Here is a 56,790-nt window from a genome sequence, read left to right on the forward strand (position 1 = left end):
CGACCCACAGGAAACCGCTTTTGCTTCAGTTGTTGCTGTTGCTGTTGCTCCAGCCCGTAGCAGGTGCAGGGCTGCAAGCCCTGCCGAACAACCCCCTAATCGTGACCGCTGTCGTCCAGGCTGATGATGCCGCGCCGCAGTGCCTGGGTTACCGCATGCGTGCGATCACCCACGCCGAGCTTGTCCATCAGGCTTTTCATGTGCGCCTTCACCGTCTGCTCGGAAATCTGCATGCGCTCGCCGATGCGCTTGTTCGACAGCCCTCCGGCCACGTGCCGCAGTACCTCGGTCTCGCGGGGCGACAAGCGATCTTCCACCACGTGCGCGGCGATGCTGGCTGCCACCGCCGGGGGAATCGGTGCGCGCCGGCCGCCGGCGACCATGCGGATGGTGTCGACCAGTTCATGCCGCAGCATGTCCTTCAGCAGGTACGCGCTGGCGCCGGCCTGCAGCGCCCGCACCGCACGTACGTCACCGCGGTAAGTGGTCAGCACGATGATGCGCGCGCGTGGGTCCAGCGCGCGGATCCGCACGATGGCTTCCACACCATCCAGGCGGGGCATCTGCAGGTCCATCAGCACGACGTCGGGCTGCAGCTGCTGGTAGCGTGCGATGGCTTCCTCGCCATCGGCGGCCTCGCCGAGCAGGCGCAGGTCGGCATGAGCGCCCAGCAGTGCCGCCAGTCCATCACGCAGCAGCGGGTGGTCGTCGACCACCAGCACGCCGATCGGGGCAGGGGACTCAGTCATGGGTTTCTCTACTCCAGGGCCAATGCCAACGCGATCGGCGGCGGTGATACAGCCGCCGGGCCGGGACTGCCAGCGCGACTTCGGTACCCAGCCCGGGGCGGGTCCACAGCTGCAGTTCCGCGCCGAGGCGCTGGGCGCGCTCACGCATGCCCTGCAGGCCCCAATGGCCATGGCCGGCGTTCTCGTCGGCAATGCCGGCGCCGTCGTCGCGCACGTGCAGCAGGAAACAACGCGTGCCGTAGGACAGTTCCACTTCAACGGCACTGGCATTGGCATGGCGCAACGCATTGCGGATGGCCTCGCGCCCGATCAGGAACACCTCTTCGGCCGCGTCGGCCTGCAGCGGTGGCGCCGCGCCTTCCACGGTCAGGCGCAGCGGATTGATGCCATGCCCGGCGTATTCGGCGTGCACGTCGGCCAGCGCCGAAGCGAGGTCGCGGCCCGCGAACGGCGCCTCGCGCAGCGCATTGACCCGCTCGCGACCCTCGGCCAGGTTGCGCTCGGCCAGCTGCATCGCTGACTCAAGCTGGCTGCGCACCGGCGCTGGTGTCTGCGCTGACTGGCTGATCGCGTGCAGGCGCAGGATCAGGCCCTGGCTACCCTGCAGCAGGGTGTCGTGCAGGTCGCGCGCGATGCGTTCGCGTTCGTCGTTGCGTTCCTGCAGTCGGGCGCGGAACAGTGCGGCCAGCTGCCCGCTGCGGATGCGTACCGCCAGCACCAGCAGTGCAAGCACGGCGGCGGTGCACAGCAGCTTGAACCACACGGTCTGCATGAAGGTGGGAGCGATGCGGAAGCTGCGGCTGGCCGGTGCGGTGCTCCAGATGCCGTCCTCGTTGGCGGCTTCCACCTCGAACCGGTAGGTGCCGGGCGCGAGGTTGGTGTAATACGCACGTGTGCTGCTGCCAGCGTCCTGCCAACCATCATCCACGCCCGACAGGCGGTAGCGGTATCGGTTGCGCTCCGGACGTGCCAACGACAGCGCCACGTAATCGATCTGCAGCTGGCTGGTGCCTGCCGGGAGGCGCAGGCCATCGCGTAGCGGCGCGTGCTCGCTGCCATACAGCACCTCGCCGATACGCACGCTGGGAGCCATCGTATTGACGTGCGAGCGGGTGGTGTCCAGCCAGGCCAGGCCCTGGTTGGTGGCCAGCCACAGCAGGCCGTCGTCGGCCAGGGCGGCGGTGGAGATCGGTCCGCTCTGCAGGGCGATGCCGGGCATGCCGTCGATGGCATCGAACAGGCGTGGCGTCACTGGCAGGCCGGAGCGCAGGGCACGGCGCAGCAACCCGCTTTCCATCCGTACCAGGCCACGGCTGCCGTTGAGCCACAGGTGTCCATTGGCATCGGCGACCATGCCGGTGATGCCTTCCAGTAGGCCGGCCATGTCGGTGCGCACCGGAACGAACCGGCCGTTGCCCAGCCGTGCCGCCAGCCCTGCTTCGCCGGCGACCAGCAGAAGGTCCCGGTGGTGCAGCATCGCAGTGATCGGTCCTACCGACAGGCCGTCCCCGGCGCCGAAGCTCTCGGTGCCATTTGCACCCAGGCGGCGCAGGCGGCCATCGGCATAGCCGAGCAGCAGCTGGCCATCGGCATCCAGCGCCAGCGATGAGCAGGCCTGCTCTGGCAGGCGGATTTCACGTTGCCACTGGTCATGCTGGTAGTGCAGCACCCCGCGTTCGCCGGCGCAGACCCAGGCCTGTCCGTCATCGGGGAACAACAGGGCATGCAGCGGCTGCCCGGTGAACGGCGCCGGCAGCGGGATCAATGTGGTGCGGCCGGCGACCGTGCGCGCGAGGTTGACCCAGTCGAACTGCCAGATCGACGTGGGTGCCTGCCGCGCGGCGGCCTGCAGCTGCGTGGCGCTGCCATTCAGCAGGGGGCGCCGCAGGTCGTAGGGCTTGAGGTCTTCGCCATAGCCATACACGCGCCCATCGCTGGCCCGTACCAGCGAGCGGTAGGGATCGCTCGGGCCGACAACCAGGGCGTGCACGCTGCGTGCGCGGAAGCGGTTGAGGCCGAGATTGGTGCCGACCCAGAGATTGCCTTCGCGATCGACGATGATCGGCACTGCCGATGTGGCGGTCAGTCCTTGCGGCGAATCGAAGCGTTCCATGCGCACGGCCCGGGTGCCGTCGAAGGTGATGCGGGCGACGCCGCCGTGCGGGCTCATCGTGGCCCACAGCGCGCCATCGGCAGTGAACTGCAGGCGCGCAGCAACCAGTTCCGGCAACCGCCGCGTCTCACGTTCGCCGGCCGCCAGCAGACCCTGCGCGTTGGCCAGCGGCGAGGTGCCGCGCACCCGGTCGGCCAGCCACACTTCACCCTGCGGGCTTTCGGCCAGCGTCGCCATCTGCGAGACCGCGATGCCGGTGTCCTCGAACGCGGTCTGGCCCGCCGCACGCATCCAGATCTTCAGGTCGGCCAGCACCCAGAACCTGCCCCGGCTGTCGTGCAGCACCCACTGCACTCGGCGCTCGGGCAGGCCGGCAGCGGCCGGCAGTGGCTGCCAGCGGTGTCCGTCAAAGCGGCGCAGCCCGCCATTGATCGCCGCCCAGAGCTGGCCCTGGCGATCCTGGCTGAAGCGTGGGACCACGCCGACCGGCACCCCCTGCTCGCGGCCGTAGCTGCGAAGCTGCCCATGCGTGAACTGGCTGATGCCGGCCTGGAAGTAGCCGATCCACAGCGCACCGCCGGCGGCATGCGCCAGCGTGACCATGTTGGTGGACGGGAACTGGCTGCCGGCGGGCGCTGGCTGCCGTTCGAAGCGACGGCCATCGAAGCGGTACAGGCCCGAGCCGGTAGCCAGCCATAACAGGCCCTCGCGGTCCTGGGCAATGTCCCAGATATCGCCTGGCGCGCCCTGGCCGACACGCCAGGCGGTGTGCTCGTAATCGGGCAGCCCGCCGCTCACCGGCGGGCGCTGCACGGCAAAGGCGGGCAGGGAGGTCAACAGCAGCAGGCACGTCAGCAGCGTCGGCAGGCGACGCACGGACGGGAAGGGGCGGCCACGCATGGCGCGCATTCTGGCAGGTGTGGGGCAGTCCGGGGTGACCCGAACGGGGTAGGCGGCGTGCGCCGGCGTCGGCTATCACGCCGGCATGCCCTCCGGAGCCCCGCCATGCAGCGCCTGTTCGTGATGTTCCCCGACCGCGGTCCGGGCATCGGCCTGCTGTGGTTGCGGTTGTGCCTGTCCGCTGCACTTTTCTCGCCCGGCATGCAGGCGGGCGGGTGGTCCGCGTTGTGCCTGCTGGCAGTGCCGGTGCTCGTGCTGGGTGCGTTGACGCCGTTGGCGGCGCTGATGGCGGCCGTGGGCATGTTCGCGCAGCAGGCGCCGTGGCCGCAGGCGCTGCTGCCATTGGCGCTGTTGCTGGTGGGGCCTGGCGCCTATTCACTGGATGCGCGGTTGTTCGGGCGCCGCCTGCTCGGCCGTCGGCCTCCCCCATTCGGGTAGGTGCTGGCCTCGACCGACGGGGGTAGGGCATCACGCAGGGGTCACGCACCATGGGGCACCCCTTCGCGGCGTCCCGCATGGCTACCCTCTTCCCGCCTGATCCGCCCGCCGCTTCACTGGCACCGCAGCAGGCGGCCGCCTTGCAGCGCGCCCTGCGCTATGTCGATGAGCATCTGTCGCAGCCGCTGCGGGTGACCGAGCTGGCGGCGGCCGCCTGCGTCAGCCGCTTCCATCTGGTACGCCTGTTCCGCGCCGGTACCGGCGCCAGCCCGTTGCGCTATGTCCGCCGCCGTCGCATCGAGCGTGCGCGCCAGCTGCTGCCGGGCGCGCAGCTGCCGATGGCCTGCCTGGCCCAGCAGCTGGGCTTCTTCGACCAGAGCCATTTCGTCCGCAGCTTCCGCGCGGAGACCGGCTGCAGCCCCGGCCAGTACGTCGCCGGTGATGCCGCCCTGTTGCATCCCCTTGATCGTGTTTCCAACGGAGTCCACCCATGAGCCTTGCCACCGCCACTCCCGCCCCGGCGCTGCTGTCGCCGACCGACCACGCCCTGGTGCTGATCGACTTCCAGTCGCAGATGGCGTTCGCCACCCACACCATCGACATCTCTGCGCTGCGCAACAACGTGTCGCTGATCGGCAAGGGCGCCAAGGGCTTCAATGTACCGGTCGTGCTGACCACAGTCGCCGAAGCATCGTTCTCCGGGCCGATGTTCCCGGAACTGCCGCAGATCTTCCCTGGCCAGACGGTGTTCGATCGCACCTCGATGAACACCTGGGAAGACCAGCCTGTGATCGATGAGATCAACCGCATCGGCAAGCGCCGTCTGGTCATCGCCGGCCTGTGGACCAGCGTCTGCATCGTCGGCCCGGCGTTGTCGGCGCTGGCGCAGGGCTTCGAGGTGTATGTGATTACCGATGCCTGCGGCGATGTCAGCGAGGAAGCGCACGAGCGTGCGATCACCCGCATGGTGCAGGCCGGCGCGGTGCCGATGACCAGCGTGCAGTACCTGCTCGAACTGCAGCGCGACTGGGCACGGGGTGAAACCTACGACCTGACTACCGGCATTGCGCGCGACCACGCCGGCGGCTACGGGATCGGCATCCAGTACGCCAAGCGGATGTTCGGTGCGCAGGAAGGCGGGCACTGAGCATGGTTGCCGGCCATGGCCTCGACCTGGCCCTGCTGATGCTGCGCGTGGCGGCAGGAGGCTTCCTGCTGCCGCACGCGCTGGGCAAGCTGTTCGGCTGGTTCGGGGGGCCGGGGCTTTCCGGCTTCGCCACCGAGCTGCGCGGTTTCGGGCTGCCGGCAGTGGCACCGTTGCCATTGCTGTTGGCCTTGCTGCAGGTGTTGTCCGGGCTGGCCGTGCTGCTGGGGTGGCAGACCCGCATCGCCGCACTTGCGGCGGCTGCCTTCATCGGCTTCACCGTGCTGTTGGCCCTGCCCAAGGGCTGGTTCTGGATGCGCGGCGGCAGTGAGTACCCGTTGATGTGGACCACGGTGCTGCTGGCCCTCGCGCTGGCCGGCCCCGGCGCCTGGGCGCTGGACGGCCAACGCTTTCCGGGAGATTTCGCATGAGTCACGATCCCCTCGATCACGGCCGCCGCAACGTGGTGCTGGCCAGCGGCGCCGCTGTTGCGCTCGGCCTGGCAGGTCGTGCCGGTGCCGCACTCGATTCCACTTCCAAGGAGCGTCGCATGAGCACGCTGGTCATTCGCAATGCCCGCATTACCACCCTCGACCCGCAGCAGCCGCATGCGCAGGCGCTGGCTGTACAGGAGGGCCGCATCGTCGCCGTCGGCAGCGACGAGGAGATCATGCGCGGCTGGGGCAATGAAGCGACGCTGATCGACGCGCAGGGCCGGCGCCTGCTGCCCGGCCTCAACGACAGCCATACCCACCTCATCCGTGGTGGCCTGAACTACAACCTGGAACTGCGCTGGGACGGCCTGCGTTCGCTGGGCGATGCCCTGGACATGCTGAAGGCCCAGGTAGACCGTACTCCCGCGCCGCAGTGGGTGCGCGTGGTCGGTGGCTTCACCGCTGCGCAGTTCAACGAGAAGCGCCTGCCGACGCTGCAGGAGCTCAACGACATCGCACCGGATACGCCGGTGTTCCTGCTGCACCTGTATGACCGCGCACTGCTCAACCGCGCCGCGCTGCGCGCCTGCGGCTACAGCAAGGACACGCCAGATCCGCCGGGTGGCCAGATCGTGCGCGATTCGCTGGGCAACCCTACCGGGCTGCTGCTGGCCAAGCCCAATGCGCTGATCCTGTACGCCACGCTGGCCAAGGGCCCGCGCCTGCCGATCGAATACCAGGCCAACTCGACGCGCCATTTCATGCGCGAACTGAACCGGCTTGGCATCACTTCTGTGATCGACGCCGGCGGTGGCTTCCAGAACTACCCCGAGGACTACCAGGTCATCGAGCAGCTGCATCGCGATGATCAGCTGACGGTGCGCATCGCCTACAACCTGTTCACCCAGAACAAGGGCAGGGAAGTGGATGACTTCCGTGGCTGGAGCGAGATCCTGCAGCCGCGCCAGGGCGATGACCTGCTGCGCCACAACGGCGCGGGCGAGATGCTGGTGTTCTCTGCCGCCGACTTCGAACTGTTCAACGAACCGCGCCCGGAACTGCCGCCGGAGCTGGAGCCCGAACTGCACGACGTGGTGAAGCTGCTGGTCGAGAAGCGCTGGCCGTTCCGCATCCACGCCACCTACGACGAGAGCATCACCCGCATCCTGGATGTATACGAACAGGTCAACCGCGAGGTGCCGTTCGATGGCCTGCACTGGTTCATTGACCACGCCGAGACCATCACTCCGCGCAATATCGAGCGCATCCGCGCGCTGGGTGGGGGTATCGCCGTGCAGCACCGCATGGCTTACCAGGGCGAAGCCTTCGTCGAGCGCTACGGTGTGCAGGCGGCACGGCACACGCCGCCGGTCAGGCGCATGTTGGCCGAGGGCGTGCCGGTGGGCGCAGGCACCGACGCCACCCGCGTGGCCAGCTACAACCCGTGGGTGGCATTGTCCTGGCTGGTGACCGGGCGCACCGTGGGCGGGTTGGCCCTGTATGGCGAGGAAAACCTGCTCGAACGCGAGCAGGCGCTGCGCCTGTGGACCCAGGGCAGCGCCTGGTTCTCCGGCGACGAAGCAGTAAAAGGGACATTGAAGGTTGGTCAGCTGGCCGACTTCATCCTGCTCTCGGCCGATTTCTTCCGCGTCGACGACGCGCAGATCGCCGACATCACCAGCCTGCTGACCGTGGTCGGCGGGCGCATCGTGCATGCCGACGGCGATTATGCTGGCCTGGCGCCGCAGCTGCCGCCGGCGATGCCCAGCTGGTCGCCGGTCAACCGGTTCGGTGGTTACCATGTCGGCGGTGCTGCCACCGGGTTGGCAGCTGCCCATCGCCACCATCACGGTGTGGCCTGCAGTACGCATGGTGCTCACGGGCATGCCGCGCAGCATGCGGCGCCCACCGATGACCTGACCGCCTTCTGGGGCGCGATGGGATGCTCGTGCTTCGCGTTCTGAGCCTGGCGCTGCTGGCCGTGCCATCGCTGGCGCTGGCCTGCGAGGGTGGCCATTGCACTGACGCCGGTGACGGCCAATTGCGGTGGGACGCCTCGCTGCGCCTGCGTGGCCTGTACTACGACCCGACCCGGTTCGGCATCGGTGGCAGTGAAGATGGCTATGGCCTGCTGCGTGCACTGGCTTCGGCCACCTATGTGGAGGACACCTGGCAGGCAAAACTGCAGCTGGGCGTGCATGCCGAGAATGGCAAGGCAGGCGGCCCGGGCCGCACCGACCGTGGTGCCTTGGACGTGCAGCAGGCGTACTGGCGCTGGCAGCGCGGTGGCTTCCATGTGCAGCTCGGCCGGCAGGAAGCCGGCTATGGCAGCTCGCGGCTGTTGTCGGTGCGCGATGGGCCGAATATCCGCCTGGCCTTCGACGGTGCGCGCCTGGGCTGGAAGGGGCGGCTCGGCACGCTTGACCTGATGGCCCTGCGGCCGGTCGAGAACCGGCCGGGTGCCTTTGATGATCGCAGCGAACACGGTGCGCACCTGTGGGGTGCCTATGCCACCGCGGCACGCGGGCAGGGCGTGGGACAGTGGGATCTGTACCTGCTGGACTATCGTCGCGACGGTGCGCGCTTTGCGGCAGGCTCGGGAACCGAGCGCCGGCAGACACTCGGTGCGCGCTGGTTCGGCCAGTCAGGTCTGCTGGACTGGAACAGTGAGCTGGTGGCGCAGGGCGGTGAACTGCGTGCCGCCACCGGCCCACTCGACATCCGTGCCTGGACGCTGGCGACCGACACCGGCTGGCGCTGGACGGAGCGGCCGCTGCAACCGCGGCTGGGGCTGAAGGCCGACATCGCCAGTGGCGATGGCAACCTGCACGACCGGCGACTGGGCACCTTCAATGCACTGTTCCCGAAATCGGCCTACTTCAGCGAGGCCAGCCTGCTGGCCCCGGCCAATCTGATGGACCTGCAGCCGACACTGGCCCTGCGCCTGCACGACGCGGTGACGACGGAACTGGGCGTACAGATGGCCTGGAAGCATCGTCGTGCCGATGCGGTCTACACCACGCCGGCGCCGCTGGTGGCGTTGCCGGGCAGCGCCGGTGGCGCGCGCCGCATCGGCACCCAGTACAAATCCGAAACCCGCTGGCAGGCCAGCGAACACTGGCAATGGCAGCTGCAGCTGGCCTGGGTCGACGCCGGTCCTGCACTGAAGCAGGCTGGAGGCCAGGACACGCTGTTCGCCTCGATCGTTGGAGCATGGCAATGGTGAACGCACCCGCGTCGCAACCCCCCGCACAGGCCGCAGGGGCCTGGTCCCCGCTGAAGATCCAGATGTTCCGCTCGATCTGGCTGGCGATCCTGGCCAGCAACATCGGCACCTGGGTCAATGACGTGGCCGCCGCCTGGGTGATGGCCGAGCGCACCGGTTCGCCGTTGATGGTGGCCCTGGTGCAGTCGGCCACCACGGTGCCGATCGTGCTGCTGGCGCTCGCTGCCGGCACCCTGGCCGACATTGTCGATCGTCGGAAGTACCTGTTGGCGACCCAGGGCTGGATGCTGCTGGTGGCCGCCGCGATGGCTGCGTTGACCGCGATGGACCTGCTGACCCCGCAGTTGCTGGTGCTGCTGACCTTCTGCATGGGCTGTGGTGCGGCGATGGCAATGCCCGCGCAGGCCGCCATCGTCTCTGAACTGGTGCCGCAGCCGATGCTGGCCTCGGCGGTGGCGCTGAACTCGATCGGCATCAATATCGCCCGTTCGATCGGCCCGGCCATCGGTGGCGTGATCGTCGCCCAGCTGGGTGCGGTCTGGGCGTTCGGCTTCAATGCCATCACCTTCGCCGCGATGCTGTTCGTGGTGTGGGGTTGGAAGCGCGACCCAAAGCAGTCGAGCTTGCCGCCGGAAGGCTTCGGTGCCGGATTGAAAGCGGGCCTGCGCTACGCCAGCCGTGCCGGACGGCTGCAGGCGGTGCTGATCAAGTCGGTCGGCTTCTTCTTCTTCGCCGCGGCAATGAACGCGTTGTTGCCCGTGGTGGTGCGTGGGCAGATGCAGGGTGGGGCGGGGCAGTACGGCATGCTGCTGGGCTGCATCGGCATCGGTGCAGTGGGCGGTGCCTTGCTGCTGCCGAAGCTGCGCGCACAGCTGGATCGCGACCTGCTGGTACTGCTGGCGACGTTGTCGCTGGCCCTGAGCCTGGTCGGGCTGGCGCTGACCCGCAGCTGGTACGTGCTTCCGGCGGTGATGCTGGTGAATGGATTTGCGTGGATCACCGTGCTGTCGTCGCTGCAGATCGCTGCGCAGACTGCGGTTCCGGCATGGGTACGTGCGCGTGCGCTGGCGCTGTACATCATGGTGTTCTCTGCCGGCATGGCCGCCGGCGGCCTGAGCTGGGGCGCGCTCGCTCAGCGCACCTCGCCCGAACTGGCGTTGCTGGTGGCAGCGGCCGGTGCGGTGATCGGTGGATTGCTGGTGTGGCGCGTGCGCATCGCCGGCACCGAAGACCTGAACCTGCGCCCGGCCGGGCACTGGCCGGCACCCGAGCTGTCGGTGCCGGTGTCGAACGATCGAGGCCCGGTGCTGGTCACCATCGAGTACCGCATCGATGATGCTGATCGTGCCGCGTTCCAGGCGCAGATGCGCGCGATGGGATCCATCCGTCGTCGCGACGGTGCGGTGGTCTGGGGCGTAGTCGAAGACGTGGCAACACCGGGAATCCACCTTGAGTATTTCGTGACCCCGTCATGGCTGGAGCACCTTCGCCAGCACGAGCGCATCACCGCCGACGACAAGGCGATCCAGGAAGAACTACGCGGATTGCATCGGGGAGAGCGCGCGCCGGTGGTGCGCCACTTCGTGGGTGGCCATGATCCGCTGCCCGCCTCCGTGCCACATCACCATGCCGACATCTGAGCCGTCGCGGGTAGAGCCGGCCGCTGGCCGGCTGCGCAGGATCGCGATGGATTGATCGGGGTGCCGGCCAGCGGCCGGCACTACCGAAGGGGCGGCGGCACCGTTGCGGCGCCGCCGCGATACCTCACTTGCGTGCGAATGCCAGCAGATCGGCGTTGAACTGGTCGGCGTGGGTGATGGTCAGGCCATGCGGCGCACCGGGGTACACGTTCAGTTCGGCATCCTTGATGATCTGCGAGGACAGCTTGGCCGAGGCATCGAACGGCACGATCTGGTCGTCATCGCCGTGCACGACCAGCGCCGGCACGTCGATCTTCTTCAGGTCCTCGGTGTAGTCCACTTCCGAGAATTCGTGCACGCAGTCGTACTGGCCCTTGACGCCACCGAGCATGCCCTGCAGCCAGAACGCATCGCGCATGCCCTGGGTAACGTTGTTGCCATCCCGGTTGGCGCCGAAGAACGGGGTGGTCAGGTCCTTGAAGAACTGCGAACGGTCGCCGCCGGTACCCTTGCGGATACCGTCGAAGACCTCCAGCGGGGTGCCGGCGGGGTTGCCAGCGGTCTTCAGCATCAGCGGCGGCACGGCGCCGACCAGCACCACCTTGGCCACGCGCGCGCTGCCGTGGCGGCCGATGTAATGGGCCACTTCACCGCCGCCGGTGGAATGGCCGACCAGGATCGCGTCCTTCAGGTCCAGCGCTTCGATCACCGCGGCCAGGTCATCGGCATAGGTGTCCATGTTGTTGCCATCCCAGGTCTGGCTGGAGCGTCCGTGGCTGCGGCGATCGTGGGCGACCACGCGGAAGCCGTTCTGGCCCATGAACAGCATCTGCGGATCCCAGGCATCGGAAGACAGCGGCCAACCGTGGGCGAACACGATCGGCTGGCCGGTGCCCCAATCCTTGTAGAAGATGCGGGCGCCATCGGCGACGGTGACGAAGTTGCTCATTGCAGGTTCCTTGGCGGAAGGGAGGGAAGGCTTCGGCAGGATGCCGGTGCCTTCGGCAGTACAGCGCAGGCGCAGGCGACCGACTTGCACGGCTGTGCTGGATTGCATCGGATGTGACGCGTATCGCTCTGGCAGGACGGGAGCCGTGTGCCGAGGATGAGCGCAGCCCGCCACAGGAACGCACGGATGCCCGCCATGCGATGGTCGCTGATGCTGTGCCTGCTGCTGCCCATGGCAGCGCCGGCACAGACCCATGTCTACAAGTGCGTGGATGGACCGCACCCGGTCTACCAGCAGACACCCTGCCAGGGGCGTGCCGCATGGCGCTGGGACGTGCCCGCGGAGCAGTCATTGTCCCGCGGCGCTGTGGCGCCAGCGGCCTCGACACCGAAGCCATCGCCCCGGCCACGGCGTGCGGCGCGGGCGCACGGTGCGCTGATCACGATCAGCACGGATGCGGCGGCCTGCGAGCGTGCCCGGCGTGATCGCGAGCAGGCGTTGCTCAAGCGTCGGCGCCTGGACTTCGTGCAGCGCCGGCAGCTGGATGACGCGGTCTACGGCGCCTGCCAGTGACGCGGGGGCGCTGAAGTGCCGAAAACGACAACGGCGCCATAGGGCCGCCGTCGCGTGGAGTACCGTGAGTGCAGCTCTCAGCGACCGTCGCTGGCGGCGGCCGGTGCGGGCACGCTGTCCGGCTTGGGCAGGCTCAACTCCGGGTTGCCCTGTTCGGCCTGCAGGATCTGGATGCGGCGCTGCAGGGCGTCCAGCTGGCTGTTGGTGCTCTGCACGTCGGTGCTGAGGCTCACGGCCTGCTGCTGGGCCTGCTGCAGGGCGGCGCTGACCTGGGCCGACTGCGCCTGCTGTTGTTCCATTTCCTGCTGCAGGGTACGCAGGCGTTCCTCGTTGTAGGCCACCAGGCGCTCGGTGTAGCGCTTGCCGGCTTCAAGGCGGGTGGTGTCGATGTAGACCTGGGCCAGCTGCTCGGACTGCTGCGCGAAGGTGCGGTAGACGCGCTCGGCGTTGTCCACCGCATCGGTCTTGATCACCCGCCAGAAGTTCTTCTCCTGGAACAGGGCGACGTAGTAGGTCAGGGTGTTGGCATTGAACAGCAGGCTGGCGCCGTAGTTGCCGTTGTAGGTGGTGCGCAGCTCGGTCAGCTGGCGCGAGTCCATCAACTGCTTGAGTTCGTCCACGGTATTGCGCACCACCGGCGCGCTGCGCGCCGGTTCGGCTGCCGCCTCACGGTCGCCACGTGCAGCCATCGCTGCCGGTGCCACCAGCATCATGACCACGGCCAGCACTGCCGCGCTGCGCGCGTGCCGGGCAAAGACCGCGCCCCCTGAAGTTTCTCGCATGTCTAGACCATCCACGGATGAGTGTGGGTTGATATGAAGGTGGTTCCCCGCCGGGAGTCTAGCATGGGTGTGGGCGCCGCCAAGGGCGCCCGTCACGGGTCAGTAGACCAGCTGTGCGGCGCTGCACTGGATCGACTGCACGTTGACGTCGGTCCGGCCCAGTTCAAGGCCCAGCACGCTGGCCAGCAGGTTGGTCAGCAGGGTGCCGACACTGTTGAGCACCGGCCGCAGTGCGGCCAGGATCGGCTTCAGCACGGTGCACAGCAGGCCGCTGCAGCTGACGCTGCCATCGGGGTTGGTGACACCCGTTCCCCCGGCACCATCGAGAAAGCCGGCCGGTGCGGTCTGGATGTACGACGCCAGATTGTTGCGCACGCAGCCGTTGTAATCGATCAGGTTGCCGAGCAGGCTGTCGCAGCGGTTGATCAGCAGGCCGCCGACCAGCGAGCCAAGCAGGCCATCGAGCAGGCCCAGGCCCTGGCCGGTGACGGTCGTCCTGTAACCGGTCCACACCGAACCGTCTTCCCAGCAGGTGGTCAGGCCCAGCAGGCAGGGCTTGGGGACGCCATTCTTCACCGTCCAGTTGCCCAGCGGGGCGAGATTGCGTGCCGGATCGCCATCGCGCAGCAGCGGGATGACCTGGTCGACGTTGTAGCGTCCGCCAGTCGGAAAGGCCGCCTGCAGGTAGCGATCGGCCAGCGCCTTGGCGGTGTCGTTGGCGTTCATGCCCTGCTTGGGCGAATTGAGCATGCCCGACAGCACCCGTAGCAGTTCGTTCACCAGGCTCGACACTGCGTCACCGATCGCGAGCGGGTTGAACCGGGTCGAGCCGGTCTCACCGGCGGCCAGGGTCAGGGTCTGCGTGCTGGTCAGGGCAGGCAGGGTAATCCTGTCGTTGATCAATGGTTGGCCCAGCAGCTTCAGCAGCTGTTCGTCCTGCAGCGTGGCGTCGCAGACATTGGCCTTGGAGAAGCGCTGTGCAGGGTCGACATTGCCGACGCAGGCGCGCAGCACCGACGAGTCCACCTGGATCGTGGCCTTGGGTGGATTGCCGCCGCACTGGATGCCGGTCAGCGTGCCCATGCCGTTGGCCACGTCGACGTGCAGCGGCAGGTGCAGGCGCGTGCCAAGCAGGTTCAGCAGCGGCCCCAGCGCGAACAGGTTGTTGCTGTCCACGTCCGCCATCAGCCGCACCTGCGCGTTGTAGGCACGGCTGCCGACACCGCCGATGGCGATCGATGGCGGCTCGACCACGCCTGCCTGGATGCTGATGCCCAGCAGGTCCAGTCCCTTGACCGCCACACCGTTGCCATTGTTGGCGATGGAGATCGCGGTGCTGATCAGGTTGAGCACGTTGATCTGTGACTCCAGTGCGCTGCCGACCGTGCCGTCGGGCGAGACAACTTCGGCAAACAGGCCACCGCCGCCGGACTGGCTGCCAAGCACGATGTTGAGCTTGTTGATGTCCAGCTGGGTGGCAACCAGATCGGACAGGGCGCGCAGCTGCACCCCCGCTGCGGAGTCACGGCCGACCACGGTGGCGGTAGCATCGACCAGCTGTGCCAGCGAAATCTTGTTGACCGACAGCAGGCGATTGAAGTCGGCCACGCTGAGGTTGGCGCTTACCGGTATGTTGAGCGCTTTCAGCAGGCCGGACGGAGTCACGTTGGCCTGCGCCAGGCCGTCATAGGACAGCACCGTGGCATTGGTGACGTCCAGGCCAACCAGGCGCAGGGTGGACAGCAGCACTGAATCGCCATTGGTCCTTAGCAGCTGCGAGCCGACCGCAAACACCGCGGTGGGTTCGGCACGGCGCGCCACGGCCTGCACGCTCACGGTGGGCAGGCTGGAAGTCTGCCCGAAGAAGGGCAGCACGCTGCGCTCGGCGATTACCTGAACGGCATTGCGGGGATTGCTGGCATCGACGCTGGTGACGAAGCGGGTGCCGGTGCCACGGCTGGCGCTCCAGTTGCCGCAGCGGATCTGCAGGGTGCCTGCGAACCCGTTCTGGGCCACCGCATTCTGCCGGGCAGCGCTGTTGTCGCTGTTGTCCGGGCTGCACAGCTCCAGCCGCTGTGCGCCGGCCAGTGCGGCAAGGTCGGCCACCTTCTGCGCATCACGCTTGGCCCAGAACAGATAGCCGATCTCGATCAGGCCCAGCATGGCCAACAGCGCCAGCATGACCAGCATCATCGTGACCGACATGCCGCCGCGTGCGCGGCTGAAACTGAACTGGCGTGGGCGTTTCATGGCCGACCTCAGCGTCCGGAGGAGGAGGCGTCCTTGGACCGGGAGACATCGGTCTCAAAGAAGTCCGGGATCTCGTGTTCAAAGCTCTTCAGGTAACGCGCATAGCTCAGCGTGGCCTGGTCACCCAGGATCGGCAGCCGCTGGCCGGCCTGCTGCCCGGAGGCCTGCAGGCGGAACAGATTGCGGGTCGCCTCGCCGCTGGGCAGGCGTGCACGCGGTGCGGCGGGCGGTGCTGAAAGAGGTGCGACGTCGGTTGCGATGGTCGACGCTTGCGCCCCAGTCACCTCGGCGGATGCGGCCGGTGCGGCCAACTCCACGGTGGGAAGCGGCTCGGCCTGCATCGGCGCCGTGCCCGCTGGCGACGGCGAGGGGCCACCGAGCATCTGTCCGGTCAATGGCTGTTGCTGCGCCTGCACGGCACCGGCAACAAGCAGGCAGCACAGCACGGGCAACAGGCGTCGGATCTGGCGCATCGTGGTCATGGTGTGCTTCCGGTCGGGTGGTCGGTGGCGCTGAAGCGTTCCAGCATCGAGGGTGGCAGGCGCTGCGGATCGCGTTGGTCGCGCGGGTCGCGGTGGGGTTCGCCCGCCAGCCGTGCGCCGCCCGATGCACGAGCGCCACTCTCGACGCTGGCCGTGTGTGCAGGTGTGGCTGCATTGGCTGCAGCAGCGGCCTGTCGTTGCTGCAGGCGCGTCCGGATCTGCTGGGCCTGCTGCTGGATGCTTCGGCGCGTTTCCTCGTTGAGGCTGGCCTGTGCCGATAGCCGCTCCGCCGTGGCCTGGTCGCCGCGCAGTACCGCCCAGAGTGCAAGGTTGGCCGTTGCCTTGGCGTTGCCCGGTGAAAGTTCCAGGGCCTTGGCCAGCGGCTCGCGGGCCTGATCGAACTGGCCGGCACGCAGCCGTGCATAGCCCAGGTCGCCCAGGTAGTCGGTGTTCAAGGGCTGCAGCTGCGTGGCGCGCGCCAGCGCCTGTTCGCTGCCGGCGTCGTCGTCGCGGCGTGCAGCGATCAGGCCCAGGCCATGGGCGGCCGCCGCGGCCTGCGGCCCGCTGGACAGCGCGCGATACAGCGCGACCGCCGCGTCGGTCTGGCCGGTCTCACGCAGTGCGTCGGCCTGCAGCAGGCGCAGGGCAGGACGATCACCATAGCGCTGGCGGAAGGCCTCCACATGGGCCAGCGAGGCATACCAGGCGCCCTGCTGCTGCATGCGTTCGATCAGCTCCAGATAGGCGTTGCGGCTGTCCTGCGGATCGGGTTCCGGCGGCGCAAGGCTGGGCGCCCGCACATACTTCGGCGTGGTCGAGGCGCAGCCACTGGCCAGGGCGGCGAGGGTGACGGCAAGCAGCAGGCAGGAGGTATGCAGGGCAGGCATCAGGGAGATCCCATCTTGGACAGGGTGGTGGCCAGCGCGACCAGCGCCGGGCCGGCAAGCACCAGCATCAGTGCCGGCAACAGGGTCAGCATCATCACCACGGTCATCTTCACCGAGAGCTTGCCGACCTTTTCCTTCAACGCGTTGCGGCGCTGTTCGCGCAGGCGGAGGCTGAACTGGCGCAACGGCTCCTGCACTGCGCCGCCGTGCGCATGCACCTGCAGGATCAACTGCATCAGGCTGGCCAGGTCATCATCGGCGTAGACCTCGCTCAGCCGCCGCAATGACTGTGCGCGCGTGCGGCCATGGGTATAGGCCACATTGGCTTCCTGCAGTTCGCCGCCGAGTACCGGCAATGCATCGCGCAGCTTGTCGCCCAGCGTCTGCAGGCTCTGGTCCATGCTGAAGCCCACGCCCTGCAGCAGGCGCAGCAGGTCGATCAGCAGGGGCAGCTCGTTCTCGACCGCACGGCGGCGGCGCTTGACCCACGACGACAGCACGAACTTCGGCAGCAGCAGCCCGGCCGCCAGCGCACCGATCACCACCATCACCTTGGCAAGCCCATGCGCGCTGCTGAACGCCAGCGCCAGCGCCAGCACCAACAGGGCAAGCAGCAGGCGCAGGCCGAGATAGATCGCGGTGCCGCGGCGCGTGTTCTAGCCAGCCAGGTCCAACAGCAGCTTGTCTTCGCTGGCAAGCAGCGCGGCCTCCAGGCGGCCGCCACTGAGCGAGCGCCCGAAGCGCTCGATCCAGCCCAGCGAGTCGCGGCGCGTGGCCTCGGTGTCGCGGCCTTCTTCACGCGGCTGCAGGGCGGTTTTCAGTGTGGCTGAGGTGCGGTGCTCGCGATGGCTGCGTACCCAGCCGGCGATACCGAGCAGGGCGACGCCGGCTGCCAGCACCAGCAGCGAAAGGGCGAACCAGGCGCTGGCGCTCATCGGGCACCTCCGGGGCGGCTCCGGGCGGTCATAGCGATTTGGCCAGGCGGTACAGCAGGAACGCCCCGAGCAGTTCCAGGCCCAGTGCGATCAGCAGGATCCTGTGACCGAGCGGGTCGTGCAGCACCGGCTGGAAGAACGCCGGGCTGGAGATCGCCATCAGCACCGCACTGGCGGGTGGCAGCAGCCCCAGCACCCAGGCCGACATCCGTGTTTCCGAGGTGGTGGCCGCCAGTTCCTGCTGGGCCTGTTCCAGGTCGCGCATGAAATCGCCCATGCGTTGCAGGATCTGGTCGGCGCGCCCACCAATGCGCACGCTCACTCCGATCACCACTGCCAGCACCTTCAGTACGTCCATCCGGTACGGCTGCGCGGCCAGGCTCAATGCACGATCCAGGTCCATGCCGCTGCGTGCATAGCGCACCGTGGTGTCGAGCAGGCCGCGCAGTGGCGCGCTGGTCTGCATCGAAGACACCTGGAACGCGGCCTGCAGGCTGTTGCCCAGCGCGGTGAGGCGGACCAGGTTGTCGAGAAAGTCCGGCATCTGGTGCAGCAGCTGCGCGCGCAGCTTCGTGATCCGGCGCATCACCCACAGCCAGCAGCCCAGCAGGTACAGCAGCAGGGTCAGCGGAAACATCCAGGCCGTGCCCAGCCGCATCGCCGCCACGACCGCAAGCACCAGTCCCGGCACCAGCAGCATCAGTGGCAGCTTCCAGCCCGGCTGAAGGCCGGCGCGCTGCAGGACACCGTCCCACGGCAGTACGCGGGTCCCAGTGCTGGCCGGGCGGGTCGAATCGTTGGCCGCCGCAACGGCAGGCCCGGCCGGTACTGCGCCGGCCGCGCTGCCGCGCGCCAGTTGTTGCTCGGCATGCTGCAGCGAGGCCTGGCGCTGCTCACGGCTGGCGGCGGTGCCCCACAGCCAGACGGCCAGCGCCAGCAGCACCGAGATGATGCTCAACACGCCCAGCAGCAGGCCGGTGCCCATGCTCAGAAGTCCCCGTAGAGCGATTCACGCAGTTGCTGGCGGAACGGCTCCAGCTTGTGCGAGTGCGGATGGAAGCCCAGGCCGATCCAGCGGTCGGTCTCGCGGCCGGCGGCGTCGATCTGCACCTCGTGGCGGAACATTTCCTGGGTGGTGATCAGGTTGTCACTGACCCCGGTGATCTCGGTGATCGAGACCAGCACCCGGCGCCCGCTGCCCAGCCGCGAGATCTGCACGATGAAGTCGATGGCGCTGGCAATCTGCCGGCGCAGGCTGTCCTCGCTGCCCTGGAAGCCGGCAAAGCCTGCCAGCATCTCGATGCGGTACAGGCAGTCGCGCGGCGTGTTGGCGTGGATGGTGGCCATCGATCCGTCATGGCCGGTGTTCATCGCCTGCAGCATTTCCAGCACTTCCGCGCCACGCACCTCGCCGACCACGATGCGGTCCGGGCGCATGCGCAGACTGTTGCGCACCAGGTCGCGGATGCTGACCGCGCCCTGGCCCTCGGCGCCACCGATGCGGCTTTCCAGGCGCACCACGTGCGGATGGTTCAGCGAAAGCTCGGCGGTGTCCTCCACGGTGATGACGCGCTCGCTGGGTGGCACGTAGCTGGCCAGTGCGTTCAGCAGCGAGGTCTTGCCGGAGCTGGTGCCGCCGGAGACCAGGATGTTGCATCGGCCCAGCACCATTGCCTTCAGCAGGGCCTGCATCGGTGCGTCGAAGGTGCCCTTGGCGAGCAGTTCGTCGGGGGTGAACGGGTCCTTGCGGAACTTGCGGATGGACACCATCGGCCCGTCCACCGCCAGTGGCGAGATGATCGCGTTGAGGCGGCCGCCGTTGGGCAGGCGCGCATCGACCATCGGATTGGAATCATCCAGCCGGCGGCCCAGCGGCGCGAGGATGCGGCGCAGGATGCGCAGCAGGTGGGTGTCATCGGTGAAGCGCTGGGTGGCACGCCGGAGCTGGCCACCCTGCGAAACGTGCACGTCCTTGAAACCGTTGATCAGGATGTCTTCGATGGAGGGGTCGTGGAGCAGGTCGTCCAGCGGGCCGAAACCGGTCAGCTCCTTGACCAGGCCCTCGGCAACCACCTGCATCTCTTCTTCGTTGATCGGGATGCGCCATTCCTGGATGAAGCCCACGGTCTGTACCTGCACCCAGCGGGCGATGGTATCCGGGGCCCAGGAATCGATGTCGATGCGCTCGTCCTCGATGCTGTTGAGCAGGTGCTCATGCGCGGCCGACAGCACCTTCTGGTACTGCTCGGTCTGTGCGAACGGCAGGTGGCCCGGGCTTTCGTGCAGCAGCGGGCGGGCAACGGCATGCGGGAACGGGGTTACCTTGTCTTCCATTGCGATCCACCCAGGGCAAGGGAGAGTCTTTCCCGCAGGCCATGCGGCTGGACCGGGCAGGCAGCCGGGTCCAGCCGTGACACGAGCGGGGCGAGGGCACGCAGGTAGGGATCGCGCGGCGCATCCTGCAGCAGCAGGCGGCCCTGGCTGGCGGCAAGGCGCACGCGCGGTCGTTCAGGCAATGTCGCCAGCAACGGCACTTCGAAGCGGCGTGCGATCTGTTCCGGGCTCATGCCGCTGCTGTCGTCGTGGCGGTTGATCACCAGCTGCAGGCGCTTCTCGCGCTCGCGCTGGCCTGCAAGATGCTTCAGCGCCTGGTCCAGCGAGACCAGCGTGGCGATCGACGCATCGGTGACCAGCCAGATTTCGTCTGCCTGGTCCAGCAACAGCGGCGGCAGCTGCCGCAACGGGCAGCCGCCGGCATCACACAGCACGCTGGCGAACACCCCGCGCAGGCGCTGCAGCAGCGCGCCAGGGTCGGACGGGGGCACGGCATCACTGCCGCCGGCACGGTCCAGCAGCACCAGCCCGGAGTCATGGCGCGCCATCGCGGTGCGTGCGAGGGTGGCGTCGATGCGGCTGGCGTTGCGCAGCGCATCCTCGTAGTGGAAGCGGCTGTCGAGATTGAGGTACAGCGCAAGGTCACCGGACGGCTGTGCCAGTTCCATCAGCAGGCCGTCCTGCTGCACTGCATCGCCCTGGGCAAGGGCCCGCGTCTGTTGCGCCAGCACCGAAAGATGTGCGGCCAGGGTACTGGTGCCGACGCCTGCGCGCACGCCCAGCAGCACGATCAGGCGCGCCTTGTGCGCGTGCTGCGCCACCGCGACCGGGCGCGGTGACAGCGCACGCCGCAGGGCCGCCTCGATGCCGGCGTTGTCGCTGTCCAGGTCCAGCACATCGCGCAGGCCGGCGCGCAGCGCGATCACCACGCCTTCGACCTGGCCGGCGCTGGTGGCGCCGACCGCGACCAGCGCCAGGTCCGGTTGGGTCTGCTGCAGCTGCTGTGCCAGCACGCTCGAGGCAGCCGCGTGCTCGGGCCGGAAGTCAAGCAGCACCAGGCTCTGCGGGCCGCGTTGCAGGTCCTGCGCAGACGTCGGCGCACTGCTGTCCTGCCAGTGCAGGGTGGTGGTCGGCGGCAGCTTGGCGGCCAGCCGGGGCAGCAGTTCGCGGTCGATGCCGTACAGGACCAGGTTCATCGGCGGTCCTTGCGGATGCAGCGGCTGGGCGGTGGCGTAGGGCATGGGCGTGGTTCCGCAGGCGTCATGGAAGTCAGCGCGAGAAGCCGGGCACCGGGTCCTGGCTGACCGGCCCCAGCAACCACGACCCCCATTCGGGAAGATGCGGCTTGGCTTCGCGCTCGCCAGGCAGCGGCAGTTCGGCGTTGCGTGCCAGCGGCTGCACCAGACGCGGGGTGACGATGATCACCAGCTCCTTGTCCTGGCGCTTGTAGTCGAAGTTGCGGAAGAACGATCCAATGATCGGCAGGTCGCCCAACAGTGGAATCTTGTTGACGTTGGAGACGATGTTGGAGCTGACCAGGCCACCAATGACGAAGCTCTCGCCATCACCCAGCTCGACCGTGGTATCGGCGCGACGGGTGGTGATCGAGGGAATCTGCACGTTGTTGAGCACGATCGCGTTGCTGTAGTCCAGGTCGCTCGCCTCCGGCGCCACCTTCAGCGCGATCCGGTTCGGCGCCAGCACCGTTGGGGTCACGGTCAGGCCGATGCCGAAGGGCTTGTAGGTGATGGTGGTGGTGCCAAGCCCCTGCGGCTCCAGGATCGGCAGCTCGCCGCCGGCCAGGAAGCTGGCGCTCTGGCCGGACAGTGCCACCAGCGTCGGCTCGGCCAGCACGCGCGCCATGCCATTGCTCTGCAGCAGTTCGACATCGGCGTTCCACAGTCCCTTGGTCGAGCCGAACACCAGCCGGAACGCCGAGGAAATCGGCGACACGGCCTCGTTGCTGCTGTTGCCTTCCTTCATGCCGGGCAGCAGGCCGGTATTGCCGGGCAGGCCAGTGCCGGGCCGCGCGAAGCCATAGGCGAAGCCGCCGTTGCGGTTCTGGAAGTTGATGCCGATCTGCTTCATCGCGGTCTTGTTGAACTCGACCACCTTGACCTCGACCTGGACCACGCCCCCACTGTTGATGGTGGACGCATCGGCAAGCACCCCGTCCTTGCCCAGCGCCATGGCCGCAGTGCGCTGTTCCTGCATGTGCGTGAGCATGCTGTCGGTGCTTCCCTGCAGGAGGCCCTGCTGGTCCTGCTGGGTGAACACCAGCCCGGTACCGCCGGTGCTGGCGGCGCCCTGTACGGCGCTCTGCACCCGTACCGTCAACCGCTGTGGCTCGGCCTGTCTGCGGTGCCACAGCAGCAGGGTGGTGGTGCCAGGCGTCTTGCCGACCAGCAGCGCCTGGCGCTGCCCGCGCAGCATCACGATGTCGGCTACACCCGGGTCGGCAATGGCCACCCGCTCCAGGTCGGCCGGCAGGTTCCAGGGACGCTGCTCGCGCGCCTGCAGCACCAGGTCATCGGCGGCCACGCTCGTTGCCGGCGCCAGCAGCACCAGCAGCAGGGCCAGCCAGCGCTGGCGGAGGGAGAGGCGTGGACGGCGGCGACGTTCGGTCATGGATGCACTCGATGCAGGTCAAAGGGAGGCACGGGATGCGGAACTGTCGCCGCGGATGATCTCGATCCCCGACGCGCGCGGTGCACTGCGACGTGACGCCGGCGCGCGCGCCGGTGCATCCGGGGTGCTGCGTGGCGGTGCACTGCCACGTCCGGCCAGCGCGTCGCTGTCGATACCCGCAAAGGCGTGGTTCTCCGGCCGCTGCAGGGCGAGCTGCTGTTCGGCGTCGAGCCCACGCAGCGGGTCGATCACTCCGCGCGATTGCGGGAACAACGCCAGGTCGGGCAGGCCGGTATCGGCGGGATTGCGCAGGGCCAGGAAAAGTTTGCCCTGCTGCGCACCCAGCAGCAGCCGGTTGGCGTCGGCCACCGGTACCGCAAGCACCGCGCTGCGTGCGGGTTGCGGCGCTTCATTGCTGCTGCTCTGCGTGCTGCCACTTCCGGTGATGTCGGCAGCGCGCGGGTCGTTGCGGGTGTCGGCCTCGCTGTCGGAAGTAGTCTCTGTGGCCAGCGGCACGATGTCCTGCTGGCCGTAGCTCAGGACGCGCAGGCGCGACAGCAGCAGGCGCGTCTGCGCCGCTTCGCCAGGGCTGTTGATGTTGGGCTGGGCGTTGCGCAGGTTGAGGAAGACGTCGACGAAATCACCGGGAAGGATGCGGTTGCCGGCACCGACCAGTTCGTCCACGGGGACGGCCAGGGCACGCTCGCCCGGCCGCAGCTGCAGCGAGAAGCCCTGAGCCAATGCGCTGCCGTTGATCACACTGCCTTCGGCAATGTCCTGCACCGGCACCTTGCCGGTCACGGCGGCAATGCTGGTAGCGGCGCCGGGGACGGGTGCGGTGCGCTGGGCCAGGCGCAGGCCGTTGGCGCTGATCGGCTCGCCCGCAGGCAGGCGTGCCACGGCTTCGACCACGGTGATCGCCTGGGTCTCGTTGTGAGCGACCGGCGCGACCGTTGCAGGTGCGGCGGGTTTGCGCCCGATCATGAAGGCGATCAGCGCCAGCAGCACGGCCAGGCCGATCAGGGCGACGGCAGCGATGCGGGTCAACTTGAGCATGGAACCATCTCCAAAGTACCGATCATCAATTGCCGCTGCCGAGATCGAGCTGCGCGACCGCGACGCTGCGGATGGGGGCCTGCATCACCCACTTGTAGAGCGTGGCGGTGCCGGGCAGGAAGGGATGGCTGGCGTAGTCGTAGCTGACCGTCACGGTCATGCACTGGGCCGTGGCCAGACCGGCGCAGGGTGCCTGTGCCGACACCACGATGGCGTTGCTGCCCCCCGCGCTGCAGTCCACGTTCTGCTTGGAAAACTGCAGCAACCATTGCATCGAGGTGCGTGCGGCGACGCAGGCGGCGGTGCGTCGTTCGCTGGCGGTGCCGTAGCGCAGCGAGGCACGCGCGCCTTCGGCCGATGCGGTGGCCAGGGTCTGTTGCGCCGCCATGATCATCACTCCGGAGAAGGTGAACAGCAGCAGCGGCAACAGGCCGAGCATCAGCATCAGGGCGAACTCGATGCTGGCGACACCGCGTTGCAGGCGTGGGCTGCGGATGTTCATGGTGCACCTCCGTAGATGCTGGCCAGCACCCAGCCGATGGCGGCCAGTGCCAGGTAGGCTGCATAGGGAATGCCACGTCGTCCCTGGCGGGCGGCCTGCATGTCACGCAGCACCGGATGCGCTTGCCACTGCGTGCTGGTGCGATTGACCTGCATCTGCAGGTGACCGGGCAGCAGCACGCCCAGGCGGCGACCGGCCAGCACCAGTACGGCATGCAACCCAGCCGCGAGGCTTGCCACCAGCCAGACCGGCAGCAGCGCCTGCCAGCCCAGCATCAGGCCCAGCACGGCGAAGAACTTCACGTCCCCGGCGCCCATCCAGCGCAGGGCATGGAACGGCAACAGCGCCAACAGGCCGACCGCCGCGCCGGCAAGGTGGGGCAGCCACGGCTGGCGCGGCGCACTGAACTGGCCGACCACGATTACCGCAGTGGCGATCACGCATGCGGCGACCAGCCAGGTGTTGGGCACCCGACGGGCATACAGATCACTGATCGCGATCCGCAGGCACACGCCGATGGCCAACAATCCCAGCACTGTCATCGCACACTCCATCGTCCGTCACTGGACGGTCTTCGCCTGGTTCCATGCGCCCCGCCGTCGCGGCCCTGCCGGCCGCGCGCGGTCGCCGTTCAGGTCGTCGAGCCCGACGCCTTGGTGGCCAGTGCGGAGAGGTTCTTGAACAGCGTTTCGAAGAACCCCTTGATCTGGTCGTTGCCGACCGCAATCAGGACGCCAGCTATCACGGCAGCCAGCAGCCCGTACTCGAGCGCGGTGACGCCGTCTTCTTCCTTCAGGAATTTGCGGATCGATGCGTTCATGACCAATGTCTCCCTCTACCTGTCTGCGGATGCAGTACACCTGCGTTGGGCGGTGGCCCGGCTCCGCCGGGATCGTCCGTGGGCCTCCGCGCGTCCTGGCGGAGGAGGCACGGCGGGACAGGCCCGCTGTGCTCAAGCAGGGTGATCGTTTCCAGGCGGGACATTGGCCGCACGGTCGCGACCGGACGGCCCGGGGCCGGTGGTCGAGGCATCCAATGATGCGTGCGTGGTCATGCTGTCCCCCTGGGTGCGGCCAGATCAGATGGCTCGATCACCGTAATGTCGACTTTGCCTGAACGGCGGTTGGCTGCAACCGGAACCTATATGCAAATTCGGCAGAAACCCCGGAAGCCTGAAAATTCCAGATGGTTTTTGTGACGAAAATCCGTTCGCAGGCAAAACGATTCATTGTCGTGTAGATAATGTGATTCGCCTTGTGGTTCCATGCGAAAACCGTGCCACCTGCTCAGACATTTTCTTCACTTGTGTATCCCGTTTCATCATTCAGCGCCGCGGGTTTACCTTTGCCGATTATTGGGCATACTCGCATTCAAGCTCTTGCATTGAGATTTGTACGATCGCATCGACGCCGGCGCCGCCGGCGTGGCAACGGAAATGGATTCTGGATCGTTGCGCGCCCTGTCAGGCAGTGGGGGCCGCAGCGGATGGCGGATCAACGGGGGGACAACACTGTCATGGTCGATGGTGGGGTAGAGGACAGCGACGACAGTGGCCTTCGGTCGATAGACCTGGCCACGCTGAGCGGCGTGCTTCGCGTCTGCGATGTCGAACTGCTGCTGCTGGATGGCAACGGGCCACGGGCGGCCTTCGCTTCGCGCGTGCACGAGGAAGCCCTGTTCTGCAGCATCAGCTGCGGCTTCCATTGCCGTGGCCGTTTCATGCTGCCGCCGGACTGGGCGATGCTGGGGTACCTGCACGCAACCGATGAAACGATGAGCTGGTGCCACGGCGTGCCGCTCTCGCCGGGCATGGCGCTGACGATCATGCCGGAGGGCATCAGTGAGTTCACCCTGAGCCCGGGCACGCACATGACCCTGATGCTGGTGCCGGTGGCCCGCGTCCAGCGCAAGCTGACCGAACTGAGCCTGCGCAGCACGCCACCTGCTGGCCAGGCACTTTCGCTGTTCAACCTGGCCAGCGACGCCGCGCCGCTGGCGCGCCATTACCAGCAGCTGCACCTGCAGCTGGGGCAGGGTGCAGGCCTGCAGCCGGATGAGACCGAGAACCTGCTGCATGAGCATGTGCAGGCCCTGCTGGGCGCCGGTGCGGCGGATCGCCCGGGCTGCACCCGTGCGCGGCGCACGCATTATCTGATCGCGCAGCGTGCAGAGAACTTCATGCGGCTCAACCTGCGTCGCAATATCTACATGAACGAGATCTGCGATGCCGCCGGCGTCAGCGAGCGCGGCCTGCGCTATGCGTTCGAGGACCTGTTTGGAACCTCGCCGAACCGCTACCTCTCCATGCTGCGCCTGTGCGCGGCCTGCCGCAGCCTGTCGATGGCAGACTCCAGCCGTCGCTCGGTGAAGGCGATCGCCCTGAGCTGCGGGCTGTGGGACCTGTCGCGCTTCGCCGACAATTACCGCAAGGTATTCGGCGAACTGCCGCGCGACACCCTGATGCGCGCACCCGCGCAGATCGGCCAACCGGCCTGATCCAGGCCCGGCAAGGGTTTTTGCGGTGTTTATGCCGGAATTGCGTATCCGCTTGCCGATCGTGTTGCCGCTTATGCATAGCCGGCTGCCGATTCCGGCCGTGGATTTGCCGGAATGCGCGATTGCCGTGCCGGATTGAAGTGCACCGCCCTTGTTGCAACCGCTGAAATGTCAGTCACCTGCCTAGCGGCAAGTCCACTGACATTCCAGTTGTTCGCCTACGGGGGAAATGCTCATGAACCGCATCTACCGGCGTGTATGGAACCGCCAGCTCAATGCTCTGGTTGTGGCCTCGGAACTGGCCACCGGCGACAGCGGCGGCAGCGCCGCACGCGATCCGCGCGCCTTCCTGCTGATGCCCACGGCCCTGGCCCTGGCACTGCTGTGTGCGCTGGCCAGCGGTCACGCAGGGGCCTCGGAAACCAATCAATCGCTGCGTGACCTGCAAGCACTCGCGGCAAAGTATGCGCAGCCGATGCCGGTCAAGGTTGACGCGGAAGTGGCCCTGGCTGCCGCCGCGCGGCAGGCGCAGAACAGCCCCGCAATCAGTGCGGATGCTCGTCTGGGCCTGCAGTTGAACACCACGTCGCTGCCGGTGGTACGTGACGTGTTGCCGGCCACCGTGCAGGTGAAGCTGGCAGCGAACACCGTGCCGAAACAGGTGGCCGTGCCGGCACTGGCGGCTGATGTCCGCGCCAATGTTGGCGTGGGCAACGCTGCGGCCAGGGCGGCACAGGTGGATGCATCGCTGGCTGCGCACGTTGCGCCCGGCGCGCAGGCGCCGCTGGGCGTTGCTGCCGATGCGCGCGCCAGGGCCAAGGTCGGCATCGCTGGCCGCCAGGTCGCTGCGATCAATACGGGTGCCCAGGCGGCCGCCGGCCTCAGCGGTGCAGCCGCCGGATCACTGCCTGGGCTGAAAGCCACCGTCGACGGCAAGGCCGACACGCATCTGGCGGTCGCTGGCCATCACATCGAGGGGCAGGGCCAGGCCCGGGCGACGGCGGCAGTCACGCTGCCGGCCAAGGAAGAACTGCCGGGTGAAACCCATGATCGTGTCATCAGTGCCGCGTTCGATGCCGGCGTCGCCGGCAAGGTGCGCGTGCAGGCGCCAGACGGCCAGGAGGTAGTGGCCGATCGCAATCTGAAGCTGGCCGGACAGGGGACGGTGGCCGCACAGCACAGCGCGCTGGGCGTCGGCAACCTGGTCGGTGGTGCGGTGGGTGCTGTCGGCGGGACGCTTCACGGTGCCGCGGGCGCAGTTGGTAGCGCGGTGGGTGGCGCGCTGAACGGCACTGTCGGCCAGGTCGGCAGCGCAGTGGGTGGCACACTCAACAACACGGTGGGCGCAGTTGGCGGCGCAGTTGGCGGTGCACTGAACGGCACAGTCGGCACGGTTGGCGGCGCAGTCGGTGGCGCGCTGAACGGTACTGTCGGTACCGTTGGCGGTGCTCTGAACGGCACTGTCGGTACCGTTGGAAGTGCAGTGGGCGGCGCACTGAACGGCACCGTCGGCCAGGTCGGCAGCGCAGTGGGCGGCACGCTCAATAACACGGTAGGCGCAGTCGGTGGCGCAGTTGGCGGTGCTCTGAACGGCACCGTCGGCCAGGTCGGCAGCGCAGTGGGCGGTACGCTCAACAACACGGTGGGCGCAGTCGGTGGCGCAGTTGGCGGTGTTCTGAACGGCACTGTCGGTACCGTTGGAAGTGCAGTGGGCGGCGCACTGAACGGCACTGTCGGCCAGGTCGGCAGCGCAGTGGGCGGCACGCTCAACAACACGGTAGGCGCAGTCGGTGGCGCAGTTGGCGGTGCTCTGAACGGCACTGTCGGTACCGTTGGAAGTGCAGTGGGCGGCGCACTGAACGGCACTGTGGGCCAGGTCGGCAGCGCAGTGGGCGGCTCGCTCAACAACACCGTCGGTGCAGTCGGTGGCGCGCTGAACGGTACTGTCGGTACTGTCGGCAGTGCGGTGGGTGGTGCTCTGAACGGCACTGTCGGTACCGTTGGAAGTGCAGTGGGCGGCGCACTGAACGGCACCGTCGGCCAGATCGGCAGCGCAGTGGGCGGCACGCTCAACAACACGGTCGGCACGGTTGGCGGCGCCGTGGGCGGCATTCTCAACGGCACTACCGGCAGCCCCACCGGCGACCTGGGCGGCGTGCTGGGCAGCACGCTGGGCAGTGTCGGAAGCGCGGTGGGCAACCTGCTCAACGGCAATCTCAACGGCACCGTCGGCAACCTGGGCAGCGCCGTGGGGGGCCTGGTGGGAGGCACGCTGGGCAGCCTCGGCCTGACCCAACCCTCGGCGATTCCACCGACCAGCCCGAAGGCGCCGGCTCCGGCGGATCCGAATGCGGGCCTGATCATCGGCACCGGCGGTCTGGTCGGCAACGTCGGCCAGCTGATCGGGCCGACCACCACCAGCCTGTTCGGCGGCAACGGCTACCTGAGCAACGGCAATCTCAAGCTCAGCAACGCCAACGTGATGCAGACCTATTCGACGGTCAACGTGCTGGGCCTGCCGGTGGTGAACCTGTCGCCGGTCGGCAGCACGCTCAATGGCCTGGGCGGTGCGGTCACCGGCGGCAGCTCGCACCTGACGCTGATCGGTGGCGTCACCTCCGACAGTTACATCTACAACATCAACAACGGCAACCCGGGTGGCCTGCTGGGCCTGCTGCTGCCGAAGGATTCGCCGGCGTGGGCGGCCAAGTGCCTGGACATCGCCCTGGCCGACATTTCCTGCTGGGCGGTCAACGCCGCGCAGGACTACCAGGTGCTGATGGGCGACGGCGCCTTCGCCAACGGTTCGAAGGAAGTGGTGATCGGTGCCAATGCACGCCATGAACTGCCGAAGGTCGATGCCAATGTCGCCTTCCCCGGCGATGGCGTGAACGATCCCAGCAATCCGACCGGCGTGCCGACGGCCGACTATGCCGCCCGCATGGGCCACTCGGTTGTCGTCGGTGACAGTGCCGTGGGCACCGCCAACGGACAGACCCTGCTGGGTGCCGAAGCCACTTCGAACCAGGCCAACTCGGTCGCGCTGGGTTACCGCTCCGCTGCACTGCGCGGCGCTCAGGCCAGCTACAGCGCCTACGGCCTCACCGCACCGCAGGTTTCGGCCGGCGAAGTGTCGGTGGGCACGGCCGGTGGTGGCGAGCGCCAGATCACCAATCTTGCCGCGGGCAGCGCCAATACCGATGCTGTCAACGTGGCCCAGCTGAAGGGCGCCATCAGTCTGATCGACGATGTGGCCTCCGCAGCGGTCACCTATGACCTGGATGGCTCGGGCAACCCGAACTATCGCCGGGTCACGCTCGGCGCAGGCACCGGCACCACCACCATCGGCAATCTTGCCGCTGGCGCGGTCACCGCCGGCAGCCTGGAGGCGGTCAACGGTGGCCAGCTGGCGGCGACCAACAGTGCCATCGCCAGTTTCTTCGGTGGTCGTGCGGCTTTCGATCCGGCCAGCGGCATCTTTACTGCACCGTTGTTCGAGATCAGCACGATCTCCACTGGCGGTGCCATCGCCAAGGGCCTGTATGAGAATGCCACCGATGCCTTCGCCGCAGTCGATGGCTCGCTGGTCAACCTCAACACGCAGATCACCGACATCCGCAACGGTGGCACCAAGTACCTGCGGGTGAACTCGACCGGCACTGAGGCGGTGGCCAGTGGCACCGATTCGATCGCGGTGGGTACCAATGCCCGCGCCACTGCCGCCAACAGCATCGCGGTGGGTGCCGGCAGCCTGGCCGATCGTGCCAACTCGGTGTCGATCGGCGCTGCCGGTGCCGAGCGCCAGGTCACCAACATGGCCGCCGGCACGGCGGCGACCGATGCGGTCAACGTGGGCCAGCTGCAGGCCTCGGAGCAGGGCGCGCTGCGCTATGACCTCAACGGCGACGGCAGCGTCAACTACGCCAGCGCCACGTTGGGCCAGACCGGCACCGCCACCACGCTGCGCAACCTTGGCCCGGGCCAGGTCAGTGCCACCAGCAGTGAGGCCATCAACGGTGCCCAGCTGTTTGCCGCCAACCAGGCGGTGGCCACCCATCTGGGCGGTGGTGCCACGGTCGATGCCAACGGCGTACTGACCGCACCGACCTACTCGATCAACAACGTCGCCGCCAACGGCACGATCACCAAGGGCAACTACAACGACGTCGGTACCGCCTTCGATGCGGTCAGCAACTCGCTGGCCAACGTCGCGGACCAGACCGGCGAGATCGACAAGCTGGCCGTGAAGTACGACGTCGATGGCAGTGGCAACGTGCTCAACAGCGTGACGCTGACGGGTACCGGCACCGGCGCGGTGAAGATCACCAACGTCGCCGCCGGCAGCATCCTGGCCGGCAGCAGTGATGCCATTACCGGCGACCAGCTGTTCAGCACGAACAGCACCATCGCCACCTACTTCGGTGGCACCACCGACTACAACGGCACCACCAACGTGTGGACCGCGCCGACGTTCAGCATCTCCAGCATCGCCACCGATGGCACCTTCACCAGCGGCGATTACAACAACGTCACCGCTGCCTTCACCGCTGTCGACGGCTCGCTGAAGGTCCTCAACCAGCGCATCACCAATGGCGGTGGTGGCAGCGCATACCTGGCGGTCAACTCAACGGCGGCCGCAGCCACTGCAGCCGGTGCGGAAGCCGTGGCGGTCGGTCCGCAGGCCAGTGCAGCCGGTGCCAACAGCGTGGCGGTCGGCAACGGTGCCAGCAGCAGTGCCGGCAACAGCGTGGCGCTGGGCGCCGGTTCGGTCGCCAGCGTCGGTGCACAGAGCGGCTACACCGGCGCCTACGGGCAGACCGGTGCCAGCAACTCGGCCGGTGAAGTCTCGGTCGGCAGCACCGGCAGCGAACGCAAGATCACCCACGTAGCCGATGGCTCGGACACCTACGACGCGACCAATGTCGGCCAACTGAAGAACGGCGTGAACTACGCCATCGACGAGTCGAAGAAGTACACCGACCAGAAGATCCAGAACATCACCAACGTGGCGGGCAGCTTCCGCGCCAACAACACCAACAACCTGGCCGATCCGTCCGCCAGCGGCGCCAACTCGGCCGCCGGTGGTGCAGGCTCCACTGCCGCCGGTGCCAACTCGACCGCGCTGGGCAATGGTTCGCAGGCGCAGGCCGACAACTCGGTGGCGCTGGGTGCGGGTTCGGTGGCGAACCGGGCCAACACGGTCTCTGTCGGTGCCGCCGGTGCCGAACGCCAGGTGGTCAACGTGGCAGACGGCTCGCAGGCCACCGATGCGGTCAACGTGCGCCAGCTGCAGGCCTCGCAGCAGGGCACGATCCGCTACGACACCACGGTGAACGGCGCGACCAACTACAACAGTGTCACCCTGGGCAGCACCAGCAGCGGCCCGACCACGGTGCGCAACGTCGCCGCCGGTACTGCTGGCACCGATGCCGTCAACGTCGACCAGCTGAAGTCGGGCATGGCGCAGACCCTGGACTGGTCCAAGGCCTACACCGACGAGCGCATGGGCGGCTTCGAGCGCGACCTGCGCAAGACCGACAATCGTGCTTCGGCCGGTATCGCGTCGGCGATGGCCACCGCAGCGCTGCCGCAGCCGAGCGAGGCGGGCCGCAGCATGGCCTCGATCGCCGCAGGCAGCTACAACGGCGAATCGGGCGTGGCGGTCGGTATCTCCGGTGTCTCCGAAGGCGGCCGCTGGATCTACAAGTTCAGCGGTTCGACCAACAGCCGTGGCGAGGCCGGCGTGGCCGTCGGTGCCGGCATCCAGTGGTAATCCCCGCCGCCGGGCCGCACCCGCGGCCCGGCATCGCGGAAACGTCTACAGGGGGAACGACATGAAACAGCATCGCATCGCCCGCGCCGGCCAATGTGCCGCCACGCTGGGCCTGATCCTGGGGATGGGCCTGCTGGCCGCCTGCCGCAGCCATGCGCCGGCCGCCGACGGTCCTGCCGACGCCACCGCCGTGCACTTCCCGGAGGCCTCCAAGGCCTCGCTGAAGGAAGGCATCTATCCCGACGTCGCCGACCTGCGCCGCTTCGCGCCGGGCATGAGCAAGCGGCAGCTGTACACGCTGCTGGGCACGCCGCACTTCAATGAAGGCATGTGGGGCGTGCGCGAGTGGAACTACCTGTTCAATTTCCGCACCGCGCAGGGCGCGGAATACTTCACCTGCCAGTTCCAGGTGCGCTTCGACAGCAAGGGCGTCGCGCAGGGCGGGTATTGGAAGCCGGAGTCGTGCGCGGCCGTGCTCGAACCACCGCGGCCACCGGCGCCGCTGGCACCGGCACCGCTGCCGGAGCAGCCCCTGCGGCTGTCGGCCGACGCGCTGTTCGGATTCGACAGCGCGGTACTCAGCGCCGAAGGCCAGCAGGCGGTGCAGGGCATCCTGGCGCAGGTACGCGAGGCCGCGCAGGTGCAGTCGATCAAGGTAACCGGCTACACCGACCGCATTGGCAGCGCCAGCTACAACCAGGCGCTGTCGCAGCGCCGCGCCGACGCCGTGCGCAACGCGCTGGTGCAGGGGGGCGTGCCTGCAGCCAGCATCAGTGCCGAGGGACGCGGCGCGGCCGAGCCGATCGTGCAGTGCGAGCAGCGCAACCGGCGCGAGCTGATTGCCTGCCTGGCACCGAACCGGCGCGTGCAGATCGCCGGGATGGCACAGCCACATTGACCTTCCTGCGCCGGGGCGGTGCCCCGGCATTCCGAGTCCCCCCTGACCGCCGGCAGGCGTGGCAACGTCTCCCCCGTCGTCCACGCCTGCCTGCGGCTCAGGTTTTCAAACGGTGCACGCGATGAATGCCCAATTCCTGCCACTCTCCATGAAGACGGAAGCTACGCTCAGCGTGTACGGCCAGCTCGGCAATCATGCCGTGGTGCGCATCCCCGGGCGGCGCCTGCCGGGCCTGATCCTGCAGGCCGACACCGTGGCCGGATTCCTGGCCCAGTTGCAGGAAGCCCAGGCCTGCCTGCGCAGCGGTCGCGCACAGCGCGCCGACGCCGAGCTGGACATGCTGATCGACGTGCTGCAGCAGTGGTACGCCCTGATCGAATCGCGCCTGGCCGACGCCGGCGAGGCCCTCTAGCAAAAAAAAGGGACGGAGGGGATTAAGTCGTTTCCGGCACAACCGGGGCATATGCGACTTGATCCCCTCCGTCCCCTTTTCTCAAGCGCGGGCGCGGATCAGCCAACAGGCGGCATCCACACGAACGCGGTCACCTTCGATGAACGGCGCGAATGCGGCCAGTGCTTTTTCGCGAAGCACTGCCGCGCGGGCTTCCGGCATCGATCGCAGGGCCAGTCCCAACGGTCCCAGGTGGCCGACATAGGTCGGCAGGTCTTCGCGGGCGAGCGAACAGGGCAGGTCCACCGCAACCACTTCCACGTCATTCCAGCCGGCGGCCTGCAACAGGCGCTGCACGCGCTCGCCATCGGCAAAAGCGAACTGTCCCGGTGCGCCGGGTACGCGGGGTGGGAGATCCAGTGCATCGCCGATCGCGCGCTCGGCCGTGGTCATGAATGGATTTTCGTCGGCACTGCGCCAGGCGATGAAGCGCAGCCCAGCGCTGGGTGTCGTGGCACGATGCAGGTTGGCGAACGCGGCCTGGCTGTCCTCGAAGAACATGACGCCCAGCCGCGACTGGATCCAGTCGAAGCGCGCGGGCAGCAGCGGATGGCGCTGCGCGTCTGCCACGATGAAGTCCGCGACCAGTCCCGCAGCCTCGGCGCGCTGGCGGGCCAGCGCCAGCATCGGCGCGGAGATGTCCAGGCCGGTGCAATGTGCCCCGGGGCGCGCTGCGGCCGCGGCCAGCAGGCTGGCGCCGGTGCCGCAGCCGATGTCGAGCAGTTCGGTAACGGTCTCAGGAAGTTCGGTGACCAGCAGGTCAGCCATCGGCTGGAACAGGCCGTCAAGAACAGCCTGTTGCGCAACCCACGCCTGGCCGCCAGGGCCGTTCCACAGGGCGTTCTGATCAATGGAAGATGTGCTGGCCATGGCCTTGCCTCGCGGGGTAGTTGCCCATAGCTTGGTGCTTGAAGGTCACTTGAGGTCAAGCCTGTGCGTGAACTGGATATCGGCGAGGTGGTCAAGCGCAGTGGCGTGCCGGCCTCGACCCTGCGCTACTACGAACAGCTGGGGTTGTTGCATGCGCTGGGGCGCCGCGGCCTGCGCCGGCAGTACGACGAGCAGGTGCTGGAACGGCTGGCCTTGATCGGCCTTGGCCAGGTGGCCGGCCTTTCGCTGCAGCAGATTGGTGCATCACTGCCGTCGCAGCATGGACGCATCTCACTGGACCGCGAGGCACTGCTGGCGCAGGCCGACGTGCTGCAGCGGCAGATCACCCGGTTGCAGCGGGTGCGCCGTCAGCTGCAACGCGCGGCGGCATGCCCGCTGGCGGAGGATGCCCGGTCGTGCAGTTCGTTCCGGAAACTGTTGCGCGCGCAGCAGCGGATGAGGGCATGAGAGAAGAGCCTCCACGCCCCGCGTGGATCATCAATCGCGGGTGCTGACTTCCCAGGTGGCATGCAGCACGCCCGGCACCTGCTCCATCCGTGCCAGCACCACGTCCAGTTCATCGGCACTCACCGCCGTACTGACCAGCACCGCGATCACATCGGTAGGCGCGTCGGCGTGCTCGACCACCTGCACATCGCCCACCGGATACTGCGCCGCTTCCAGCGCATCGACCAGGCGCTCGCGCACCCGCGGCACGGCGTCGGCATCCACGCTCAGGCGCACCTCGTAGGTGGCTTCGGTCGCTGCCTCGTCGATCGGAATGCGGTTGATGGCATTCACCAACGGCCGCAGCAGGGTGTTGCCGGCGATGATCAGCACGGTCAGCAGCACGCCCTCGGCCAGCATGTCCGCGCCGGTGCAGCTGCCGACCGCTGCAGAGCACCACAGGGTGGCGGCGGTGTTCAGGCCACGCACGTTCATGCCTTCCTTCATGATCACGCCGGCGCCAAGGAAGCCGACGCCGGAGACCACGTAGGAGATCACCCGCACCGCCTCGGCGCTGCCGGCGATGCGCATGCCCAGGTCGACGAAGGCGGCGGCGCCGACTGCCACCAGCACGTTGGTGCGCAGGCCGGCGGTGCGTTGCCGGTACTGGCGCTCGGCACCGATCAACGTACCCAGCACGAAGGCGGCCAGCAGGCTGACCACGGTGTCGGCGAAAGGACCGGCCTGGAAGGTCTCAATGAAGCGCATGGCCGGAGTCTACCCGGTCGAAGTGACAGTAGATCCACGCCATGCGTGGATACCCGGAAGTGCCAGAAACGACTTAATCCCCTTCGTCCCCTTTTTGCCGGGTCAGTCGGTGTCGTCGACGCGCTCGCCCATCAGTTCGCGCTGGCGCTTGTCCAGTTCCTCGGCATAGCGCTTGCGTACGAAGGCTTCGGACACCACGCCCAGCACCTGGCCGTCGGCGCCGACCACGGCCAGTTCATCGGCCTGGGTCTGGTCGAAGCGCTGCATCACGCTGACCACGTCCGCAGACGGCGACAGCGATACGTCCCGGTTCTCGGCCAGCTCGCCGATCACGGTCTCCGGCTTCACGCCGTCGCCGTAGACGCGCGGGATCTGCACGATGCCGGCGTAGTGACCCTCGCTGTCGATCAGGATCACCCGGCTGCCCGAGCCCAGTGGGAAGCGCTGGCGGAACGCGGCGGCATCGATATCACCCGGGGCGGTGGCCACGCCCTTGCGCATCAGCCGGCCGGCGTTGAGGTTCTGTACCCAGCCCACGTCGCGGGCACTCTTGATGGTCTCCCCGCGCAGGTGCATGCGCCAGGTCGAGAACGAGTAGCCGAACCACTGCCGTACCAGCGTGCTGGAGACCAGCACCGCGCTCATCACCACGCTGGTCAGCAGGAAGTCGTGGGTGCCTTCCAGCACCAGCATGGCCATGGTCATCGGCGCGCCAACCACGGCGGCGGCCAGCGCGGCCATGCCGGCCAGCGCGGCCGAGGTGGCGTCGACTACCGGCACGCCGGTGGCCATGGCCAGCAGGCCGGCGAACAGCGCGCCCACCAGCGTGCCCATGAACAGGGAGGCGAAGAACAGGCCGCCGCGGAAGCCGAATCCCAGCGAGATGCCCGAGGCCAGGCACTTCAGGGTCAGCAGGCCGCCGATCCAGATCAGCGGCAGATGCGTGGTCAGGTCCAGGTGCAGGGCGCCATGGCCGGACGACAGTACCTGCGGGCTGGCCAGGGCCAGCGGAATCAGCAGCAGGCCGCCCACCACCGGCCGACCCCAGGCAGGCAGCGGGCTGCGCTTGACCGTGCCCTCGATCGAAGCGATGAGCCGCATGATGACAATACCGACCATCGCGCAGCAGCAGCCGAGCAGGCCGTAGATGGCGTAGTCGGCGGCGCGCACGTCGATGGTCGAAGCGGCAGGCAGCAGGTAGGCCTCGATGCCGGCCTGGTCGGCCACGAAGGCGCCGGCCAGCGCGGCGACCGCCACCGGTGCCAGCGCAGCGGGGGTGTAGGCGCCGATGACGATCTCGAACGCATAGAACGCGCCCGCCAGCGGCGCACCGAAGGCGGCGGCGATGGCACCGGCAGCGCCGGCGCCGACCAGGATGCGCACGTCGTTGCGGCGCAGGCGCATCACCCGGCCCAGCTGCGAACCAGTGCCGGCCCCCATCTGCGTATACGAAGCTTCCAGCCCGACCGAGGCACCGCAACCATTGGACAGCAGGGTCTGGGTCAGCACGATCAGGTTGTCGCGCATCGACATGCGGCCGCCGTGCAGGGCATTGGCTTCCACCGCATCGAGCAGGGGGCGTTTGAGCCGGGTCGCGGCCAGGCTGACCAGGCCGACCAGCAGGCCACCCAGCGGCAGCACCAGCAGCGCGGTCCAGGTCAGCGAGGGCAGGGAGCTCAGGCGCATGCCGTCGTCCAGCCCATACAGCGTGGCCTGCAGCCAGCGTGCGATGCCGGACTGCAGCAGGGTCAGGTAGCCGGCAAGCAGGCCGACCAGCAGGGCAAGTGCGATGAACCACAGGTCGCTGCCGCGCAGCCGCAGGCGCAGGCCCTGGAAGGCCGAATGCAGGCGCGATGGCGAAACAGGCAGTGACATGGTGGCGGCATGATACGCCGCCACCGTGATCGCCACCGTCACTGCATCGGGCGGCTACCGCTTCAGAAGCGGTAGCGGCCCTGCACGTAGAAGGTGCGCGGTGCGGCCACCATGCGGCCGGCGTTGCCATCGACGTTGCGGGTGTACCAGCGCTTGTCGGCCAGGTTGTTCACGCCCAGCGCGATCTCGCTGTCACCCAGGCCCGGCACCTGCCAGGCCACCTGCGCGTTCCACAGGCGCACGCCCGGCACGCGGCCCACGCGCGCGTCAGCGCTCTCGGCCCAGGTGTTGGCGGCGTCGGAGAACTGGCCGCTCTGGTGGGTGCTGGAGACATTGAAGGTCCAGCCGGCCAGCGCGTAGCGGGCGCCGACGCTGTCGGTGTCGCGCGAGTAGAACGGCACGTCCAGGCCACGGTTGTCACCGGACTGCTGGATCGCCTTGGTCCAGGTGTAGTTGGCGTACAGCTCCAACCCGGCCAGCGCACTGTCCTCGGCGAAGTGGTACTCCACCGCGCTCTCCACGCCCTTGTGGTCGGTGGCGCCGATGTTCTGGAAGGTCGGCGGGGTGATCCCCGGCACCTGCAGGATCTGGTTGTCGAAGCGCATCTTGAACACGGTCATTTCCGCGCGCAGTGCACCGTCCTGCCAGCGCGCGCCCAGTTCGGCGGTCTTTGCCACCTCCGGGTTCAGCGGATTGCTGGCGGTCTGCGAATTGAGCTGGATGTTCTGCACCGGCCCGAACGAGGTGGTGTAGTTGCCGAACACGGTCAGCTGCGGGGTCAGCAGGTAGGCGATGTTGAGCGAAGGCAGGGCCTTGTTGTTGCGGCTGCTGAACGTCGCCGCACCACCGGCCTGGCGGCGGTCCATGTCGATCCACTCCATGCGCACGCCAGGGGTGATCCGCCACTGCCCGATCGCAATGCGGTCGTCGATGTAGAAGGAGTGCGCATCGGTGGCGTTGTCGAAACGGTTGGTGGCGCTGGCCACGCCGGTGCGGCGGGTGACGGTGTAGCTGCGGTCGTTGCCACGCTCGCGCAGGAAACGGTAGCCGGCGGTGATGTCGTGAACGCTTGCACCCCAATGCAGGCGCTGGGTGTAGCGCGGCTCGATGCCGAGCACGCGGTAGTCGCGCGGCTGCACGGTCAACTGGGTGTTGGCGGCGTTGATCAGCGAGCTGGCACGGGTGCTCTCGTTGTAGTAAGCCAGCACCTCGAACTCGCTGTTGGCCGACAGCGTGTTGGTGTAGCCCAGGTCGATGCCGGTGCGGTGGCCCTTCCAGAAATCGGTGGGGCGGGTGTTCTGGAACGGGTCGGCCTCGTACTGCGCACGGGTCAGGCCGCCCGGGGTCAGCGAGCGCACATCGTAGTAGGACAGCTTGGCGCGCAGTTCCTGTTGTTCGTCGATGGCATAGGCGAACTTCAGCGCCAGGTCGTTGAAGCGGTCATCGCTGCCCTGGCGCCAGCCACGCCCGTCCTGGCCGGAGTACAGCAGGGCTGCGCCCAGGCCATTGTTGCCGGTGCCACCGAGGAAGGCGTTGTACTGGGTGCTGTCGCCACCGCCATGGTCGTAGGCGGTGTAGCGCACGCCGGCTTCGCCGTGCAGGCCGGCGCTGGTGGGAATGGCACGAGTGCTGAAGTTGATGATGCCGCCCACGTTCTGCGGGCCGTAGCGCACTGCACCGCCGCCGCGCACCACGTCGATCGATTCGATGTTGGACAGGCTGGTCGGCGCGAACGACAGCTGCGGCTGCCCATACGGCGCTACCGCCAGCGGCACGCCGTCCAGCAGTACCGTCGAACGCGGCGAGTAGCGCCCGGTCAGGCCACGAACGCCGATGTTCAGCGACACGGAACTGCCGGCGGTGCCGGAGTTTTCGGTGACCTGTACGCCGGGGATGCGGCGCATGGCATCGCCGATGCTGGCCGCGCCGCTTGCCTCGATGCGCTGGCGGTCGACCACCGTGCGTGCGCCGGCAAAGCGCTTGACGCTGTCATGCAGGCCGGTGCCGAGCCAGCTGCCCGAGACCTGGATGCTGTCCAGCGTAGTGGCGCTGTCCTGGGCAAAGGCGCGGGTGGCCGGAAGCAGGCACAGGGTGAGGGCAGCGGCCAGGGGCAGGCGGGCCGGTTGCAGGGCGTGGATGGGCATCGGTGCGGGTTGTGGGAGGTCGTAAATGAGAATTATTGCTGATTCCATTCGCTATTGGAATGCGCCCCCGGTTCATGCCTGTGCCCCCGGTGATAGAGTGGGCGATTGCTTCCTGACTCGCCGAGATCCGCCATGTCCCAAGCCACCTTCTACCCCGTCGGAACCCCTGGCCAGCCGTGGGGAGCGGCGGAACGGGAGCTGTGGCGTGGCCGCCAGCAGCGCCTGCGTCGCTATGACGAGGAGGTGCTGCCGCGGATCGAGTCGCTGGGCTCGCGCTTCGACAAGGTGGCCTATGGCCAGCTCGACTACGCTGGCGAGACCTACACCCTGTTCGCCCTGCGCAGCCGCGACTGGAACCCGGCGCTGCCCGCCGCGCTGGTTACCGGTGGCGTGCACGGCTACGAAACCAGCGGCGTGATGGGCGCGCTGGAATTCCTTGAGAAGCACGCCGCCGACTACGCCGGCAAGGCCAACCTGCTGGTGGCGCCATGCGTGAACCCGTGGGGTTTCGAGCGCATCAACCGCTGGAACTTCGATGCGATCGACCCGAACCGCAACTTCCGCGCCGATGGCCCGGCGCGTGAATCAACGGCGGTGATCGAGCTGATCGCGCCGTACAAGGGCCAGTTCGTGCTGCACATCGACCTGCACGAGACCACCGACAGCGACGAGAGCGAGTTCCGCCCAGCGCTGGCCGCACGTGACGGCAAGCCGTTCGAGCCGGGCCTGATCCCCGATGGCTTCTACCTGGTGGATGACAGCGAGAACCCGCAGCCGGCCTTCCAGCAGGCGGTGATCGCTGCGGTGGAAAAGGTGACCCACATCGCCCCGGCCGACGACAAGGGCGAGATCATCGGCTCGCCGGTGGTGGCCCACGGCGTGATCGAGTATCCGCTGGTGAAGCTCGGACTGTGCGCGGGCATCACCGGTGCGAAGTTCACTACCACCACCGAGGTCTACCCGGACAGCCCCCGGGCGACCCCGCAGCAGTGCAACGACGCGCAGGTGGCCGCGGTGTGCGCGGCGCTGGATTACGCGCTCGCCCATCGTTGACCGGTAGTGCCGGCCGCTGGCCGGCAACTGAAAAAGGGGACGGAGGGGATCAAGTCGTTTGTGCCACAAACGACTTGATCCCCTCCGTCCCCTTTTTTTGTGTCATCCCAACGCGTCGGCCCACCACAGTGCGGCCGGTCCCGGCGGCGCGTCGCGGCGCCAGAGCAGGTCGCTGTGGATGCGCCGCGGCCAGCCGGGCAGCGTCAGTTCCACCAGTCGCCCGCAGTCGTAACGCTGCACCAGTGCCCGCGGCAGCTCGGCCCAGCCGATGCCGTCCTCGGCCATCTCCATCACCATCAGATAGTCGGTGGCGGTCCAGGCCAGGCCGGTGACGATGTGGGACTGATCGACCTCCGCACTCAATCGCACCTGCCGGTGCCGCGCCAGCTGTGCGGCGCTGCGGCGGCCGGCGCTGGCCAGTGGGTGCTCGCGCGCCACGTACACCGACAGTTCGCTGTGATGGGCCAACGGCCGGGCCATCAGGCCATCCGGATAGCTTTCCTGTTGCGGCAGCAGGCCCAGCGCGGCGCGGCCGCTGCCGACCAGCTCCAGCACGTCATCGCCTTCGGCATCCAGCCATTCCAGTTCGATCTCCGGGAATGCTTCGGCGAAGCGCTGCAGCACGTGCTGCTCCGGATCGAGCTGGTACACGTCGGAGAACACCACGGTCAGCCGCGCTTCGACCGGCGCGGCCAGGCGCACACTCAACTGCTGCAGTCGGGCATCGGCGGCGAGGATTTCCTGGGCATGGCCAAGCACCTGGTGCCCGGCCTCGGTCAACCGGGGGTAGCGCCCGCTGCGGTCGAACAGGCTCACGCCCAGGTCGGCCTCCAGATGGGCAATGGCGGTACTGACCGTTGACTGCGTCTTGCGCAGGCGGCGCGCCGCCGCCGAGAACGAGCCCAGCGCGGCGGCTTCCACGAAGGCCTGCAGGGATTCGGGGGAATAGGGCATTGAACCATCGCTCCTGTCGATGGAATCCATTTTGATACCACCGTAAAAGGCGATGATACTGGCCGCCGTCGCCCCTGTCTGCGGGGCGTTCCGGACCCTCCACGCATGCCGTGGACCCATTGAAGAGGCGGCGCGGTCCCCGCCCTGCAAGGAGCTTCACATGTCCCGTACTGTTCCTGCCCGTGGCGCGCTGGCCGCCTGGGTCTGCCTGACCGTGGCGATCATCGCCGAGGTGGTCGGCACCTCGTTCATGGCCCATGCCGCCCGCGATGGCGGCTGGAGCGGCTACCTGATCATGGCCGGCGCGCTGGCGCTGTCCTACTTCTTCCTGGCGCAGTCGGTGCGCCGCATCGCCGTGGGCGTGGCCTACGCGGTGTGGGAAGGCCTTGGCCTGACCCTGCTGACCGTGGTCGGCCTCACCGTGTTCGGTGAAAGCCTGTCGCTGCAGCAGCTGGCCGGTCTGGTGTTGGCGGTGGTCGGCATCGTCTGCGTCACCCTCGGGGAGGTGCACTGATGAATACCCTGGCCCTGTTTTTCGTGATCTGTTCCGCGCTGATCGACGTGGCCGCCAACATGATGGTGGCCAAGTCGCAGGGTTTCCGTCGTTGGCGCTGGGGCGTCAGTGCGATCGTCCTGGTCTGGATCGCCTTCGCCCTGCTGGGCCAGGCCGTGCGCTACATGGATCTGGCTACGGCCTATGCGATGTGGGGGGCGATCGGCGTGATCGGCACCGCCAGCTGCGGCCGCCTGTTGTTCGGCAACCGCCTGCGGCCGATCGGCTGGGTTGGCATCGCCCTGGTCACGGCGGCGGTACTGCTGCTCAGCACCGCCAAGTAGCAGCACGCCTTGTCGCGAGCAGGGCGTCGATTGTGCAGCGATTTGCGAAGTCGCCCTTGCTCATCGACACTGCGGTTTTCCACATGGAGTGCCCGCATGTTCAGCCACATCACCGTAGGAACGAACGACATGGATGCCGCACGTCGCTTCTACGACGCGCTGTTCGCCGCGATGGACGCGCGTGCGGGCGTATTCGACGAGAAGGGACGGCTGCTGTACTTCAAGGATGGGCGGATGTTCGGTGTAACCGCGCCGATCGATGGGCAACCAGCGTGCCATGCCAACGGCGGCACCATCGGTTTCAGTCTGGGCAGCGCAGAGGCCGTGCGTGCCTGGCAGGAGGCTGGCGTGGCTCACGGTGGTACCGCCATCGAAGATCCGCCCGGCATCCGCAACATGTCCGGTCGCCAGGTGTTCCTGGCCTATCTGCGTGACCCGGATGGCAACAAGCTGTGTGCGGTGCACGTAATGTCGTGATCGGACAGGATGCGCGTGGCCGCGCCGCAGCCCGCGCGGGCAAGGTGGCACTCCGGCGCGCGCGTGATACCACGGAATGAGCGGACGGGCCTGCGACCGCAGGCCGCAACTTCATGCTCTGTCCACTGCGGTTCAGCCAGAATCGGTCGGCTAACCCTTTGATCTACCGGAGAACGCCGCCCCATGGAAGTACTGGAGCCGCAACAATCCCCGGTGCGTACCCTTCGGCCTGTGTTCGCCTTCGCGGCGATCGTTGTCGTGGCGTTCGCGCTGTTCGTCAGCCTGTTCCCGCTCGGCGCGGGCCGCCTTCTGCTCAAGGCACAGGACTGGGCCGCCCTCAACGTCGGCTGGTACTACCTGCTGGCCATGACCCTGTACCTGGTGTTCGTGGTGGGCGTGGCGCTGTCCAAGTACGGTGGCATCAAGCTGGGTGCCGACCATGACGAGCCGGAGTTCAGCTACCTCTCCTGGGCCGGCATGCTGTTCGCCGCCGGCATCAGCATCACCCTGTTCTTCTTCTGCGTGTCCGAACCGCTGACCCACTACCTGCAGCCGCCGCAGGGCGATCCGGCCGCAGGCGAGGCTGGCGCGCGCCAGGCCATGCAGCTGCTGTTCCTGCACTGGGGCCTGCACGGCTGGGGCGTGTTCGCGCTGGCGGCGATGGCGATGGCCTACTTCGCCTATCGCCACAACCTGCCACTGGCCCTGCGCTCGGCGCTGTACCCGCTGATCGGCAAGCGCATCAACGGCCCGATCGGCTACACCGTGGATGCGCTGGGCATCGTCGCCACCGTATTCGGCATCGGTGCCGACATGGGCTTCGGCGTGCTGCACCTCAATGCCGGTCTGTCGCACCTGTTCAACATTCCGCACTCCAACCTGGTGCAGATCATGCTGGTGGTCAGCATGATGAGCGCGGCGGTGGCCGTGGCCGTGTCCGGCGTCGAGAAGGGCGTGCGCTGGATGGCCAACATCAACATGCTGCTGGCGATCGCGCTGGTGCTGTTCATGCTGTTTGCCGGGCCGACGCAGTACCTGTTCAGTACCTTGATGCAGAACCTGGGCGATTACCTGGGCAGCGTGGTCGGCAAGAGTTTCGACGTATACGCCTATGGCGGCCGACCGGAATGGCTGGGCGGCTGGACAGTGTTCTACTGGGCCTGGTGGACCGGCTGGGCGCCGTTCGTCGGCCTGTTCATCGCGCGCATCTCACGTGGCCGCACCATCCGCGAATTCGTATTCGGGGTGCTCCTGATCCCGCTCGGCTTCACCCTGGCCTGGCTGTCGATCTTCGGCAACAGCGCGCTGGACCAGGTGCTCCACCACGGCCAGCAGCAACTGGCACAGCTGGCGGTGGATGACCCACCGACCGTGTTGTATGCACTGCTGGATGGCTACCCGTGGAGCCGCACGGTGATCGCGGTAACGGTGCTGGTGAGCTTCATCTTCTTCGTGACCTCCGCTGATTCGGGGGCGGTGGTGTTGTCCACGCTGTCGTCGCATGGTGGATCACCCGAAGACGATGGTCCGCGCTGGCTGCGCGTGTTCTGGGGCACGGTGATCGCGGTGCTGACCGCCGGGTTGTTGCTGGCCGGCAGCATCGATGCATTGAAATCGGCGGTGGTGCTGGCATCGCTGCCGTTCTCGGCGATCCTGTTGCTGATGATGTGGGGCCTGACCCGCGCGTTCAGCGACGAGTCGCACCGCAAGCGCGCGCTGCAATACCGGCCGTCGCCCTTGATCGGAGACGATCGCCATCATCAGGGCTGGCGCCAGCGCCTGAGCCAGGCCATGCACTTCCCGGTGCGCGACCAGGTCTACCGCTTCATGGATGACACGGTGAAGCCGGCGATGGAGGCGGTGGCCGAGCAGCTGCGCGGGCAGGGCTGGGACGTGGCGACGCGCTTCGAGGCCGGCGACATGGAGTTGACGGTGAACCACGGCGAGCAGCAGGATTTCCTGTACCGGGTGATCCTGAGTGGCTACCTGACCCCGTCGTTCGCCGCCCAGCAGCTGCGCAACCAACGCTACTACCGCGCCGAGGTGCATCTGTTCGAAGGCAGCCAGGATTACGATCTGGTGGGCTACAGCCGCAAGCAGATCATCAACGACATCATCAGCCAGTACGAACGGCACCTGCAGTTCCTGCACCTGAGCCGGTGATGCGGTGGGTGCGGACCGTTGGTCCGCACACCCCTGTAGAGCCGAGCCCATGCTCGGCTTCCTGTTGCCGAAGAGCAGCCGAGCATGGGCTCGGCTCTACAGGTGGCCTGTCAGAACCGGTAGCGTGCCCCCAGCGAGACGAACTGCCCGCGCAGGTTGTACTGGCTGATGTCGAAACCGTTGGAACCACCAGCCGGGTCGAACGGCGGGTCCTTGTCGGTCAGGTTCAGCACCGACAGCGACAGCGTGGTGTTGGCAATGCCTTCGTACGCCACATACAGGTCCAGCTGGTGATAGGGCTTGACGCGGTCACGCAGCCCCGGGTTGCTGGTCGTCGTCGCCACGCGCTGGTCGTAACCGCTCACGTACTGCAGGCTCAGCGTGCTGCTCCAGTCGCCCACCGCCCAGTTCAATGAGGTGGTGCCGCGGGTGCGAGGCAGCGCGCCGTGGCGGTTGTTGCCGGCGCCTTCGTACGGTGCCTGGCCGGCTACCAGCGGCTGCTTGAAGCTGAGCAGGTGGGTCCAGCTGCCGGCCACGGTGAAGTTGCCCCAGCCGTCGGTGCGGAAGGTGCGATTGGCTTCCAGGTCCAGCCCTGAAGTGGTCAGTTCGCCCTGGTTGGCGTACTGGTTGGTGATGAACTGGATGCGTCCCTGCGCATCACGTTGCACGCGACCGGGGAACAGTGTCGGGTTGTCGACGATGAACTGCGCGCTGTCCGGCTTGACCAGGTTGTCCTGCTCGATGCGGTACCAGTCCAGGCCGATGCTGGTATCGCCATCCGGCGACCACACCGCACCCAGGTTGAAGTTGCGCGAGCGTTCGGCCTTCAGGTCCGGATTGCCGGTGCGGATGTTGGTGACGCCACGGCTGCCGCCGGGCTGCAGCGGATCCAGCGGATCGATCACCGAGCCGTAGCTGACGGTCTGGCCCGGCGCGATCTCCGGCAGCGAGGGTGCACGGAAGCCGCGCGAGAACGAGCCGCGCAGCAGCAGGCTGTCCAGCGGCTGCCAGCGAAGCGCCACCTTCGGCGAGAACGCCTCGCCGAAGTCGTCGTAGTGGTCGCCACGGCCGGCCACCTGCAGTTCCAGCGTGCGATGCAGCGGCACGCTCAGTTCGGCGTAGGCGGCGCTGACCTGGCGCTCGCCGTTCACCACGTTGATGGCCGGGCGCAGTTCGGTGCCCGACAGCACCTGCGCGCTGGTGCGCGCATCCAGTGATTCCTTGCGGAACTCTGCACCCCAGGCGAAGCCCACCGCACCGGCCGGCATCTCCCACAGCGAGGTCGAGGCCTTCAGGTTCAACGAATGCAGCTTATACCAGCCCGGACGCTTGGTCTGCAGGCGCAGGGCATCCAGCGCGCCCGGCGAGCTGGACGGATCGAGGAAGTTGTAGCTGCCATCGCGCAGGATCTGCTCGAACGCGTAGCGGTTGACGAAGTTGTCGACGTATTCGCGCTGAGCGCTTTGCGAGGTCAGTGCCGCCACTTCCCAGTCCCAGCGCTCGCCACTGCCGCGCACGCCGGCCAATGCACGGTAGAACACCTGCGTGTTGTCCTTCAGGCGCGGGCCGAGATCGAAGAAGGTGTACTCGAACGGCAGCGGCGTGCTGCCCGGGTTGTTCGGGTGGCCGACCGGCAGCACCGCCGGCACGTCGATCAGCGTGCCGGTGGCCGGGTTGTACGCGCGCAGGCCGGGGCCGACGGTCAGCGGCGCGCTGAAGATCTGGTCGGCCTTGTTGTGGCTGTACAGCACATCGGCGAACGCTTCGACGCTGTCATTGAAGCGGTAGGTTGCACTCAACGAGGCCTGCAGGCGCTCGGCGCCGGGCTGCAGGGTCTTGAACGGCTGCGCATTGAAGGCGCAGGCCTGGCCGGGCAGGGTACTGCCGAAGTCGCTGTACGGGCGCAGCTGGCTGCCGTCGGGGCAGTTGGCGAACGGCTGAGGTGCGCGTGGGTTGGACAGCCAGTTGCCACCGGCGGTGGACCAGCCGGCCAGGCGTCCGCCGGGCTTGTCGCGGAAATCGCCGCTGCGGGTATAGGCGCGCTGGTCGGCGTCGAGGCGATCACGCTTGAGCAGGTCCAAGCCGAACAGCACGTTCCAGCCCTGCTGCTCCAGGTCGCCGAAGCCGGCCAACAGGTTGGCCTTGCGTTCGTCCAGGCCGCCCTGGGTGGCGGTACCGAAGCCGCCACCCACTTCCACGCCCTGGAAGTTCTTGCGCAGGATGATGTTGATGACACCTGCGATGGCATCGGAGCCATACACCGCCGAGGCGCCGTCCTTCAGCACTTCGATGCGTTCCACCGCGCTGATCGGCAGCGCGTTGAGGTCGACGAACGTGTCCTGGGTATTGAGCGCGAAGCCGAAGTTGGACACGCGGTAGCCGTTGACCAGCACCAGCGTGTTCTTCGGCGACAGGCCACGCAGGCCGATCGAGGCCGAGCCAGCGGCGAAGCTGCCGGTGTACTGCTCATCGAAACTGTTGCCGGCATTGGCCGACAGGTTGCGCAGCACGTCGGTAAGGGTGGAGTGGCCGGTCTGCTCGATCTGTTCGCGGCTGACGATCTGCACCGGGTTCGGCCCCGCGGTATCACTGCGCTTGATGTTGGAGCCGGTCACCAGCACGGTGCCGAGAGTGGTGCTGTCCTTGCCGGTATCGGCCGATTCAGCGGCGCCGGCAGCGCCGGCGGTGAGGCTCAGCGCAATGGCGCCGGCTAGCAGGTTCAGGGTGGTGCGGTACATGGAAGCGACAACGCCGAACGGGGGAGGAGCCGTCAGTACCGCATGCAGGTACATGCACCTTCCAATGACGAAAGCGCATTCAGTTATACATCACAGGTTCTTAACGAACCGGCTCGGTGGGCGCGGACCGTTGGTCCGCACGCCCCTGTAGAGCCGAGCCTACGCTCGGCTGCACACACTGGCCGGAAAGCAGCCGAGCATGGCTCGGCTCTACAGAAGGCAATGTCAGACGATCACGGCCGCAGCAGCACCTTGCCGTTACGACCCGAACCCGCACCGGCCTTCGCCGCCTGGGCGATATCGTCCAGCGCGAAGATCTGCTCCACCGGCAGCGTCAGCTCGCCGCCAGCAGCACGCTTCAGCAGTTCGCTCACCAGCCGGCGCTTGTCCTCCACCGCCATCGCCTGGCTGACCTTGCTGCCCCAGAAGCCCTTCACCGTGGCCTCCTTGTAGATCAGGCCGCCGGCAGGAATGTGCATCGGCTCGCCACTCATCACACCGAACGACACCAGCGTGCCGTGGTGGCCGAGCAGGTCGACCAGATCGCCACTGGCGTCGCCGCCGATGGAATCCACCGCGGCCGCGGCCTGTGCTTCGCCGGTCGCTTCACGCACGCGATCCTTCCAGCCGTCCACCGAGGTGTCGAACACATGATCGATGCCCAGCGCCTGCAACTGCGCCACGGCAGCGGCGTTGCGCACCAGGTTGGCCACATGCACGCCACGCGCCTTTGCCAACATCGCCAGCGACTTGCCGACCGCGCCGTTGGCGGTGTTCTGCACGATCCACTGGCCTGCTTCGACGTGCAGGAACTCCAGCAGCATCAGCGCGCTCAGCGGCATGGCGATCAGCTGTGCGGCCATCTCGTCCGGGATCGCCTCCGGCATCGGAATCACCATGCGTGCCGGTGCAATGAACGCTTCGGCCCAGGTACCGTGCACCGAGGCGGCGGCAACCCGCTGGCCGATCTGCAGGCCATCCACGCCATCGCCGAGTGCATCGACCACGCCCAGTGCTTCACTGCCACCGATCGCCGGCAATGTCGGCTTGTACCCGTAGAGGCCACGCACGGTCAGCAGGTCGTGGTTGTGGATCGAGGCCAGCACGGTGCGGATGCGCACCTCGCCGGGGCCGGGCTCGGGCAGGGGGGCATCGGCAATGGCGAGGACGTCGGCCGGGTTGCCGAAGGAGGAGTACTGGGCAGCGCGCATGGGCGGTGTTCCGGGGAAAGTGGATGTTGTACCGAACTGGGGACGCAGGGCATGTCGACAAGGCGTCGCCGCTGCAACACGGCATCCTGCGACTGATCGTCGCAGCATGTCGTGATTACCGCATCTTGTGTTGACGGTGCGCGTCATCCCCACTATGTTGTGGCCGTCACTCCCGGTCAGCCGCCGCCGCCGGACATGCAGCAAACGTCCCACGGCCCGCCCCTGAAGGCTTGCCGTGTCGACGCGGCCGCCACCGTGCGGACGCAGGTCGCCCCCACGGCCCGGATACCGGCCGCAGGCGCAGGCAGATGCCGACGACCTCCGTTCCCGCACCCTGGCAATCCACCCGTTTGCCCCGTGCGCCGGTATCGCGTTCAGGGCCGCCATGGCATCGACCGCCAAAGCGCGTGCGAGCCTGGAGTTTCACCACCATGACCGACAGTACCTTCCGCGCGGCCGATCTGGCCGGCGCTGGCGACGCCTTGCGCGCCGGTGGCGAGCGCGTGCCGACCTGGATCACCAAGGAGGCCGGCAACCGCCGCCTGCCGTTCGAGGCCGAGCGCCTGCAGCGCAGCATCGACGCCGTGGATGCCGAGTTCCCGCAGCTGGACGTGAGCGACTATCGCCGCGTGGTGCAGGCAATGGTCGAGCGCAAGCCCAGCATCAGCGCCGATGACCTGGTCGATCTGCTGATCCGCGAGGCCGAATCGCGGGTGGACCTGGTCGCGCCCGAGTGGGAACAGTTCGCCGCGCGCATCTACCTGCGTCGCCTGTACAAGCGTGCCAGCCGCAACCGCTTCTACGATGTCAGCCTGAAGTACGGCTCCTATGTGGGCCTGCAGGAAAGCCTCGCCGATCGTGGCATCTACAGCAACGACATCCTGCGCTGCTATTCCAAGGAAGAGCTGCAGCAGGCCGGTGAGATGATCGATCCGGAACGCGACCGCCTGTTCGCCTACAACGGCCTGTACCTGCTGGCCACGCGCTATCTGGCCAGCGACCGCAGCCGCGAGGTCTATGAGCTGCCGCAGGAGCGCTGGCTGACCATTGCGCTGTACCTGATGCAGGAGGAAAAGCCGCGCGAACGCCGCATGCAGCTGGTCGGCGAGGCGTACTGGGCGCTGTCCAACCTGTACATGACGGTGGCTACGCCGACCCTGGCCAACGCCGGCAAGGTGGGCGGCCAGCTGTCCAGCTGCTTCATCGACACGGTGGACGACAGCCTGCAGGGCATCTATGACTCCAACACCGATATCGCGCGCGTGTCCAAGCACGGCGGCGGTGTTGGCGCCTACCTGGGCTACGTGCGCAGCAGCGGCGCGCCGATCCGCGGCGTGGCCAATTCCTCCGGTGGCGTGGTGCCGTGGATCAAGCAGCTCAACAACACGGCGGTGTCGGTTGATCAGCTTGGCCAGCGCAAGGGCGCAGTGGCGGTATACCTGGACATCTGGCACCGCGACATCGAAGCCTTCATGGACCTGCGCCTCAACAACGGTGACCAGCGCCTGCGCGCGCACGATGTGTTCACCTCGGTGTGCGTGCCCGACCTGTTCATGGAAGCGGTCGAACGCCGCGCCGACTGGTACCTGTTCGACCCGCACGAGGTGAAGCAGGCCAAGGGCTGGTACCTGCAGGACTTCTACGATGAGAAGCGCGGTTCGGGCAGCTTCCGCGACCGCTATGCCGAGCTGGTGGCCGATGAGCGCATCAGCCGCCGAACGGTGAAGGCCATCGATCTGTTCAAGCGGATCATGCTCAGCCAGCTGGAGACCGGCAACCCGTTCCTGTTCTACCGCGACGAGGTCAATCGCAGGAACCCGAACAAGCACGCGGGCATGATCTATTCCAGCAACCTGTGCACCGAGATCCTGCAGAACATGAGCCCGACGCGGATGATCCAGGAGATCGTCAGCGGCGACCAGATCGTCACCACGCGCCGTGCCGGTGACTTCGTGGTCTGCAACCTGTCCTCGATCAACCTCGGCCGGGCGATCAGTGCACCTGATGACCTGCTGGCCACCGATGTGCTGGAGCGCCTGATCCCGATCCAGGTGCGCATGCTCGACAACGTGATCGACCTCAACGCGTTGCCGGTGCCGCAGGCCACGATCACCAACCACAAGTACCGTGCCATCGGCCTGGGCACGTTCGGTTGGCACCACCTGCTGGCGCAGCAGGCGATCCAGTGGGAATCTCCGGATGCCGAAGCATTGGCCGACCGTCTCTACGAACGCATCAACTTCCTGACCATCCAGGCCAGCGCGCAACTGGCGCGGGAGAAGGGCAGCTACCCCATGTTCGCCGGCAGCGATTGGCACAACGGACGCTACTTCCGTGACCGGGGCTACAGCGGCGCGGCCTGGGACAGCCTGGCCCGCGAAGTCGCCACGCATGGCCTGCGCAACGGTTGGCTGCTTGCAGTTGCGCCGAACATGAGCACCGCGCAGATTGCAGGCTCCACGGCCTCCATCGACCCGATCTACAGCGCGTTCTACTACGAGGAAAAGAAGGACTTCCGGCGGCCGGTGGCGGCGCCGGGTCTGTCGCTGGAGACCTGGCCGTACTACGAGAAGGGCGCCTACAAGGTCGATCAGTTCGCCAGCGTGCGCCAGAACGCGCGCCGCCAGCGCCATGTCGACCAGTCGATCAGTTTCAACCTGTACGTGCCCAGCACCATCCGCGCCAGCACGCTGCTGGAGCTGCATCTGACGGCCTGGCGCGAAGGGCTGAAGACCACCTACTACGTGCGCTCCAACGACATCGACATCAGCGAATGCGAGTGGTGTTCAAGCTGACCGCCGCGACCGCTGTAGAGCCGAGCCCGCGCTCGGCTCAGACGCGAAGAGCAGCCGAGCGCGGGCTCGGCTCTACATCCGCAACGCACGTAACACGAAGGCAGACGACCATGGCAACCCCCCTCGATCGCATCAAGATCCTCGAACCACGCCATCCCAACCGCAGCACCGGCATCATCAACGGCCAGACCAGCGGCATCCTCAACTGGAACGATATCCCGTACCCGTCGTTCTATCGGGCCTACAAGGAGCTGTCGACCAACTTCTGGATTCCCGACGAAGTGGACATGAAGCTGGATGCGCGCCAGTACGGAGAGCTGTCCGGGCGCGAGAAGAACGCTTACGACTCGATCATCGGCCTGCTGGCCACGCTGGATTCACCGCAGACGCGCTTCATCTACAACGTGGCCGAGTACATCACTGATCCGGCCGCGCATGCCAACGCGGCGATCATCGGCCAGCAGGAAGTGATCCATAACGAGAGCTACAGCTACGTACTGGCCTCGATCACCGACCTGCCGAACCAGAACCGGATCTTCGAGATCGCCCGTACCCACCCGACCATCATCAAGCGCAATGCCCCGATCATGGGCGCGTATGACGACTTCATGCGCGAGAAGACCGCCGAGACCCTGCTCAAGTCGCTGATCCAGTCCTCGATCCTGGAAGGCATCAACTTCTATTCCGGTTTCGCCTACTTCTACAACATGGTGCGGCAGAACCGCATGAACGGCACCGGCAAGATCATCAGCTTCATCAATCGCGACGAGCTGGCGCATACCAAGTTCATCAGCGAGCTGATCCGCGCCATCATCGGTGAAAACCCCGAGCTGCAGACCAATGAGTTGACCGCCTATGTACACCAGTCATTCGAACATGCCATCGAGCTTGAGACGCAGTGGTCGTCGGAGGTTCTGGATGGCATCGATGGCATCGACGTGGACGAGATGGTGCGCTACGTGAAGTACCGCGCCAACAAGATGGCCGGCATGCTCGGCATCGAGCGCCTGTACAGCGACACCACCGACAACGTGATGCCGTGGATCAAGGCCTACGCCGACAACTTCACCGAGACCAAGACCGACTTCTTCGAGATGCGCAATGCAAGTTACAAGAAGACCAACGTCGACAACGGCTTCGACGATCTCTGAGCCTGGCGCCGTGCTGAGCATCCTGATGGTGGTCGCCTCCTTGAGCGGCAACACCCGCGAACTCGGCCGGCAGATTGCCGAACGCTGCCGCGTTGCCGGTCATGCGGTGTACTGGCAGGAGGCCGACGACCTGCGCCAGGCACCGCCGCTGGCGGCCGATGAGGCCGACCTGGTGCTGCTGGGCTGCTGGACCGACAATGCCGGGCGCACGCCAGCGGAGATGAAGGCGTGGGTGGCCGGCATTGCCGAGCGCGGTCAGCAGCCACGCCAGCTGGCGGTGTTCGGTACCGGCGAAACGCAGTGGGGGCAGGCGTACTACTGCGGCGCCGTGCACCGGCTGATCCGCTATTTCCGCAGCGACTATCCGCCGCTGGAGATCGAACAGATGCCGCATGGCGAGCGTCATGCCGAAGCCATCGACGCCTGGACCGATGCGGTCCTGGCCCACTACTGGAGAAACAGCGATGCAGATCATCGACGCCACCACGCCTGAGCAGTTCCAGCAGCTGCTGGCCGAGCACCCGCGGGTGCTGGTGGATTTCCACAAGGACCAATGCCCGGGATGCCGGATGCTGGAGATGTCGCTGCATCGGGTGGCCAACAGCGTAGCGGGGCAGGGCACGACCCTGCTGCGCGTGCAGTTGGAAGTGCTGGGTGAGGCGTTCTTCAGGGAGCTGGGGCTGCGGCAGACGCCGACGCTGTCTCTGTTCCGTGACGGCGACGAACGCACGCGCCTGGCCGGGTTCCAGTCGCCGCAGCAGATCGAGGCCGCGATCGCGTTGCATCTGTAGAGCCGAGCCCATGCTCGGCTGCCGTTCGCGCGGTGAGCGATGAGTCGAGCATGGCTCGACTCTACAAGGGCATCCACGCATGGCGTGGATCTACCGGGGCAGGGTCCGTGGTTTGGCGTCAGGCTCCGCTGAAGGTATCCACCAGCAGCTTCACATTCAGCACCACGATCACCAGCGCGATCACCCAGGCGATTGCGCCGAGCCAGCGCGGTGCGACCAGCGCGCCCATCGTCACCTTGTCGGTCACGATCCGTACCAGCGGGATGATCGCGAATGGCAGCTGCATCGACAGCACCACCTGGCTCAGTACCAGCAGCTTCACTGCGCCCTGGTCGCCGAACAGCAGGATCACCACCACCACCGGAATGATCGCCAGCGCACGTGTGATCAGCCGTCGCAGCCACGGCGGCATTCGCAGGTGCAGGAAGCCTTCCATCACGATCTGGCCGGCCAGCGTCGCAGTGACTGTCGAATTCAGGCCCGACGCCAGCAGCGCCACCGCGAACAGGGTCGCCGCCGCGCCCACGCCGAGCATTGGCGCCAGCAGCTGGTGGGCCTGCTCGATGTCTTCCACGTCGAATCGGCCATTGGCATGGAACACGGCCGCCGCCAGGATCAGGATGCTGGCGTTGATGAACAATGCGAGCGTCAACGCAAGGGTGCTGTCGGTGACCGCCCAGCGCAGCGCGCTGCGGCGGCCTTCATCCGTGCGCGGGTAGGCGCGGGTCTGCACGATCGACGAATGCAGGTACAGGTTGTGCGGCATCACCGTGGCACCGATGATGCCGATCGCAATGTACAGCGCGTTCGGATCGGTCACCACCTGTGCGCGCGGAATGAATCCGCCCAGCACCGCCATCACTGGCGGGGCAGCCATCGCGATCTGCACCACGAAGCAGGCGAAGATCACCATCAGCAGCGCGATCACGAAGGCTTCCAGTGCACGGAAGCCGCGATTCATCAGCAGCAGAACCAGCAGCGTATCCAGCGCAGTGATCACCGCGCCCCAGAGCAGTGGCAGGTCGAACAGCAGCTTCAGCGCGATCGCGGTGCCAATCACCTCGGCCAGGTCGCAGGCGATGATCGCCGCCTCGCACAGCGCCCAAAGTGCCAGGTTCACCGGCTTCGGGTAGCGGGCGCGGCAGGCCTGCGCGAGGTCCATGCCGGTGGCGATGCCGAGCCGTGCCGACAGCGCCTGCAGGATCACCGCCATCAGGTTGGAAATGAGGATGACCGACAGCAGCAGGTAGCCGAAGCGCGAACCACCGGCGAGGTCGGTGGCCCAGTTGCCCGGGTCCATGTAGCCGACCGAGATCATGTAGCCCGGGCCGAGGAAGGCCAGCAGGCGGAACCACCAGTGACCCTTGTCGGGTACCGCCACCGAGGCGTTGAGCGCACCCAGGCTGGCCGGAGTGGAGGCCGAAGGATCGCGGGGCGCCAGGGTGTTCATGGGTCCGAATATAGCTCCTGCTATAGTCATTAGCAATGTGAAACAATCGTCTTTATCGCGTTACTGGTCCAGAATTCAGGTTCAACACCGGATTACACCGGAAGGACAGGCGCAGGCGTGGGCAAGACCGACGATTCGACATCGCTGAAAAGCACCCCCTTGATCGAGGCCGAGCGCCAGGTCGAGAGCTTCCGGCAAGTGCGCGAGGCGCACCGTATGGAGCTGGTGGAGGACTATGTCGAACTGATTTCGGACCTGCTGGCCGACGGCGGCGAGGCTCGCCAGGTCGACATCGCCACCCGCCTGGGTGTGGCCCAGCCCACGGTGGCGAAGATGCTGCGGCGCCTGGCCCGCGATGGCTGGGTGGTGCAGCGGCCGTACCGCGGCGTGTTCCTGACCCCGGAAGGCGAGGCGCTGGCCCATGCGAGCCGCCAGCGCCACCAGACCGTGGAGCGATTCCTGCTGGCGCTCGGCGTGGACGCGGATACCGCGCGGCGCGATGCGGAGGGCATCGAGCACCATGTCAGCGAACAGACACTGGCTCTGTTCGAGGCGTTCGTGCGCAAGGCCGAGGGCGAGGCGCCGTAACGGTAGCGCCGGGCCATGCCCGGCGGCCGTTCGCGCGATCCCGGTTTTTGTAGAGCCGAGCCATGCTCGGCTGCCGTTTGCACGGTGATGGAATGCGTCGAGCATGGCTCGACGCTACAGGTCAGGCGGGCAGCGCGCCTGCTGCTGCGCGCACGCGCGTTTCGTCCATTCCTTCAACACCGGCTGCAGGCCTTCATAGCGCCGGCCCTGCCATCCGTTGGCCAGCACCTTCCCATCCGTATCGATCAGCACCAGGTTCGGTGGTGCCAATCCGGCCAATGCCTGCAGTGCCGGCATGCGGGCGGCGCGGCGCGGGTCCAGTACCGGCCACGGCATGTCCTGCGCGTGCATGTAGCGGCGAAGCGCGCTCTCGCTCTCATCCTGACTGACGTACACCACTTCGGTATCGGCGCCGGCTTGGCGCAGGGCATCACGCACGCTGCGCAGCGTGGGTACGAAGGCATGGCACGGTGCACACCAGTCGGCGCCGAAGTACAGCGCCACCAGTTTCGGCGGCGACGACCACTGCATCGGCCGTAGCGATCGCTGCTCCGGCCGCATCAGCGAGGCCGAAACCTGCGCGTGCAGGTCCCCAGCCATCGCCGGTGCGGCCAGCAGCATGGCACAGGCCAGCAACAACGCTCGCAGAGCTTCAGAACGCATAGCGCAGGTTGACGTACCACGAGCGCGCGAAGCGCGGCCCGTAGACATAGTCGCTGTCACGCAGCGCGCCCACTTCCAGATCCTTCTGGCGCTGATCGAACACGTTCTTGACGCCAGCGGCTACCGACACTTCCTGCTGCGCCTGCGTGCCCAGATGGCGGTGCCAGCGCGCACC

General features: G+C 67.3%; 48 protein-coding genes and 1 pseudogene (1 of these 49 only partly in view). 23 read left to right on the forward strand and 26 right to left on the reverse strand.

All coding sequences use genetic code 11. From position 1 onward, the window contains the following. Positions 1–95: 95 nt before the first annotated feature. Both AC2A1N_RS18555 and AC2A1N_RS18560 read right to left on the reverse strand, forming a co-directional pair. Positions 96–749, reverse strand: coding sequence for a response regulator (locus AC2A1N_RS18555; RefSeq protein ID WP_069138296.1), 654 nt, complete (start codon positions 747–749; stop codon positions 96–98). Next, positions 742–3,771, reverse strand: a complete 3,030-nt coding sequence (locus tag AC2A1N_RS18560; protein ID WP_242893718.1) for a sensor histidine kinase — start codon at positions 3,769–3,771, stop codon at positions 742–744. Before AC2A1N_RS18560 ends, AC2A1N_RS18555 begins: the two co-directional genes overlap by 8 nt. Positions 3,772–3,867: 96 nt before the next feature. On the opposite strand from AC2A1N_RS18560, the gene AC2A1N_RS18565 reads away from it, so the two are divergent. From AC2A1N_RS18565 to AC2A1N_RS18595, 7 genes are all read left to right on the forward strand, one after another. Further along, a complete protein-coding gene (locus AC2A1N_RS18565) occupies positions 3,868–4,200 on the forward strand; it encodes a hypothetical protein (RefSeq protein ID WP_061480729.1) in 333 nt (110 codons plus the stop codon). 50 nt (positions 4,201–4,250) lie between these two features. Continuing rightward, a complete protein-coding gene (locus AC2A1N_RS18570; protein WP_050562701.1) occupies positions 4,251–4,694 on the forward strand; it encodes a helix-turn-helix transcriptional regulator in 444 nt (147 codons plus the stop codon). After that, positions 4,691–5,347, forward strand: a complete 657-nt coding sequence (locus tag AC2A1N_RS18575) for a hydrolase (RefSeq protein WP_005417006.1) — start codon at positions 4,691–4,693, stop codon at positions 5,345–5,347. The genes AC2A1N_RS18570 and AC2A1N_RS18575 overlap by 4 nt, the downstream gene beginning before the upstream one ends. A gap of 2 nt (positions 5,348–5,349) precedes the next feature. Further along, positions 5,350–5,775: a DoxX family protein gene (locus AC2A1N_RS18580; protein WP_061480730.1), complete on the forward strand. Its 426-nt coding sequence runs from the start codon at positions 5,350–5,352 to the stop codon at positions 5,773–5,775. Between the two features lie 119 nt (positions 5,776–5,894). Further along, complete coding sequence (locus AC2A1N_RS18585; RefSeq protein WP_181357896.1) at positions 5,895–7,742, forward strand: amidohydrolase; 1,848 nt, start codon at positions 5,895–5,897, stop codon at positions 7,740–7,742. Beyond that, positions 7,721–9,004 carry an alginate export family protein gene (locus AC2A1N_RS18590; protein WP_061480732.1) on the forward strand — a complete coding sequence of 428 codons (1,284 nt, stop codon included), beginning with the start codon at positions 7,721–7,723 and terminating at the stop codon, positions 9,002–9,004. The genes AC2A1N_RS18585 and AC2A1N_RS18590 overlap by 22 nt, the downstream gene beginning before the upstream one ends. Continuing rightward, positions 8,998–10,644 (forward strand): MFS transporter, encoded by a 1,647-nt coding sequence (locus AC2A1N_RS18595; RefSeq protein WP_061480733.1) that lies wholly within the window; start codon positions 8,998–9,000, stop codon positions 10,642–10,644. The genes AC2A1N_RS18590 and AC2A1N_RS18595 overlap by 7 nt, the downstream gene beginning before the upstream one ends. Positions 10,645–10,768: 124 nt before the next feature. Here AC2A1N_RS18595 and AC2A1N_RS18600 read toward each other — a convergent pair whose 3' ends face one another. Continuing rightward, positions 10,769–11,593 (reverse strand): alpha/beta fold hydrolase, encoded by an 825-nt coding sequence (locus AC2A1N_RS18600; protein WP_061479823.1) that lies wholly within the window; start codon positions 11,591–11,593, stop codon positions 10,769–10,771. 186 nt (positions 11,594–11,779) lie between these two features. Here AC2A1N_RS18600 and AC2A1N_RS18605 point away from each other — a divergent pair, with 186 nt between their 5' ends. Next, positions 11,780–12,166 carry a hypothetical protein gene (locus AC2A1N_RS18605; protein WP_065196127.1) on the forward strand — a complete coding sequence of 129 codons (387 nt, stop codon included), beginning with the start codon at positions 11,780–11,782 and terminating at the stop codon, positions 12,164–12,166. 77 nt (positions 12,167–12,243) lie between these two features. On the opposite strand, the gene AC2A1N_RS18610 is transcribed toward AC2A1N_RS18605, so the two are convergent. The 13 genes and pseudogenes from AC2A1N_RS18610 to AC2A1N_RS18670 form a co-directional block, all read right to left on the reverse strand. Beyond that, the gene (locus tag AC2A1N_RS18610) at positions 12,244–12,948 is read right to left on the reverse strand and encodes a DUF2968 domain-containing protein (RefSeq protein ID WP_032954256.1); all 705 of its coding nucleotides are present in this window, start codon (positions 12,946–12,948) and stop codon (positions 12,244–12,246) included. Positions 12,949–13,047: 99 nt separating this feature from the next. Next, a complete protein-coding gene (locus AC2A1N_RS18615) occupies positions 13,048–15,198 on the reverse strand; it encodes a TadG family pilus assembly protein (protein WP_061479825.1) in 2,151 nt (716 codons plus the stop codon). An 8-nt stretch (positions 15,199–15,206) separates the two neighbouring features. Continuing rightward, positions 15,207–15,680: a DUF3613 domain-containing protein gene (locus tag AC2A1N_RS18620; RefSeq protein WP_061479826.1), complete on the reverse strand. Its 474-nt coding sequence runs from the start codon at positions 15,678–15,680 to the stop codon at positions 15,207–15,209. Further along, on the reverse strand, positions 15,677–16,567 hold the full coding sequence (locus AC2A1N_RS18625; protein WP_242893722.1) for a tetratricopeptide repeat protein: 891 nt from the start codon (positions 16,565–16,567) through the stop codon (positions 15,677–15,679). Before AC2A1N_RS18625 ends, AC2A1N_RS18620 begins: the two co-directional genes overlap by 4 nt. Further along, positions 16,567–17,502 (reverse strand): annotated as a pseudogene (locus AC2A1N_RS18630) (type II secretion system F family protein). Before AC2A1N_RS18630 ends, AC2A1N_RS18625 begins: the two are co-directional and overlap by 1 nt. Positions 17,503–17,530: 28 nt before the next feature. Further along, positions 17,531–18,487, reverse strand: coding sequence for a type II secretion system F family protein (locus AC2A1N_RS18635; RefSeq protein WP_069138314.1), 957 nt, complete (start codon positions 18,485–18,487; stop codon positions 17,531–17,533). Positions 18,488–18,489: 2 nt separating this feature from the next. Further along, positions 18,490–19,836 (reverse strand): TadA family conjugal transfer-associated ATPase, encoded by a 1,347-nt coding sequence (locus tag AC2A1N_RS18640; protein WP_061479830.1) that lies wholly within the window; start codon positions 19,834–19,836, stop codon positions 18,490–18,492. Continuing rightward, positions 19,821–21,077: a CpaE/TadZ family protein gene (locus AC2A1N_RS18645; RefSeq protein ID WP_242893724.1), complete on the reverse strand. Its 1,257-nt coding sequence runs from the start codon at positions 21,075–21,077 to the stop codon at positions 19,821–19,823. The genes AC2A1N_RS18640 and AC2A1N_RS18645 overlap by 16 nt, the downstream gene beginning before the upstream one ends. A 28-nt stretch (positions 21,078–21,105) precedes the next feature. After that, the gene (locus tag AC2A1N_RS18650; protein ID WP_242893726.1) at positions 21,106–22,464 is read right to left on the reverse strand and encodes a type II and III secretion system protein family protein; all 1,359 of its coding nucleotides are present in this window, start codon (positions 22,462–22,464) and stop codon (positions 21,106–21,108) included. 18 nt (positions 22,465–22,482) lie between these two features. Further along, positions 22,483–23,520, reverse strand: a complete 1,038-nt coding sequence (gene cpaB / locus AC2A1N_RS18655; protein WP_061479833.1) for a Flp pilus assembly protein CpaB — start codon at positions 23,518–23,520, stop codon at positions 22,483–22,485. A gap of 25 nt (positions 23,521–23,545) precedes the next feature. Continuing rightward, positions 23,546–24,022: a TadE/TadG family type IV pilus assembly protein gene (locus tag AC2A1N_RS18660; protein ID WP_061479834.1), complete on the reverse strand. Its 477-nt coding sequence runs from the start codon at positions 24,020–24,022 to the stop codon at positions 23,546–23,548. Then, positions 24,019–24,564: an A24 family peptidase gene (locus AC2A1N_RS18665; protein WP_134969148.1), complete on the reverse strand. Its 546-nt coding sequence runs from the start codon at positions 24,562–24,564 to the stop codon at positions 24,019–24,021. Before AC2A1N_RS18665 ends, AC2A1N_RS18660 begins: the two co-directional genes overlap by 4 nt. A gap of 89 nt (positions 24,565–24,653) precedes the next feature. Beyond that, positions 24,654–24,842, reverse strand: a complete 189-nt coding sequence (locus tag AC2A1N_RS18670; RefSeq protein WP_005416979.1) for a Flp family type IVb pilin — start codon at positions 24,840–24,842, stop codon at positions 24,654–24,656. 695 nt (positions 24,843–25,537) lie between these two features. Between AC2A1N_RS18670 and AC2A1N_RS18675 the strand changes: the two genes are divergently transcribed. From AC2A1N_RS18675 to AC2A1N_RS18690, 4 genes are all read left to right on the forward strand, one after another. Continuing rightward, positions 25,538–26,518, forward strand: a complete 981-nt coding sequence (locus AC2A1N_RS18675; RefSeq protein WP_061479836.1) for an AraC family transcriptional regulator — start codon at positions 25,538–25,540, stop codon at positions 26,516–26,518. Positions 26,519–26,753: 235 nt separating this feature from the next. Continuing rightward, positions 26,754–32,291 (forward strand): ESPR-type extended signal peptide-containing protein, encoded by a 5,538-nt coding sequence (locus tag AC2A1N_RS18680; protein ID WP_484373125.1) that lies wholly within the window; start codon positions 26,754–26,756, stop codon positions 32,289–32,291. Positions 32,292–32,352: 61 nt separating this feature from the next. Continuing rightward, positions 32,353–33,189, forward strand: a complete 837-nt coding sequence (locus AC2A1N_RS18685) for an OmpA family protein (RefSeq protein ID WP_061479838.1) — start codon at positions 32,353–32,355, stop codon at positions 33,187–33,189. A 148-nt stretch (positions 33,190–33,337) separates the two neighbouring features. Continuing rightward, entirely contained in the window at positions 33,338–33,601 is a 264-nt protein-coding gene (locus AC2A1N_RS18690; protein WP_231352155.1) for a DUF6959 family protein, read from the forward strand. A gap of 81 nt (positions 33,602–33,682) precedes the next feature. Here AC2A1N_RS18690 and AC2A1N_RS18695 read toward each other — a convergent pair whose 3' ends face one another. After that, positions 33,683–34,510: a class I SAM-dependent methyltransferase gene (locus AC2A1N_RS18695; RefSeq protein ID WP_061479840.1), complete on the reverse strand. Its 828-nt coding sequence runs from the start codon at positions 34,508–34,510 to the stop codon at positions 33,683–33,685. 63 nt (positions 34,511–34,573) lie between these two features. On the opposite strand from AC2A1N_RS18695, the gene AC2A1N_RS18700 reads away from it, so the two are divergent. Beyond that, positions 34,574–34,978, forward strand: coding sequence for a MerR family transcriptional regulator (locus AC2A1N_RS18700; RefSeq protein ID WP_061479841.1), 405 nt, complete (start codon positions 34,574–34,576; stop codon positions 34,976–34,978). A gap of 30 nt (positions 34,979–35,008) precedes the next feature. Here the strand turns inward: AC2A1N_RS18700 and AC2A1N_RS18705 are convergent, their stop codons facing one another. From AC2A1N_RS18705 to AC2A1N_RS18715, 3 genes are all read right to left on the reverse strand, one after another. Further along, positions 35,009–35,725: an MgtC/SapB family protein gene (locus AC2A1N_RS18705; protein WP_061479842.1), complete on the reverse strand. Its 717-nt coding sequence runs from the start codon at positions 35,723–35,725 to the stop codon at positions 35,009–35,011. Positions 35,726–35,827: 102 nt separating this feature from the next. Further along, positions 35,828–37,600 carry a chloride channel protein gene (locus AC2A1N_RS18710; RefSeq protein WP_061479863.1) on the reverse strand — a complete coding sequence of 591 codons (1,773 nt, stop codon included), beginning with the start codon at positions 37,598–37,600 and terminating at the stop codon, positions 35,828–35,830. 62 nt (positions 37,601–37,662) lie between these two features. Further along, on the reverse strand, positions 37,663–39,744 hold the full coding sequence (locus tag AC2A1N_RS18715) for a TonB-dependent receptor family protein (RefSeq protein ID WP_061479843.1): 2,082 nt from the start codon (positions 39,742–39,744) through the stop codon (positions 37,663–37,665). A 132-nt stretch (positions 39,745–39,876) separates the two neighbouring features. Here AC2A1N_RS18715 and AC2A1N_RS18720 point away from each other — a divergent pair, with 132 nt between their 5' ends. Continuing rightward, positions 39,877–40,797, forward strand: a complete 921-nt coding sequence (locus AC2A1N_RS18720) for a M14 family metallopeptidase (protein WP_061479844.1) — start codon at positions 39,877–39,879, stop codon at positions 40,795–40,797. 102 nt (positions 40,798–40,899) lie between these two features. Here AC2A1N_RS18720 and AC2A1N_RS18725 read toward each other — a convergent pair whose 3' ends face one another. After that, complete coding sequence (locus tag AC2A1N_RS18725) at positions 40,900–41,751, reverse strand: LysR family transcriptional regulator (RefSeq protein WP_061479845.1); 852 nt, start codon at positions 41,749–41,751, stop codon at positions 40,900–40,902. 160 nt (positions 41,752–41,911) lie between these two features. Here AC2A1N_RS18725 and AC2A1N_RS18730 point away from each other — a divergent pair, with 160 nt between their 5' ends. The 4 genes from AC2A1N_RS18730 to betT all read left to right on the forward strand — a co-directional run bounded on the left by AC2A1N_RS18730 (position 41,912) and on the right by betT (position 45,228). Next, complete coding sequence (locus AC2A1N_RS18730) at positions 41,912–42,265, forward strand: SMR family transporter (protein ID WP_061479846.1); 354 nt, start codon at positions 41,912–41,914, stop codon at positions 42,263–42,265. After that, a complete protein-coding gene (locus tag AC2A1N_RS18735) occupies positions 42,265–42,588 on the forward strand; it encodes a DMT family transporter (RefSeq protein ID WP_061479847.1) in 324 nt (107 codons plus the stop codon). The genes AC2A1N_RS18730 and AC2A1N_RS18735 overlap by 1 nt, the downstream gene beginning before the upstream one ends. A 96-nt stretch (positions 42,589–42,684) precedes the next feature. Beyond that, the gene (locus AC2A1N_RS18740) at positions 42,685–43,065 is read left to right on the forward strand and encodes a VOC family protein (RefSeq protein WP_061479848.1); all 381 of its coding nucleotides are present in this window, start codon (positions 42,685–42,687) and stop codon (positions 43,063–43,065) included. A gap of 183 nt (positions 43,066–43,248) precedes the next feature. Beyond that, positions 43,249–45,228, forward strand: a complete 1,980-nt coding sequence (betT, locus tag AC2A1N_RS18745) for a choline BCCT transporter BetT (RefSeq protein WP_484373131.1) — start codon at positions 43,249–43,251, stop codon at positions 45,226–45,228. 110 nt (positions 45,229–45,338) lie between these two features. On the opposite strand, the gene AC2A1N_RS18750 is transcribed toward betT, so the two are convergent. Both AC2A1N_RS18750 and AC2A1N_RS18755 read right to left on the reverse strand, forming a co-directional pair. Beyond that, the gene (locus AC2A1N_RS18750) at positions 45,339–47,966 is read right to left on the reverse strand and encodes a TonB-dependent receptor (RefSeq protein ID WP_061479850.1); all 2,628 of its coding nucleotides are present in this window, start codon (positions 47,964–47,966) and stop codon (positions 45,339–45,341) included. Positions 47,967–48,199: 233 nt separating this feature from the next. Further along, complete coding sequence (locus AC2A1N_RS18755; protein ID WP_061479851.1) at positions 48,200–49,177, reverse strand: zinc-binding dehydrogenase; 978 nt, start codon at positions 49,175–49,177, stop codon at positions 48,200–48,202. Between the two features lie 431 nt (positions 49,178–49,608). Here AC2A1N_RS18755 and AC2A1N_RS18760 point away from each other — a divergent pair, with 431 nt between their 5' ends. The 4 genes from AC2A1N_RS18760 to AC2A1N_RS18775 all read left to right on the forward strand — a co-directional run bounded on the left by AC2A1N_RS18760 (position 49,609) and on the right by AC2A1N_RS18775 (position 53,914). After that, the gene (locus tag AC2A1N_RS18760) at positions 49,609–51,972 is read left to right on the forward strand and encodes a ribonucleoside-diphosphate reductase subunit alpha (protein ID WP_061479852.1); all 2,364 of its coding nucleotides are present in this window, start codon (positions 49,609–49,611) and stop codon (positions 51,970–51,972) included. A gap of 110 nt (positions 51,973–52,082) precedes the next feature. After that, a complete protein-coding gene (locus AC2A1N_RS18765) occupies positions 52,083–53,123 on the forward strand; it encodes a ribonucleotide-diphosphate reductase subunit beta (RefSeq protein WP_061479853.1) in 1,041 nt (346 codons plus the stop codon). Between the two features lie 25 nt (positions 53,124–53,148). Next, positions 53,149–53,616 (forward strand): flavodoxin, encoded by a 468-nt coding sequence (locus AC2A1N_RS18770; RefSeq protein WP_082783352.1) that lies wholly within the window; start codon positions 53,149–53,151, stop codon positions 53,614–53,616. Further along, positions 53,588–53,914, forward strand: a complete 327-nt coding sequence (locus AC2A1N_RS18775; protein WP_005409967.1) for a thioredoxin family protein — start codon at positions 53,588–53,590, stop codon at positions 53,912–53,914. The genes AC2A1N_RS18770 and AC2A1N_RS18775 overlap by 29 nt, the downstream gene beginning before the upstream one ends. Positions 53,915–54,032: 118 nt before the next feature. Here AC2A1N_RS18775 and AC2A1N_RS18780 read toward each other — a convergent pair whose 3' ends face one another. Next, complete coding sequence (locus tag AC2A1N_RS18780) at positions 54,033–55,364, reverse strand: Nramp family divalent metal transporter (RefSeq protein WP_061479854.1); 1,332 nt, start codon at positions 55,362–55,364, stop codon at positions 54,033–54,035. A 117-nt stretch (positions 55,365–55,481) separates the two neighbouring features. Between AC2A1N_RS18780 and mntR the strand changes: the two genes are divergently transcribed. Continuing rightward, positions 55,482–55,952 (forward strand): manganese-binding transcriptional regulator MntR, encoded by a 471-nt coding sequence (mntR, locus tag AC2A1N_RS18785; protein WP_014647435.1) that lies wholly within the window; start codon positions 55,482–55,484, stop codon positions 55,950–55,952. Positions 55,953–56,066: 114 nt separating this feature from the next. Here the strand turns inward: mntR and AC2A1N_RS18790 are convergent, their stop codons facing one another. Together AC2A1N_RS18790 and AC2A1N_RS18795 are read right to left on the reverse strand one after the other, a co-directional pair. After that, complete coding sequence (locus AC2A1N_RS18790) at positions 56,067–56,615, reverse strand: thioredoxin-like domain-containing protein (RefSeq protein WP_061479855.1); 549 nt, start codon at positions 56,613–56,615, stop codon at positions 56,067–56,069. After that, positions 56,605–56,790: the 3' end of a TonB-dependent receptor plug domain-containing protein gene (locus tag AC2A1N_RS18795; protein WP_484373135.1), read on the reverse strand. Its footprint extends 1,974 nt past the window's final position; the window shows 186 of its 2,160 coding nt (coding positions 1,975–2,160); the start codon falls outside the window, past its right edge; its stop codon occupies positions 56,605–56,607. The genes AC2A1N_RS18790 and AC2A1N_RS18795 overlap by 11 nt, the downstream gene beginning before the upstream one ends.

It is taken from the genome of Stenotrophomonas maltophilia group sp. SKK55, assembly GCF_057179845.1.

Bases quoted from the DNA above. Each gene is read 5' to 3' on its own strand.
- AC2A1N_RS18735 (WP_061479847.1), top strand. From the start codon at position 42,265: ATGAATACCCTGGCCCTGTTTTTCGTGATCTGTTCCGCGCTGATCGAC.
- AC2A1N_RS18715 (WP_061479843.1), bottom strand. From the start codon at position 39,744: ATGCCCATCCACGCCCTGCAACCGGCCCGCCTGCCCCTGGCCGCTGCC.
- AC2A1N_RS18780 (WP_061479854.1), bottom strand. From the start codon at position 55,364: ATGAACACCCTGGCGCCCCGCGATCCTTCGGCCTCCACTCCGGCCAGC.
- AC2A1N_RS18750 (WP_061479850.1), bottom strand. From the start codon at position 47,966: ATGTACCGCACCACCCTGAACCTGCTAGCCGGCGCCATTGCGCTGAGC.
- AC2A1N_RS18665 (WP_134969148.1), bottom strand. From the start codon at position 24,564: ATGACAGTGCTGGGATTGTTGGCCATCGGCGTGTGCCTGCGGATCGCG.
- AC2A1N_RS18605 (WP_065196127.1), top strand. From the start codon at position 11,780: ATGCCCGCCATGCGATGGTCGCTGATGCTGTGCCTGCTGCTGCCCATG.
- AC2A1N_RS18720 (WP_061479844.1), top strand. From the start codon at position 39,877: ATGTCCCAAGCCACCTTCTACCCCGTCGGAACCCCTGGCCAGCCGTGG.
- AC2A1N_RS18645 (WP_242893724.1), bottom strand. From the start codon at position 21,077: ATGCCCTACGCCACCGCCCAGCCGCTGCATCCGCAAGGACCGCCGATG.
- AC2A1N_RS18670 (WP_005416979.1), bottom strand. From the start codon at position 24,842: ATGAACGCATCGATCCGCAAATTCCTGAAGGAAGAAGACGGCGTCACC.
- AC2A1N_RS18610 (WP_032954256.1), bottom strand. From the start codon at position 12,948: ATGCGAGAAACTTCAGGGGGCGCGGTCTTTGCCCGGCACGCGCGCAGC.
- AC2A1N_RS18585 (WP_181357896.1), top strand. From the start codon at position 5,895: ATGAGCACGCTGGTCATTCGCAATGCCCGCATTACCACCCTCGACCCG.
- AC2A1N_RS18555 (WP_069138296.1), bottom strand. From the start codon at position 749: ATGACTGAGTCCCCTGCCCCGATCGGCGTGCTGGTGGTCGACGACCAC.
- AC2A1N_RS18615 (WP_061479825.1), bottom strand. From the start codon at position 15,198: ATGAAACGCCCACGCCAGTTCAGTTTCAGCCGCGCACGCGGCGGCATG.
- AC2A1N_RS18740 (WP_061479848.1), top strand. From the start codon at position 42,685: ATGTTCAGCCACATCACCGTAGGAACGAACGACATGGATGCCGCACGT.
- AC2A1N_RS18695 (WP_061479840.1), bottom strand. From the start codon at position 34,510: ATGGCCAGCACATCTTCCATTGATCAGAACGCCCTGTGGAACGGCCCT.
- AC2A1N_RS18600 (WP_061479823.1), bottom strand. From the start codon at position 11,593: ATGAGCAACTTCGTCACCGTCGCCGATGGCGCCCGCATCTTCTACAAG.
- AC2A1N_RS18640 (WP_061479830.1), bottom strand. From the start codon at position 19,836: ATGGAAGACAAGGTAACCCCGTTCCCGCATGCCGTTGCCCGCCCGCTG.
- AC2A1N_RS18575 (WP_005417006.1), top strand. From the start codon at position 4,691: ATGAGCCTTGCCACCGCCACTCCCGCCCCGGCGCTGCTGTCGCCGACC.
- AC2A1N_RS18570 (WP_050562701.1), top strand. From the start codon at position 4,251: ATGGGGCACCCCTTCGCGGCGTCCCGCATGGCTACCCTCTTCCCGCCT.
- betT (WP_484373131.1), top strand. From the start codon at position 43,249: ATGGAAGTACTGGAGCCGCAACAATCCCCGGTGCGTACCCTTCGGCCT.
- AC2A1N_RS18770 (WP_082783352.1), top strand. From the start codon at position 53,149: ATGGTGGTCGCCTCCTTGAGCGGCAACACCCGCGAACTCGGCCGGCAG.
- AC2A1N_RS18560 (WP_242893718.1), bottom strand. From the start codon at position 3,771: ATGCGCGCCATGCGTGGCCGCCCCTTCCCGTCCGTGCGTCGCCTGCCG.
- AC2A1N_RS18580 (WP_061480730.1), top strand. From the start codon at position 5,350: ATGGTTGCCGGCCATGGCCTCGACCTGGCCCTGCTGATGCTGCGCGTG.
- AC2A1N_RS18595 (WP_061480733.1), top strand. From the start codon at position 8,998: ATGGTGAACGCACCCGCGTCGCAACCCCCCGCACAGGCCGCAGGGGCC.
- AC2A1N_RS18725 (WP_061479845.1), bottom strand. From the start codon at position 41,751: ATGCCCTATTCCCCCGAATCCCTGCAGGCCTTCGTGGAAGCCGCCGCG.
- AC2A1N_RS18635 (WP_069138314.1), bottom strand. From the start codon at position 18,487: ATGGGCACCGGCCTGCTGCTGGGCGTGTTGAGCATCATCTCGGTGCTG.
- AC2A1N_RS18690 (WP_231352155.1), top strand. From the start codon at position 33,338: ATGAAGACGGAAGCTACGCTCAGCGTGTACGGCCAGCTCGGCAATCAT.
- AC2A1N_RS18730 (WP_061479846.1), top strand. From the start codon at position 41,912: ATGTCCCGTACTGTTCCTGCCCGTGGCGCGCTGGCCGCCTGGGTCTGC.
- AC2A1N_RS18675 (WP_061479836.1), top strand. From the start codon at position 25,538: ATGGTCGATGGTGGGGTAGAGGACAGCGACGACAGTGGCCTTCGGTCG.
- AC2A1N_RS18685 (WP_061479838.1), top strand. From the start codon at position 32,353: ATGAAACAGCATCGCATCGCCCGCGCCGGCCAATGTGCCGCCACGCTG.
- cpaB (WP_061479833.1), bottom strand. From the start codon at position 23,520: ATGCTCAAGTTGACCCGCATCGCTGCCGTCGCCCTGATCGGCCTGGCC.
- AC2A1N_RS18625 (WP_242893722.1), bottom strand. From the start codon at position 16,567: ATGCCTGCCCTGCATACCTCCTGCCTGCTGCTTGCCGTCACCCTCGCC.
- AC2A1N_RS18710 (WP_061479863.1), bottom strand. From the start codon at position 37,600: ATGTCACTGCCTGTTTCGCCATCGCGCCTGCATTCGGCCTTCCAGGGC.
- AC2A1N_RS18660 (WP_061479834.1), bottom strand. From the start codon at position 24,022: ATGAACATCCGCAGCCCACGCCTGCAACGCGGTGTCGCCAGCATCGAG.
- AC2A1N_RS18760 (WP_061479852.1), top strand. From the start codon at position 49,609: ATGACCGACAGTACCTTCCGCGCGGCCGATCTGGCCGGCGCTGGCGAC.
- AC2A1N_RS18680 (WP_484373125.1), top strand. From the start codon at position 26,754: ATGAACCGCATCTACCGGCGTGTATGGAACCGCCAGCTCAATGCTCTG.
- AC2A1N_RS18590 (WP_061480732.1), top strand. From the start codon at position 7,721: ATGCTCGTGCTTCGCGTTCTGAGCCTGGCGCTGCTGGCCGTGCCATCG.
- AC2A1N_RS18705 (WP_061479842.1), bottom strand. From the start codon at position 35,725: ATGCGCTTCATTGAGACCTTCCAGGCCGGTCCTTTCGCCGACACCGTG.
- AC2A1N_RS18650 (WP_242893726.1), bottom strand. From the start codon at position 22,464: ATGACCGAACGTCGCCGCCGTCCACGCCTCTCCCTCCGCCAGCGCTGG.
- AC2A1N_RS18775 (WP_005409967.1), top strand. From the start codon at position 53,588: ATGCAGATCATCGACGCCACCACGCCTGAGCAGTTCCAGCAGCTGCTG.
- AC2A1N_RS18620 (WP_061479826.1), bottom strand. From the start codon at position 15,680: ATGACCACGATGCGCCAGATCCGACGCCTGTTGCCCGTGCTGTGCTGC.
- AC2A1N_RS18755 (WP_061479851.1), bottom strand. From the start codon at position 49,177: ATGCGCGCTGCCCAGTACTCCTCCTTCGGCAACCCGGCCGACGTCCTC.
- AC2A1N_RS18565 (WP_061480729.1), top strand. From the start codon at position 3,868: ATGCAGCGCCTGTTCGTGATGTTCCCCGACCGCGGTCCGGGCATCGGC.
- AC2A1N_RS18765 (WP_061479853.1), top strand. From the start codon at position 52,083: ATGGCAACCCCCCTCGATCGCATCAAGATCCTCGAACCACGCCATCCC.
- AC2A1N_RS18790 (WP_061479855.1), bottom strand. From the start codon at position 56,615: ATGCGTTCTGAAGCTCTGCGAGCGTTGTTGCTGGCCTGTGCCATGCTG.